Consider the following 57,671-nt stretch of genomic DNA (forward strand, 5'->3'; position numbering starts at 1 on the left):
CCGCTCGCATCTCTTCATTGTTAATCGAATAAACCAGTAAAAAACACTCTCAAATCCGCACAAAAATACCGATCTTCCTAAAAAGATCGGCATCAAAAATTCTTCTTATGATTCAGACAACATTTCTCTTTCGCGTCGCAAATCAGTCAACACGGCTTCAAAATCAGCCGGAAGCGGTGCCGCAAAATGCAGTCGTTCACCCGTCCGAGGGTGCGTAAAGCCCAGTTCCGCCGCATGAAGAAACTGACCGCTTCCCTGAATGGTGTTTTTTGGTCCGTATTTTGGATCGCCGGCAAGCGGATGATCAATGTACTTCATGTGAACCCTAATTTGGTGCGTCCGCCCGGTATCGAGCTGACATTCCACCAGCGTGAAAGCAGGGAAACGCTCGACTACTTGAAAATGAGTCCGTGCTTCCTTCCCGTCTGGCACCACCGCCATTTTTTGCCGGTCATCTTTGGAACGGCCAATTGGTGCTTCAATCGTGCCCTTTTGATGATGAATCACGCCATGGACAAGCGCAAGATAAACCCGGTCGCTCGTTTTGTCCTTCAACTGTTTCGCCAGTGATTCATGTGCCGCATCGTTCTTAGCTACCATCAGAAGCCCTGAGGTGTCCTTGTCGATCCGGTGCACAATCCCAGGTCGGATCACGCCATTAATGCCCGACAAATCCTTGCAATGATAGAGCAGCGCATTGACAAGCGTCCCCGACTGGTGTCCTGCCGACGGATGCACCACCATGCCAGCCGGTTTATTTACAACCAGCACATCCGCATCCTCGTAGCAAATTTCAAGCGGAATATTTTCTGGAACTGCCTCGAGCTCCTCCGCTTCCTTCCATTCATAAGCCACCACTTCGCCCGCGGTCACTTTATAATTCGGCTTCACAGTCGCACCGGCAATCGTCACCATGCCACAATTCAAAATCGCCTTAATTTGCGAGCGGCTGAGCGGCAACAGCTCACTTAGCGCCTTGTCGACCCGGCTGCCCGCCACATTTTCTGTTATTGTTACAGTCTCTTTTGTCATACTTTTTTTCCTTTCGTTTTGCGGTCATCTAGGAAGACATAGATTAGCATCAACACCACACCAACGCAAAGTGACATATCCGCCACATTGAAAATTGGGAAATAATAATCGCCCCAAACGGTCGAAATGAAATCAACCACTTCCTGATGCAGCAGCCGGTCGATAAAGTTTCCCACAGCTCCGCCTAAAATAAGTGCCAAGCTTACTGAAAACAGCGGCTGACCCTTCGCATATTTATGCATAATATAAATAATGATACCCACTACGACAATCGTGACAATGTAAAACAGCCACATGTGCCCTTCCAGAATGCTCCAAGCGCCTCCCGTATTCCGGTAACTCCGCCAGTACAAAAATCCGGGAATCACGGTGATGCTTTCGCCGACTTCCATCGTTTGTACCACAATGTATTTCGTCAGCTGATCCAGCACGAGAACCGCAAGCGTAATCAAATAATAATACATGCCCTTGCCTCATTTCCCTCTTAATAAAATCGAAAAAGAGCTCCCCAAAGACGGGAAGCCCTAGTCTCAGTTATATCCATTGTATGATAAATTGCACTAAAAATAAAGCCGCAATCACATACATTACCATCGAAATTCGCTCTTTCTTCTTCGTGAAGAGCGACAGAATTGGATACGCGATAAAACCTGCTGCAATTCCATCCGCAATGCTATACGTGAATGGAATCAGCACAACGATCAAAAGTGCCGACAACATGCTGGCCGTGTCTGTAAGATCAATCTCTTTGAACTCCTGCAGCATACTGAGCCCGATCACAATCAAAATTGGCGCCACGGCACTGTTTGGAATGACGCCTAAGAAAGGCATCAGAACCAGCGAAGCCGCAAACAAAAGTCCTGTCGTAATCGTAGCCAGTCCTGTTTTCGCACCGCTGGCAAAAAGCGAGCCGCTCTCTAAAGCCGAAACCGTTGGGCTGGTGCCGAACAAGCCGGACAAAAATACCGTGATGGAGCTGGCGCGCAGAACCTTTGGCAGGGATTCTTCCCGTTTCAGTTGCTTCGTTTGCCCAAAGGTGAGTCCGACCGTTTCAAAAACAATCACCATCGTCATCGTAAAAACACCCGACCAGAAAGCCACATTCGTCACGCCGTGAAAATCAAGCGCGAAAAAAACATCTTTCACAGGTGCCAAACTCAGCGTTGTTTCACCGACTTGACCGTTTACCCCGAATAAAAAGCCGAGGAGCGTCCCAAAAATGAGACTCCATAAAAACGTTCCAGGCACTTTGCGGATCACAAGAATCAAGGTGAGAAGGAGTGTGAGGAGCGTTGCAAGCACAAACGGATCATTCAGCGCACCAAGTTCCAAAAGTGTATGCTTCCCCGGCTTCACGAGCTGCCCTTTTTCCAGTCCGAGTAGCACTAAGAAAAGTCCCAGTCCAACCGTAATCCCCTGCTTCAATACCAGTGGAATCGCATTGTTGAGCTTTTCTGCAAGCGGTGTGAAAGCCAGAATCATAAATAAAATTCCGCTGACCGAAACCGCCGCCAGTGCCTCCTGCCATGAAAGCCCCATACTGCCGACCAGTGTGTACGCAAACAGGGCATTGATCCCCATTCCCGGCATCACGATTAGCGGTACATTGGCCATAAAGCCCATGAGCAAACAACCCACCGCCGAAATAAAAATCGTCGAAAGGATGGCAGCTTCTTTTGGAATTCCTGCCTCGCTAAGAATACTGCTGTTGACGACGATGATGTAAACAACTGTAAAATAGCCGATCACACCCGCCAAAAGCTCCGTTCGCAAGTTTGATCCATGCGTCTTTAACTGAAACCTTTTTTCCAGAAATTTTTGCATGATTTTTCCTCAATATAAAATTGTCCCTCTCCCAACCCGCAAGAAACGTCTTGCCACAATCATGAATTATACATGATTTCTCGTTTTCGGGCAACAAAAGTCGTTTCCATTACTTTTTAGCATTTGTTTCTAAATTCCTTTTTGAAAAAGACCCGATCCAGCTGCCAACTATGGTATAATGCTTGGTTAGAAGGGAGGCTTCTTTGTGGAGCATCAACAAGGACTTTGGGGAAAATGGCGGCAATTTCTGCTGATTTTTACACCAATCGTCATTACACAACTTACACTTTTTTCCATGACATTTTTTGATACAACAATGTCCGGGCACTATTCCAATCAGGCGCTTGCCGGCGTCGCAATCGGAAGCTCACTGTGGTCGCCCATCAACGCTGGTTTTTCAGGGTTGCTCATGGCCGTCACGCCAATCATTTCGCAACTAATTGGTGCCAGAAAAGAAGCCGATGTAAAGAAAACGGTTCATAACGGCCTTTATATTGCCTTGGCATTAGCCCTTTTACTCATTCTGGCTAACCTTTTTCTTGTGCCCGTCGTTTTGTCACACATGGCGATTACAGATGACGTCAGGACAACCGCCCGGCACTTTTTAACAGGGATTTCGATTGGCATACCGGCGTTCTTTTTATCTGCCGTTTTACGTGCCTTTATTGATTCGCTTGGTCTGACGCGCGTCACCATGCTGATCACTTTGACGACCGTTCCAATGAATATTCTGCTCAACTATCTGCTGATTTTTGGGAACTGGGGATTTCCAGAGCTTGGCGGTGCGGGGAGCGGCTATGCAACTGGCATCACCTATTGGCTGGTTTTGATCGTGACACTCGTTTTGATTCAGACGCAAAGTCGGATCCGCCGTTTTCGAGTTCTATCACGTCCAGCAGCATTCGATCGGCGGCCCGCCCGTGAAATCATCGGCATTGGCGTTCCAAACGGCTTGACAATTTTGTTTGAAACAGGGATTTTTTCTGCCGTGACGATTCTGATGGGGCACTTTGGTACAGATACAATCGCCGCTCATCAGTCGGCCAATAGTGTCTGTACGCTTTTATACGCCTTCCCGCTCAGTATTGCCAGCACATTGACGATTCTGATTGGGTACGAAACAGGGGCTGGTCGCCTGCCGGATGCCAAGCGTTATCGCCACATCGGCATGCTTGCAGCGATTGCAATTGGCTGTGTGAACGGACTGATTTTATTTTTATTCCGCACGCCGATTGCCTTTCTTTATACTAAAGACGCAGGACTGGCTGATCTGATTACGGCCTTCTTGATGTATGCCATCCTGTTTCAATTTGCGGATGCGATTTTGTCACCCGTCCTCGGAGCACTGCGCGGCTACAAGGATGTCAAGATCACCTCGATTGTTGCCTTTATCGCCTACTGGCTGATCGGACTGCCGCTTGGCTATCTGCTTTCTCTTGGCAGTCTGGGTGCGTTTGGTTACTGGATTGGACTCAGCACAGGGCTCTTTACAGCCGCGATCCTGCTTTCTTTCCGCGTTCGGGTGACGGAGAAAAGGCTCGTAGGGAATCAGTAAAACATTCTCCAAAGATCAAAATAATCAGCTGAACATAAAAATTCCAATGGGATGAGAACCTACTATTAAACATAAATCCATTTTCTAAATGGTTTTTGAATAATTTTAGGTTCTTTGTTATTTTTAACCTGAGCGCTTATTTTTAATGGATATTTTGCCATTAATCGCTGCCTTTTTATAATTAACGTCAAATGAACTTGCTTTTAGAACGATCTTATTTCTAACTCCATAATTGCCTTCGTAAAAACGAGTATTTTTACGTAACAAAAAACAGACAAGAAACCCAATCGATTTCTTGTCTGTTTATCATTCTCTTCATTCGACTCTACAAAAGTCATTCAAATTCTGCTGTTTCGATTTCTAAAAAATAATCTATCCCTCAGGTCATGTTCCTTATTTCAACATTTCCTTCGCAGCATTTACCTGTGGATCATTTTCTGTCAGTTGTTTTTGTACTAGTTCAACCAGTTTATTCGTGGTATCTCCAGTCATAACGCCTGTGATTTCCAAGTTATTATCTTTTTGGAAACGTTGTACCGCGTAAGTCGTATCCGCATCATACAGGCCGTCCACTTCACCAACATTATAATCGAGTGCTTTCAGAAGGGTTTCAATCGTCTTAACATCATCGCCAAAGTCGCCTTCTTTGTAGCTCTTAGAAGCAGATGGAACCGTCATTGTTGCATAATCCGGCATCTTGACTTCCTTGTCAGGTGTGATGCCTTTTTCATTAATCCATTCGCCGTCCGGTGTCAGCCATTTGGCGATTGTCAGTTTCAGCGTGGAACCGTCATCAAGCTCTGTCGCCGTTTGAACGGTGCCCTTTCCGAATGATTGCGTCCCCACAAGCTGAACATCCCCTGATTCACTGGCTGCCGCTGCTAGGATTTCAGAAGCACTGGCACTGCCGTCATCAATCAGCATCACGGTTGGCACCTTGACCTTGTAGCCGTCATTGGCTGAGCTATCCGCCTGAATGGCAGTTTTCTTGCCGTCCTTATCCTCTTCCTGAACGACTACCTTGCCGTCATCCACAAACATACTGCTGATATTGACCGCCTGATCAAGCAGCCCGCCTGGATTGCCTCGCAGGTCGACAATCAGCCCTTTCATGCCTTCTTTGTCCAATTTCTTCATGGCTTTTAAGAATTCTTCGGATGTATTTTCTGAGAAGCTACTAATAGTGACGTGGGCAATCTTATCGTCACCCATTTCGGTATAAACCGTCTCGATTGGGATTTCGTCACGTGTGATCGTCACATCAAATGGCTGGTCGACCCCTTCACGCTTGATTGTCAGTGTCACATCCGTCCCTTTTTCACCACGGATTTTGTTGGTCGCTTCTGTCGCTGTGTCGCCTTCGACTGATTTACCGTCTACTTTTTGAATGACATCGCGCGGCTTCAGTCCTGCTTTTTCAGCCGGCGAATTTTTGATTGGTGAAACGATCATGATTTGCCCGTCTGATTCCTGAATTTCTGCCCCAATTCCCTCAAAACTAGACGAAATGGAATCGTTAAACTGGCTCGACTCTTTTTTCGACATGTAGGTGGAATATGGATCATCCAGACTGGCCACCATTCCCTGAATGGCACCGTTAATCATCTTACTAGGGTCGGTATCTTTGTAATAATTCTTTGTAATCTGGTCATACACATTGTAAAGCTTTGTAAATTCATTTCGTTCCGGAATGGTCACCTTAACTTCTTTGTCCGCACCTAAGCTCATGACCACCGTCGTAATAAGAGCTGTCACAAACACAAATGCAAAAATAATCATGATGAATGGAAAAACTTTTATTTTAATATAGCTATTTCCCGGTTGCTTTTTCTTCGGTTCCTTTTCCTCTTCTTCTGGTTGTGGATGTTGATCCATGAAACTTCACCACTTTCTATCTATAAATGCCGCTTTTTTTATATATGTAAACTTAACTCTATTATTTTACCAGTTTTTACGTGTGAATGGTATCCCTATTTATAAAACTCTTTTCCCTACAAAATGAAAACCGCACTGCGACTAAACAGTGCGGTAAACTTTATTCAATCACTTCATATCCAGCTTCCTCTACTGCCTCCACTAAATCAGCTTCTTGGAGAGCGGTCGCATCATAGCTGACCACCGCTTCCTCTTTTTCCAGTGAGACTTGCGCCGATTTTACCCCCTGCATGCCACTAAGGGCATCTTCTACACGTTTTTTGCAGTGACCGCAACTCATGCCGTCGATTTTTAAAATTTTTTCCATCCTAAATAACCTCCTTGATTTAGCTCACATAGGTCGCCGTTTTCGCCTATTTATGCGGCTTGTCTACTTATTTTTCTCTCTCAGAATCGGCAAATCGATATCTTTTCAAACGTAGGGCATTGCTGACGACTGAAACCGAGCTGCCGGCCATTGCCAGACCTGCTACCCATGGGGCGAGTAGTCCCATCGCCGCGATTGGAATTCCCGCACAATTATATGCCAGCGCCCAGAAAAAGTTCTGGCGGATATTGCGCATCGTGGCTTTGCTAAGAGATAGTGTGTCTGGGATTAGTGTCAAACGATGACCGACCAGCGTCACGTCTCCTGTTTCGATCGCAATATCTGTGCCGGTGCCAATGCTGATGCCAATATCACTTGCTGCTAAAGCCGGGGCATCATTAATTCCGTCCCCAACAAAGGCGACAACGTGTCCCTCCTGCTGTAGCCGCTCGACTAGTTGGCTTTTATCGCCGGGGAGCTGCTCCGCAAAGTAGCCGTCCAGCCCCAGTTCCCTCGCCATATTGGCAACAACCGGCTCCAAATCACCTGAGCAGACATATGTTTTCACACCAGCCGCCTGTAAAGCACGGATGGCCTCTCCAGCTTCTGCTCGCGCCTGATCTGACAGGGCAAAAGCACCGGCGAATTGTTCCTCAATGGAAAGGGCGACAATGGTTTGCCCGGAACGGATCCACTGCTCGACCTGCTGCCGGTCAGCGTCATGAATGGCAGCCGTCTTGGTGATGAACCGGTAGGAACCGATCGCGACTTTCTTGCCGTCAATCATCCCGGTAATCCCGTGACCAGCTTTGTTTCGCACACGATCGAGCGACAATTGGGCGACCTCTTTTTGATGATCTGTCAGTCGTTTTTGAATCGCCAGCGCAATCGGGTGATCAGATTGGCTTTCAAGCGCCAAGGAAAAGGCATGGAATTCTGGCAGCCGTTCAAGCTCCCTTGCGACTTCCAGTTTTCCTTCTGTCAGCGTCCCCGTTTTGTCGAAAATGACCGTATCGACTTTTGCCGTCCGCTCCAAATGTTCGCCGCCTTTGAATAGGATGCCGTTTTCCGCACCCTTACCCGTTCCCGCCATAATCGCAGTCGGTGTAGCCAGACCAAGCGCACACGGACAAGCAATCACAAGGACGGCAATCGAAGCCACCAGACTGTCACTAAACGAGCCTGTAGCCAAATACCAGATTACAAGGGTCAATAAGGCGATCACAAGCACAATCGGAACGAAAATGCCGGAAATCCGGTCAGCCAGACGCTGGATTGGTGCTTTGATGCCCTGTGCCTCTTCGACAAGCCGGATGATCGATTGCAGCACCGTTTCATCCATGCGTTTTGTGACCTCGATCTGCAGGGCACCGTCAAAATTGACCGTGGAACCGATCACCTCGTCACCTGCTTTTTTCTCCACAGGAACGGGTTCTCCCGAGATCATCGATTCATCAATGCTCGACTCCCCAACACGAATCACACCGTCAATCGGAATCTTCTCTCCCGGCCGAACAACAACCCTATCCCCGACCGAAAGTTCTTCCAGCGGCACGTTCCACTCTTTGCCATCCCTCAAAACGCGCGCCTCTTTCGACTGCAATTTCAACAAACCGGCAATCGATTCCGTCGTTTTGGATGTCGCATAACTTTCCAGTAGCTTTCCTAGTAAAATAAGTGTGATCAAAATGGCACTCGTTTCAAAATAATAATGCGCCATTCTGGTCGGATCATTCAGCTGCAAAAAGTATTCCACTACGCTGTAAAAATAAGCCGCCGATGTCCCAAGCGCCACAAGCACGTCCATATTGGCACTTTTGCCGCGGAGTGATTTATACGCCCCCTTGTAAAAGCGCGCCCCAATATAAAACTGGATAATCGTAGCCAGAATCAGCTGCACAGTAGGGCTAATCACCTGCCCGATGGCTTCTGCAAAAGCCGTCTCCCGAAGTCCCGGAATATGTGTGACCATCGTCAGTAAAAGTGGCAGTGACAAGACGGCCGACAAAACGAACTGCCACACTTCGCGCCGGAAATTTTTGGCTAGAACCGCATCCTTTTCTTCCTTGGTCATCTTTTTCGCTGCATCATAGCCCGCTTTTTTGACCACTTCGATGAGTGCCTCCGGTGTCGTCTCAGATGGATGATAGTAAATCGCCGCATTTTCCGTGACCAGGTTGACATTAGCCCGTTCAACGCCCGGCGCTTTATTCAGTGATTTTTCGACACGCGTAGAACATGCCGCACAAGTCATCCCAAATACATTCAGATCTTGGCGAATTGCTTTTTCCTCCATATCGCTCTCTCCTTCTCACGATTTTGAAAATTGACGGATCGCACTGATTAAGTCGTCCATCACTTCCCCGTTGTCGCCATCCTCTGCCGCTTTCACCACACAATGTGCCGTATGATGTTCGAGCACCTGCAAACCCACCTTTTTCAGAGCAGAATTTGCCGCCGAAATTTGAACAAGAATATCTGTACAATAGCGATCTTCCTCCACCATTTGCTGAATGCCGCGAATTTGGCCTTCCACACGACGCAAACGATTCAGAATTAGCTTTGTTTCCTCCTGATTACGCGGAACGAGTGGTTGATCTTGCACCATATCAATTCCTCCTTTATCTTTTCTACACACCTCATTATACCCCCTATAGGTATAAAAGCAAGTTTTTTATCTCCTGCCGATACTTTTTCCCGCCAAGTGCACCTTGCCGAAATATGAAAAAGCAACCATCCAGCGTCTCGGCCAAATGGTTGCTTACACGTGTTATTTTGCTTCTGCTTGTTGCACTTCTTTATCAAGAGTTGCCACATGGTCGAAAAATTCTTCCAGTGTCCAGTCGTTATCATGCATGATTTTCGCTGCATCTTTCCCAACATACCGGAAATGCCACGATTCATATTCGTACTTCGTGATGTCCTGTTTGCCGTCCGGATAGCGGAGAATAAAGCCGTATTTATACGCATTATCTGCCGCCCATTTCCCTTCCGGTGTACTGCCGAACGCTTCTGTCAGCTCATAGTTTTGACTTGGAGAAGAAATATCCATTGCCAGTCCCGTTTGGTGTTCACTTGTTCCAGGAACCGCCACCGCTTCATTTGCCTTTTCTTCCCCAACAGACGCTACTTCCTGTTGATAAAGGGTTTCTTGATACGCATAGGAACGGTAGCCGGATACAGCAAATAAGTCATAGCCCGCATCCTTAGCCCCGGCAAAGAAATCTTCCAGTGCCGCCGCTGCTTCCTTCCGCATATGCGCCTTTTCGATTGTCGTATCCCCAAATGAAAATGCCACATTCGGCACGACAAGATCGGACGGCACATAGGTCGACTGCATCAAGTAGTCTTTATTGGCTAGGATCAGCAGATTATCTTCATTTTCGATATATTCTTTCCCGTCTTTTTCCATGAGTTTGTTTTGCTTATCGATGTACGGGTATAGGGGATCCTGCTTCAATTTTGATAATTCAGATGTTGTCTGATCTTTCGTTTGTGACTGTGTCTGTTCCGTTTTCGGAGTGGCAGGCGTATCAAAATAATACTGCTCCACTGTTTGTACTCCGCTGATGGCAATTGCCAAGACAAGAGAAACAAAATTCATCTGTATCGATCAACCTTTCTGTTCGTTCACTGTCCCCCGCAGCTTGCTTTATTTTTGGATGGCTGCATCAAGTGCAACAATAATCATATCGTTAAAAGTCGTTTGACGCTCTTCAGCCGTTGTCTCCTCACCGGTAAAGATGTGGTCACTGACAGTTAGAATGGCCAGTGCCTTGCGTCCGTATTTATGAGCCAGCGTATAGAGGGCCGCTGCCTCCATTTCAACCCCTAAAATCCCATAATCTGCGAGTTTTTGTTTGTCTAACTCGTCATTATAAAAGCGATCCGATGAAAAGACGTTGCCGACCTGAATCGACAAACCTTTTTCAACACCAGCATCATAGGCTTTTTTCAAAAGTGAAAAGTCAGCCACCGGTGCAAAATCGACCCCAGGAAATGTATTGCGATTGATCTGTGAATCTGTTGACACCGCCTGTGCAATCACGACATCACGGACTTTTACGTCTTTTTGAATCGCACCCATCGTGCCCACGCGAATCAAATTTTGCACGCCGTATTCCCTCATCAATTCATTGGCATAAATCGAAATCGACGGAATGCCCATGCCCGTTCCCATGACGGAGACCGGTTGACCTTTATATGTACCCGTGTAGCCAAACATGCCACGAACCTGATTAAATAATTTCGCATCCTCTAAAAATGTTTCTGCAATATACTTTGCCCGGAGCGGATCCCCTGGCAAAAGAATCGTTTCCGCAATTTCACCTTGTTTTGCTTCAATATGAACACTCATGCTTCTTCCTCCTTAGTGACGATTTTTTTCCTGATCTTCTTTGTATTTCTCATAAAGCTCATCGAAAAGCGCCATTCCCGAAAGATAGGTCGCGTTCAGCTCCAAATATTCGCTGAGCGTGTGATAATCTTTCGCCTGTTTGGGAAAGCCGTGATCCTTATAAGCGGCATTTGCAAAATTCGTCATCGGATCATGCTTTCTTGGATCACGATAGGTCATGAGAAAATGATAAAAGCTTCTACCCATGCTGTTCTCCCCCACTTCTTTTTCTGTTTTTACTATAGATGATTTACGTCAAAAGGTAAAGACTAATCCATTAATTTAAGTAAAATTTCTTCCGCCAAACGATGCGTTTCAAAAGCATCCCACAAGTCGATCGGCTCCTTCTCCCCGTCCCGGACTGCTGCCAGAAAAGCCTGAATGATCGGCTCAAATCCGCGTTTATAAAGCGTCGTATCCCAATCCGAGAACCGACATGCCGTTTTATCCGTACCGCTGTAATGCGTCCACTCCGTCACCTGCTCCACCACGCGCTTCCCGTCCGGCGCATAGACGGCCACCACTTCCTCGTTCACACCACTGTCCCGATTCATGATCGCCGTGGCTGTTTTCCCCGCCGCCTCGAATTGGACGGTCAATGCTGCAAGCAATTCGCCTTTCCAGACCGGATGCACCTGCATGTTCTCCACTTTGGCATCCAAAAGAAAGCGAACCGTATCAAGCACATGAATAAAATCATCATACACAAAGGTGCGCGCTTCGCCAGGCTGACCGCTGCGATTTTTTTGCATCACGATCATATTGACATCCGCGACCTCTTTTAGCGCCTGATAACGCGGGGCAAAACGACGATTGAAGCCCGTCATCAAGAGCACTTCCTGCTGCTCAGCAAGTGTCGTTAGCTCCTCTGTTTCCTCGATTCGGTCTGTGATCGGCTTATCAACATAGACTGGAATCCGACGCTCAAGCAGTTGTTTGACAATCTCGTAATGGCTACTAGTGGCACTATGAACAAAGGCACAGTCAATGCCTGATGCAATCAGCTCCTCCACATGTTCATGCACATGCTGAAACCGATACTTCTCACTCAATAAGTTTAATTTTTCCTTGTTACGTGTACAAAGGTGCAACTCCACGTCCCGAAGACCGGCAAAAACCGGCAAATAGGCTTTCTGAGCAATGTTTCCGAGACCGATGATTCCTACTTTCATTTTGTCTCCTCCTAAAAAACAGGACTCTTTGGAAATATCCAGAGAGCCCTTTTATTTACTTGAAAAGTGTGCGATATTCCGCGTAACCTTCTTTTTCCAAATCCTTCTCCGGGATGAAACGAAGTGCAGCGGAATTGATACAGTAACGAAGACCACCCGACTCCCTTGGCCCGTCTGGAAAAACATGGCCGAGGTGAGAATCTGCCTCCTTGGAACGAACCTCTACGCGGCGCATCCCATGGCTGTGATCGTTTTTTTCCTGAATTTCTGCCGTGTCGATCGGCTTCGTAAAGCTTGGCCACCCGCAACCGGCATCATACTGATCGGTCGAGGAGAACAGCGGCTTACCCGAAACGATATCCACATAAATTCCCGCATCCTGATTTGCGAAATAGGGATTTTCAAACGGCCGTTCTGTCGCATTTTCCTGTGTGACCTGATAGGAAAGTTTTGACAGCTCCTTCAATTTGGCCTTTTTTTCAGCTTGATCCAAGTCCATCATTCCTTCCAATGAGAATCAATAAATCTGTCTCTCCCAGAAGCATTTCGATAGCCTTTGTAATGCGCGCTGTCTTTTTTGTAAAAATCCTGATGATAATCCTCTGCCGGATAAAAGACGCTGGCAGGGACGATTTCTGTGACGATCGGCTTCTTGAACCGACCACTTTCAGCAAGTTTCTGCTTCGACTGTTCGGCAATCCGTTTTTGTTCTTCTGTCGTGTAAAAAATGGCCGGACGATAGCTTGTGCCGCGGTCAACAAATTGACCAGTGCGATCAGTTGGATCTGTTTGCTGCCAGTAAACTTCTACTAGTTTTTCATAGGGGAAAACGGCCGGATCAAAGGTAATTTCTACGGCTTCCGCATGCCCGGTTGTGCCGCTGCATACTTCCTCATACGTCGGGTTGACCGTTTTGCCGCCTGTATAGCCAGAAACAACTTGGATAATGCCCGGCAGCGTATCGAATGGCTTTACCATACACCAAAAACATCCGCCAGCAAAAATCGCCGTTTCAGTTCTTCTTTCTTCCATTTGTCATGCCCCTTTCCAGCCGGCCCTTAATCGACCGGTACTAAGAGTGTAAACGAAATATCATCTTTCTTCAAATCAAGTGTATCCATTCGCACTTTCGTATCGCCTTTTAGCTTGAGTTTCGTCAAATCCAAATAGATTTCCTTCTTCTTCGGAATGACCGTCACCCAGTCTGGAAATTTATAATTGTCATTCACATAGCCCATCACATAGCTGACCGGTAGCGGCAAAGCCCCCACTGACATATCTTTTAGTTTCAGCTCGACATTGCCATCATCCACGACTTTCGGCGAGAACGTCAGCTTCATCGTAATCGGCTCATTAAAAATCTCTGCCTTCGCTTTGAAAATGACATTGTCTGCCACATAGACATCATATCCGATATCCTGATCATTGCTAAAGTCATCAATATAAGTGGCGATCAGTTTATTCAGATCATTCTTTGTCGTACTGGACTGAAATTCGACCATCTGCTTGTTGCTGATCAGCTTTGGTGTCGGCTCCTCGGTTGGACTGAACACAAAAATGGCCAAATAGATGTACACAAAAAAGCCAATGATAATCAAAAGAAGCGTCAAACAAATGACCTTCCAAATATTGATTTTTCTTTTCAACTCTGCTTTTGTCGTCTTTTCTTTTGAGCGTGTTTCCTGCGCCACAATTCTTCCCCTTTCTATTTGGAGATTCTGCCTGCTTCCAGGTCCTTGTCAATCGACTGATAGATGGCCTCTGCCATGACTTCATAGCCTTTGTGATTGGGGTGGAAATAGTCCTTCGTCGAAAGCAGCGGGTTCGGTTTGTCCTTATTTTTTGCCTCACGATTTTCAAGCTTGTCTGCAATCGGAACAAAATGCGCCCGGTCCTCTTCTGCGACAATTTTTTCCGATCCGGCATTCCACTCACTGATCACCTGGTCGAACTCCTCAATCTGACTGAAATAGGTCGTATAGGGGTTATAAATACCGACTAAATAAACTTCCGCATCCTGATTCAGCGAACGAATTTCATCAAATAATTCTTTCAAGTCTTTTTCAAAACTCTGATCGGCTTTTTCAAAATCAGAAACCTGTACGTCGAGCAGCTTACTTTTCAAAACAGCCATCACGTCATTGCCACCGATCGTAATCGTAATCACATTCGCCTTTTTAACATCCTGTCTGAAATCATCCTGCGTTTTCAGCCGTTTTAACAGCTGGTCGATCCGGTTGCCAGCCACGCCATAATTGCTGGTTGCAACGCTCCGAACGTCTTCATTTTTCTTGAATTTGGTTTCTAAAATGCCCACATAGCCGCCATTTTCCTCCTCATCACCGACACCTTCTGTCAGTGAATCCCCCATGGCCACCAGTCGGATCGGCGTCTTTGCCATCTCTGCCCGGTAATCCAGATACTGCTTGGCATAATACCCACAGGCAAGCAGTACGATGCATAGAAGCGGAATCACGAACCACCAGTATTTCTTTTTCCACATGTCTGTTCACTCGCTTTATTCTGTATAATACATGAAGGCAAATGCACCGTTCCCAGCATGTGTTGAAATAATTGGGTCTGCTTTAAACATCGGCACTTCCTTCAAGGATAAAAGACTTTTGAATTCTGCGGCAAGCTGTTCGGCTTCTTTTTGGCCGTTCGCATGGACAATATCCAGTTCTTTCACTTTCTTCGTTTCGTTTTTAACGGTATCAATCAAATAATTTAAGATTTTCTTCATGCTCCGTTGTTTGGTTTCTTCTTCCAGTTGGCCATCTTTTAGCCGTGCCACGAGTTTGATATTGAGCAGATTGCCGATAATGCCCTGCATTTTGCCGACACGTCCGCCTTTGATCAGATTTTCAAGGGTGACAACGACGATATACAGCTTGGTGTTGGCACGAATTTCAGCGATTCGTTCGACGATCTCCGCCATGGAAAATGTTCCGGCCTGTGCCATTTTGGCCGCTTCAATCACTTGGAATGCCTGACCGCGTGCCGTATAATCCGTATCGATCACCGTGATATTTCCGCCGGCAATTTCTGCCGCCTGACGCGCTGTCAAGACGGTTCCACTCAATTTTTCAGTTAGATGAAGGGAAAGAATCTCATAGCCCTCTTGCTGAAATTTCTCATATGCTTCGACAAATGAACCGATCGGCGGCTGTGAGGATTTCGGTAAACTTTGCGAGTTTGCCATCAGCTCCATAAAGCCTTCTGCCGTCAGGTCTGTCATCGGATTATAGCTCTTGCCGTCAACCTCTACAGAGAGTGGTAATACTTCAATATTATATTGTTTCATTTCTTCCATTGTTAAACCTGCAGTTGAGTCCGTAATAATTTTAATTTTTGTCATGATTTCTTCACATCCAATTTCTGCTTAATTATTATATTATAGCAGTTTCTTCCTTCTTTGGCATTGTTTTATCAACCGCTCAGTGAAAAAATACACCTAAAGGTGGAGGGAGAATCGCTTTTCATTTAGGGCGTTCTAGCGTATCATAGAAGTAGAAATGAAAGAATGAGGTGGTTATGTGAACCAAACCCAAACCTGGAGGTATGACTGGAAGGAAGAACTTGCAAGTGCCGTCACACATGGCATTGGTTTTCTGCTGAGCATTCCGGCATTTGTGCTGTTGATTGTTTCGGCTGTCATGAAAGGCGACCCGCTTTATCTGGCAAGTTATCTGATCTATGGCATCTCGCTTTTGCTACTCTATCTCTGCTCCACACTTTTCCACAGCTTTAAGCCATGTAAAGCACGACGCTTTTTTAATATTATGGATCACATTGCCATTTACTTATTGATCGCTGGTTCCTATACCCCTTTTGTTTTGATCACACTTGGCGGTACGCTTGGCTGGACACTGTTTGGCGTGGTCTGGGGGCTGGCTATTCTTGGGATCATCTATAAAATTTTCTGGCTCGACAAATGGCGAATTCTGTCAACGATTGTTTATTGTCTGATGGGCTGGATGGTACTGATCGGCATCAAGCCGCTAATCGCAGGCCTTGGCATGACCGGCTTTATCCTACTTCTTGTCGGCGGTATTTCTTTTACAGTCGGTGCCGTTTTATACAGCTTCCCGAAAATCCCTTACATGCACGCCATTTGGCACTTGTTTGTGATTGCTGGAACTGCCTTTATGTACTTCTCGATTTTATTTTATGTTTGATACATGTCAAAACGCACGCAAAAACCTTGGATCGGTTGATGCGTGCGTTTTTTATAGGGATGGATTCGTTTTACGGACGGCTTCTGCCACATCTTCATCATGATCAATGCAGTAGCTGATGAAACCTGCTTCTTTTGGAATCATCTGAAAAGCAGGTGTCGCAGTGAGTTGTTGCAGGGCCTCGTTACAAATTTGCAAATAAAATTTCCACGCGTCTTCCGAATTTGACGCAAAAATCTCATTAATCTGTTCCTCGGAGAAAAAACAGGTAGTAGCAAAGCACTGATATTCCCAGTCCCCCGTATTATATTTCAAGTCAAAAATCTCTTCTTCCGCGCTGTACTCCTCCGGCCAATTTTTTTGATAACTCGCCAGTGAATTTTCAAAATCGGCAAGCGTATTGAGACATAAATTCACCTCTCCATAGACCACATTGCAGTCCAGCGCAAATGCATAGAAGACAAGCCCCGGATGCGCCTTTAAGAATTTCGGAATCTCCTGCTCAGCAAAAGTTGTAATTTGTGCGATAATCGCTTCTTTTCCCGGTTTCATGTTGTTCGTTCCTTTCTATTCGATGATATGAACGGTTATTTCTGTTAAATTTTTGAGATTGATCTGAATCTGGAGCTCTTCATGTTCATTGATCGCAATCAAGTTGTCATGATGAATTTCTACCCGTCTAATCGGATTTGTCTGAACAAAAAAAATTCCCCATTGCAATTGATACTGTTGATCAGTATGCGCAATAAACCCCTCATTTCCCATGGCACCACTGCCTCCAAAAATGTAACCATCTTCATAAGCAACCTTTGTCCACGGATCGATTTCGGTCCATAAAAGCGGTTCGTATTTTTCCATACTTTCAATCGTTGTATCACATAAAGGTCCGCAGAAAACGACCTTTTTACGAGCGGCTGTATCCCGAAAAACTTCATAATTCAAAATGATGACCTGCCCATCTGCAAATGTGATACATGAAAATCCTGGCAGTCTCCATTCTCCTTCTTTCCAATTTTCACTGACTACTTTGTGATTCATAAACAAGTGTCCTTTCTAGGGATATCCAAATATGTTGAACGAGAATATGCCTCATTATAACATATTTTCACGTCTTAATTAGTATGACATAATTAAACCTTGATTTTAATTATGTCATACTATATAATAGCGCCATAACCTCATAAAGGATGTGGTTCCCATTCAACTTTCAGAACGCCAACACCAGATCATTGCATTTGTAAAGGCGCATGAACCGGCGACCGGCGATCAGATTGCCAAGCATTTAAAACTCACGCGTGCAACGATTCGAGCGGATTTAGCCGTTTTGACCATGACCGGAATTCTTGATGCCAGACCTAAAGTCGGCTACTTTTTTTCCGGTCTGGATGAAAATCCGGCCCTGTTTGAAGAGATCCGACAGATGAAAGCTCAAGATGTGATGACGCTTCCCACGCTCATTCAAAAAGAAACCAGTGTCTATGATGCGATTGTCACTCTTTTTCTTGAGGATATCGGCAGTCTTTATGTAGTGGAAAACGCGACACTGATCGGACTTGTGAGCCGAAAAGATTTGCTGAAAAGCGCGATTGCCGGGACAGATACCAAGCAAACCCCCGTTGCAACCATTATGACGCGCATGCCCAATCTGATTGTCGTCGAAGCGAACGAAAGTGTCCTTCCGACAGCCGAACTGCTCGTCACCCATCAAATTGATTCTGTGCCTGTTGTCAAAAAAGGCGACGGAAGCCTAGAACCTATTGGGAAAATTTCAAAATCGACCATTACACGACTATTTGTCGATACATGGACGAGAACTTGACAGGAGGTTTAGTATGCCAAACAAATTGATTGTGTATATTATTTCTGATGCCATCGGAGAAACTGCCCAGCATATCATTCGGGCGGCCACTGCTCAATTTGCCCTTGATTATGTGCCAGATATTCGCCGCCACCCCTTTATCCGCGATGAGGAGACGCTGCTTGAAACCCTGAAAGAAGCCCGGCGTGAAGGCGGCATTGTCGTTCAAACCCTTGTTACTTCTCATCTGGCTGAAAAATCAAGCCGTTTTTGCCGAGACAACGGATTGCAGAATGTCGACCTGCTCCGCGATTTGACTGCCGCTATCGAAGAACAAACGGGGCTCTCTTCGCTGGAAGACCCTGGCAACATGCGCCGGCTCGATCGGGCGTACTTTGACCGGATTCGTGCGATCGAATTTGCGGTGAAATATGACGACTGTAAGGATCCGCGCGGCCTGCTCGAAGCAGACATCGTGCTGATTGGCGTATCGCGCACCAGCAAGACTCCGCTTAGCAGCTATTTGGCCAATCAGAATTTAAAAGTGGCCAATGTGCCGCTCGTCCCTGAAATTCCACTGCCGAAAGAATTATTGCAGATCGATCACCGCCGCATCATTGGCCTGACGACAACACCGGAAAAACTGGAAAGAATCCGGAAAACTCGGCTAAAATCGATCGGTCTGGATGAAATGAGCAACTATTCCAGTGAAAAACGAATTTTGGAAGAACTAACTTATGGCTATGAAACCTTCAAAACCCTTGGCTGCCGTGTGATCCACGTTGAAGATAAAGCCATTGAAGAAACCGCTGCTCTTGTCACAGAAATGATCCAGCTCGACCAATCTATTTAATTTTGAGGTGAAGTAGAGATGAGAAAATTTGTGTACCAGTTTGATGAAGGCAGAAAAGAAATGAAGTTTTTATTAGGCGGAAAGGGAGCCAATTTGGCCGAAATGACCCGCATTGGTTTACCCGTTCCACCCGGTTTTATCCTCTCGACAGATGCTTGCAAAGATTACAACGAGCACCATGGCCATCTGTCGGAGGATATTTTGCGTGAAGTGATGCTCCATCTGGCACATTTGGAGGAAGTAACCGGCAAGCAATTCGGCAGCGCGGAAAATCCCCTGCTTGTTTCCGTTCGATCAGGAGCGCCCCTCTCGATGCCAGGCATGATGGACACCATTTTAAACCTAGGACTTAATGAAAAGTCTATCCAAGGATTGATGCACGCGACAGGTGATGCCCGTTCGTCCCTTGATTCCTACCGGCGCTTCATTCAGATGTTCGGCGATGTCGTGTTCGGCATTCCCAGCTACCACTTTGAGCAGGCACTTACCCGCATCAAAAAGGAAGCCGGCTATCAGTCTGATACCGATTTGCAGCCAGCTGATCTGGAAGAATTGATTTCGCGCTATCTGGACATTTTTTCAGCCGAAGCCGGTCGTGATTTCCCGCAAGATCCGAAAGAACAACTGCTACTCGCCATCACCGCCGTTTTTGATTCATGGATGAACCCCCGTGCAGTGATTTATAGACGACTGCATGACATTGACGCCTCTTATGGAACCGCTGTCAATATTCAGGCCATGGTTTTTGGCAATACCGGTGACACGAGTGGAACTGGCATCGCTTTTACGCGCAACCCTTCCACTGGTGAAAAAGCAGTTTTTGGGGAATTTCTACTGAATGCGCAAGGCGAAGATGTGGTGGCCGGAATTCGCACCCCTGTCGAACTTTCTCAGCTGCAAAAGCTCATGCCGCAAATCTTTGAGGAGCTGATTGCTACTTGCGCCCTGCTGGAAGAACATTACTTGGATATGCAAGATATCGAATTCACGATTGAAAAGGAACGACTCTATATTTTGCAGACGCGTAACGGTAAACGGACGACAAAGGCGGCCATCCAAGTGGCGGTCGATCTGGTACATGAAGGTAAAATTTCTCGGGAAGAAGCGATCATGCGAATTGCCCCCAAAGAACTGGACCAATTGCTCCATCCAGCTTTTCATCCAGATGCCTTGGCAAAGAGCCGCGTTCTTGCAACCGGACTTCCCGCCAGTCCAGGTGCGGCAACTGGTGCGATTTACTTTGATGCAGCTTCGGCTGTCCGGGCGGCCGATATGGGCATCAAAGTCATCCTCGTTCGCAGCGAGACCTCTCCGGAAGATATTGAAGGCATGGCCAAAAGTGAAGCCATTTTGACTGCACGAGGCGGCATGACCTCCCATGCGGCAGTCGTCGCTCGCGGCATGGGCAAATGCTGCATCGTCGGTTGCGCAGACATTCTGATTGATGAACAGGAAAAAGTGCTGCGAACCAAAGCCGGGCAGATTTTGCATGAAGGAGATCTGATTTCACTTGACGGTGGCACTGGTCAGATCTATGAAGAGGCGCTTCCGCTAACAGAGGCCGAACTATCCCCCGCTTTTGACGAATGGATGCAGTGGGTCGATGAATCCAAACGGCTGCAAATTCGGGTGAACGCCGATACGCCGGCTGATCTTCAAATGGCCCTTCATTTTGGCGCCGAAGGAATCGGGCTGTGCCGCACAGAGCACATGTTTTTCCATGAAGACCGCATTCCTTTCGTCCGCCAAATGATCATTGCCGAAAACAGCCAAGACCGTGCATGCGCCCTTGAAAAACTAAAGGACATGCAAAAGGAAGATTTCTGTGCATTGTTCCGGATTGCCGCCGGTCGCCCCATCAATATCCGCCTGCTCGATCCCCCGCTGCATGAGTTTTTACCAAAAGAAACCCGTGAGATCGAAAAATTGGCTCAAGCAAGCGGCAAAACGGTCGCAGAAATCAGACGCCGACTTTCCGAGCTAACAGAAACCAATCCCATGCTCGGTCATCGTGGCTGCCGTTTAGCCGTTACCTTCCCGGAAATCTACAAGATGCAGGCGGAAGCCATTATGGAAAGCGCGATGATCATTCATGATGAGGGCATCCCTGTCCACCCTGAAATCATGATCCCGCTTGTCGCCACGCAAGCCGAACTGGCACTAATCAAAAATGAAATCAAGGCCACGATTCAACAAATGTTTGACAAGGAGCGGCTCATTCTCCCCTTTGATATCGGGACAATGATCGAAACGCCTCGTGCCTGCATCGTAGCCGACCAGATCGCCAAGGATGCCCAATTTTTCAGTTTCGGTACCAACGATCTGACACAACTGACATTCGGTTTTTCACGCGATGATGCCGGCAAATTTTTGCCAAGTTATGAAAAATTAGCGCTGCTTCCACAGGATCCTTTCGTGTCGATTGATCAGGATGGCGTTGGGGCGCTGGTGGAACTGGGGACTGTCCGCGGTCGAATGACGCAGCCGAATATTAAAATTGGGGTCTGCGGCGAACACGGCGGTGATCCAAAATCCATCCGCTTCTTCCATAAAATTGGCCTTCAATACGTTTCCTGCTCGCCTTTTCGCGTGCCCATTGCTCGTCTGGCCGCTGCTCAGGCTGCACTCTTGGAACAGCACAGCATGGAAACCGTCTAATCTGACCGCCCCGCTCATTGTACAGCGGGGCTTTTTATGATTCCAGCAGCAAAAAAACATTAACTTTTCAACTTTATCAAATCTTTATATTGACAAAGATATCATTTCCCTGTATTCTAAATACCAACAATTCTTATCGGATTAATTGTATTAAAGAATTGGCATAAAAGGAGGGGGAAAATGGATACAGTACTTGTTATCCTGAATTTAGCCATTGCCGTCAGCGTATTAGGTCTCTTTTTTTATCTTGGCAAACGGCACGTTTCATTTTCAAAACGGGTTTTACTCGCACTTTTCATCGGGATTTTAGCGGGTTTTCTCGTGCAGTGGATCTACGGCGCATCAAGCACAGTGACGACTGAAACAACTGATTGGTTAGGGATTGTCGGCGGAAGTTACGTCAAATTCTTGCAAATGATCGCCATACCGCTTGTGTTTGTTTCGATCGTTACAGCCTTTACACGTCTTGAATTAAAAACCAATATCGCCAAGATCGGATTATGGATTATTGGCACCCTTGTAGTAACTGCCGCAATCGCAGCAGTCATTGGGATTGGTTCAGCACTTCTTTTTCATTTGGACGCAGGGAATATCAACCAAGGCGGGGCAGAACTGGCTCGGGCAAAAGAGCTTCAAGACAGCTACGCATCGATTGGTGACCAGACCTTGCCGCAAAAAATTCTTGAACTTTTACCAGCCAATCCGTTTCTTGATATGACGGGTGCGCGTGCCACTTCGACCATTGCGGTTGTCGTGTTCGCCGCTTTTATCGGGATTGCTTTTCTGGGCGTACAGCGCAAGCAGCCGAATGAGGCCGCAACTTTCGCCAAAGGAATCGACGCCATCTACGCCATCGTACTTAGAATCGTGCGGTTGATTCTTCGCCTCACGCCTTATGGAGTTTTCGCAATCATGACGAATACTGTGGCAACAAGTGATGCGAATGCCATCATCAAACTGGGTAGCTTTGTGATTGCTTCCTATGTGGCACTGATTGCCATGTTTGTGATTCATCTGCTCATCGTATCGCTGACAGGAATCAGCCCGATCACCTATATTCGCAAGACACTTCCTGTTCTGACATTTGCGTTCACTTCTCGGACAAGCGCCGGGGCCTTGCCACTGAATATTGACACACAGCAAAAACTGGGCGTGCCATCTGGAATTGCCAACTTTGCTGCTTCATTCGGTCTTTCAATCGGACAAAACGGATGTGCAGCCATCTATCCGGCCATGCTCGCGATTATGATTGCCCCAACAGTCGGGATTGATCCAACCTCGATCAGCTTTATTTTGACCGTTGTAGCCGTTGTCGCCATTAGTTCATTTGGCGTTGCAGGTGTTGGCGGTGGGGCAACTTTTGCTGCGATCATCGTTTTATCTGCCCTTAATTTACCAGTGGGTCTTGCTGGCGTTTTGATTTCAATTGAGCCGTTGATCGACATGGGTCGGACTGCCCTTAACGTAAGTGACAGTATGGTAGCCGGCGTTGTCACCAGCCGCGCCACCGGTACACTTGAAAAAGACCGTGCTACGCGTGAAGAAGTGACAGCCTAAACAAAAAAACGTTATGCCCGAAACTTGGAAGCTTCACGCCAAGTCCACGGCATAACGTTTTTTTACTAATCTGCTTGTGGTTTAAATCGCTTGATGGCCAAAATTTCAGCATTGTCCCCCTCCAACCGAATCAGTGCAAGTCCCGTCACTCGTCCGGATAGGCGCGGTGAACTGTGCACAAGATATTCAAACACGCGAATCTGCGCACGTCTGGCAAGATGGCTGGCAATTGTCGTATGCGGCACCCATTCGCCCGGCAAATAATGCACATGCGGATTCCCCGACCACTCTTTAAAATGCCTGCTGTGATCCAAATGCAGCAGATACAGCTCTGAGGTCATGACCGGCGCCAGATAGACCGCCCGCGTTTCAATAAATGAGCCAAAGGACGCGAAGGAAACCGTAAAAGCCAACCGATCTTGATAAAAGCTACGCATTTCCTGAATAAAATTTGGAACGTCCAGCTCGCCATAACTGGCAATTGTAATATGTGGTAGACGCAGTTTCATCCGGTCGAAATAATCCGACACACCCGTCTCTTCTAATTTTCGCCAGATTCGAATGATTTTTTGATTGAGATGTTCATCAAAAATTGCGACCACGGCGTACATGGCGGCACCTCCTTTTTTCTATTTTGCCCCGTTCCTAAGCGGACTAAACTTGACGAGCTGCTGTATTTTTCGCCCGTTCCAGCCCAAACTCCAAATAAAAATCCCGTTTTGTCTCCAACAAATAACGCAAATCATTCATAAATTGAAACAAAATCGCCCGACTTTCAAATTCCTCCCGTGTTTCCGGCAGCCCGCTTTTCCGAAACGAACGAACCATCTGCGTGATTTCTTCCACCAGCTCCGAAGCCGGATAATCCTCCGCCAGTTTCAGTGCCGTTTTTTCCGTGATTGCGGCTAGAGCCAGACTCTGCTCATTCGTCCCGCCAGCTCCCAGTAGATGCTGTTCCATCTGCCTGAGGATCCGGTACTGCACCATCCGCATATCAGCATATTGAACGTAATAGTGAGCGGATTGAAAAAAATAATTTTCCAAATTTCGAGAAGCCTTGTCCTGCATCCTATTCAACCCGGCCCGCAGCGCAGCCATTCGTCCCTCCCGGTCGCAAAATCCTTCCTGACAGCGCAGACTAGCCGCCATCTCAAGCAGAATCTCCCGCATCAGCTGTTCAATCCGCATTTGCTCAGCCCGCAGCTTATCCTCAAGCTTTGGCATGTAAAGATTGAGCAAGATCCCGACGCCCGCCCCGACAGCAAGCAGCAGCATTTCATTTTCAAACCAGTAGAAAGATAGCGACTGCTCCACGAGTATGTGTGTCACCAGCACCGAGCTGACAACGATTCCATCTGTAACCCGCAGCTTGACCGCGCAAGGAATGAACACCAGCAGATAGAGTCCAAAGCTGATTGCGTTAAAACCGATCACAAGAAAAAACAGCGCCGCAATCGACAAAGCCAGAACTGCCGAGTAGATTCGCTGTACAGCAAGCGTGAGCGAACCCTTCTTTGTATTTTGAATACTTAAAATCGTAATAATCCCTGCTGATACCGCATATTCAAGCCCCAGCCATTCCGCCAGCATAATGGAAATTGCCGCACCAACGGCCGTTTTTACCGTCCTCATCCCAATCCGCATTTTTTTGACCGCTCCCTTTTTCATCGATATTCTATTATACGCAAAAAAATCCCGATAAAACAAGCATTATCGGAATCTTAAAAACGCGCTAGCCACGCCACTATTCATCATCTAGCGGAGCACCCGCTCTTTTTTTGAAAAATAAAATCGCACCAATCAAAATGCCCGCCCCAATCACCAGATAGACAATCATTGAAAACTGGTCAACCACTGTGGCCGCTTTGCTGAAAGATTCGCCAAGTAGCGCTCCAATACTAATCAGAACCGTATTCCAAATCAAGCTTCCAAGTGTCGTGAGTGTCAAAAATTTTAAAAACGGCATGCGTGTCATTCCCGCCGGTATCGAAATCAGACTGCGCACTAGCGGCACCATGCGGCAAACAAAAACCGTCCGCCCGCCATATTTCAAAAATGACCGCTCCGCCTTATCAATATCGCTCTCCTTCAAACGTAAAATTCGCCCGTATTTGCGCACAAACCCTTTGATCCGTTCTTTGCCAAAGTAAAGCGAGATACTGTAAAGCAAAATCGCTCCGACCACCGAACCAAATGTCGCCATGATAATTACCATGACCAAATTAAGCGGACTGACCGTCGTCATAAAACCGCCGAATGTCAAAATTAATTCAGAGGGGATTGGCGGAAAAAGATTTTCGATCATAATCAGAAAAAAGACTCCGAAATAACCAAAATCTGTCATAATCTGCGTGATCCATTGTTCCATTCCGTCACTCCTTTTAAAAATTAAGTACTTACTTGCTTTTCATCCTAACATGCCAATGAACGAAACGCCAGTTAAAACTTAAAAAAAATTACAAAATAAGACTATAGCCGTAGGAAAAGTGGTTGAAACAAAATAAAAAAGAAGCCCCACGCAAGCAATCGGCATCTAAAAAAATGGCGCTCAAGCTCGCGTTTAGCTTCCCTTATACTTTCATGATCATGTTTTTTATAAATCCAGCTGCGCCGTAATCAACGCTTCATATTGTGCAAAAAATGGCTGCAGCGCCTGTTTGATTTTTTGAATTCCGCCCGGTTCATCACTTTCAATGCTCATCGGCATCACCGGCTCATGCAGACTCATCCGCAGCAAGAACCAGCCCTGACCAAATTCACCCGATGTATTAACCCGCACCCCTTCATGATTCACCGGTTCAAGCGTAAAGCCTGGAACCGTCCGCACATAAGCCGGCAAATTCCGAAGAACCGTCTGCCCATAAATTTTGAAATCCGGCGCTTCGATATGCAAACGGGCTTCCGTACTTTCAGCAGGTTCCACCAAATCAGCAATCAGGTCCTGCAACGATCGGCCCTCTGCCCTAAGCTCCGCATACGTCATCAAAATTTTGGCCACCAGATAGGCACCATCATCAAGAAAATAATTTTCCTTTAACGCCGCATGTCCGCTGATTTCAATAGCAATTTCACTCGGTGTCCCCGCTTCATTCAAACGAATCGCCTCATTGATCACATTCCGGTAGCCTCGTTTGAATCGGTGCTGTTTTCCGCCGCACGCCTCGATAAAATCTTCCAAGTGATTGCTCGTCGTTGAATCCGTCACAATCGTCGTTCCCGGATGCTCGCGCAGTAAAATACGACTGATCATCGCGATCAAAGGATTTCGATTGTAACTTTCCCCACGTGCGTCCATCAGTGCCGATCGGTCCACATCTGTATCAAAAATCACACCAAGATCCGCCCCATTTGCAAGCACCGCACGTTTAAGACTCGCCATGGCTTCATCGTTATCCGGATTCGGAATATGATTGGGAAAATGACCATCCGGCTCCAAAAACTGGCTGCCCGTAATATCAGCCCCAAGCGGAGCCAACACTTCCGTCGCAAAAAAGCCCCCAGCGCCATTTCCCGCATCAACAACAATCTTACTACCAGCAAGCGGTTTGAGCGGATCAGCCGCGCCTCGTATGCCTGCCCGAATTTTGGCCACCAGATCCTCTGCATAAGTCGTAAGAAGTGCCCGCTGTTCGACCGTTCCACCAGAAAAATCCCCATGTGCAACCGGATTTTCCAACATAAAGGCAATATCTTCATGTTCCGCACCGCCAGATTTAGTGAAAAACTTAATCCCATTATAAAAATAAGGCAAGTGGCTAGCAGTAATCATCAAGGCAGCATCCGCCTGATAATCCGCATACTGAGTTGCCATAAACATCGCCGGCGTCGTAGCAAGCCCCACATCAAGCACGTCCACGCCACGTTTCACTAATTGATCGATCAACTCCGTCTTGATTCTCTCAGCAGACAAGCGACTATCATGACCAACCGCCACTTTCACCCGACCCGATAAGCCTTTTTTCTGCTCCAGCCAGTTGGCAAAACCGTGTGCAATCAGCCGAATATTTTCATTTGTCAACGTAAGCGCATGCTTGTCCGTCTCAATCCCAATTCCGCGAATATCTGAACCATTTTGCAGTGTCCGTAAATCAAATTGCTCCATGATGATCCTCCCGTTCTCATTTCTCGTTTCGCCTTCATTATACCGTACAAAAGACCACTTTTTAAGTCCCATTTCTGTTCAGGCTTTTCTCCGTGCGACAACAACTCTGTACCCAACCGTCACCTGTGGAAGATCTGTCTGTAAAAATTGGTCGACCTGCGCCGCTTCCAAATGCCAGCCCAGTGGCGTCATCAGCAACAAGTCGCGAAACCGTTCCGCCGAAAGCGCTTTTTGATAATGAAGCGTCGCCTCCTCGATCACCGTGTATTCCTCCAAAAGCCGCTCATAAACCACCGCATGACCACCACTTTCCTTCAGCGCAAAGGCCGTCCGAATTTCCTGCAAGTAGTCCTTTTCCGGAAAGACTTTGATCAGCAGCCCGTCGCTTTTCAAAATCCGGTCAAACTCCTGATAGCTTGCCGGTGACAAAATATTCAGCAAGAGTGCCGTCGAATCATCCTGCAAAGGGCAAGCCGCCAAGTCTGCCGTAATCCACGCATGGCCCGGATAGTCGCGCGCCGCCTGCCTGATGCCCTCCTTCGCAATATCCAGCCCGACAACCGGATACCCGCCGCCAAGCTGCCGACTGATTTCCGCCAAATGACTGCCCTCACCAGTTCCCGCGTCCACTAGAAGGCCTTCTGTCCGCCCGTCCAAGTAGGTCGCACACAGCTCAGCCAATTTTTCCGTAAGCGGCGCAAAAAAGCCCGCATCACTGATTCGTTTTCGCGCCTCGAACAGCTGCCGATCATATTTTGTATGAATCCCGTGGTCTAGTAAAAATAAATACCCCGGTTTGGCCACATCAAAACGATGCCCCGCCTCGCATAGCAAAGAAGCCCCTTCCAGCGCCAGATGACCGCCGCAATGCGGACAGGCCAGCTGCGGCAAAATCCGCCCGATCGCCCGCAGATTGACTGCTAACTTCGATTCCATTTCATAAATCCCGCCTTTCTGGCAAAAAGCCGAATCAATCACTGATTCGGCTTTTTACGCACATATGTTACAAATGTATAGTCATAAGGATTCTTTTCGTCCTTTTTATTCTCCATCCGACTCGTCTCGGTAAATTTCGACCAGTCCACTTCCGGAAATTTCGTATCAGCAGAAAAAGTCGCAGCAATCTTCGTCACGATCAAACGGTCCACATAGGGCATAAACAGCCGGTAAATCTCCGCACCCCCGCAGATGAAAATATCCTCCGTTTTCGCGCGTGCAAGAATCGGCTCCACCTCATGAACGACCTCCGCATCAGAAAGCCGCAAGTCGCGACTTCGAGACAAAACCAGGTTTTCCCGATTCGGCAAAGCTTTCCCAAGCGATTCATACGTTTTGCGCCCCATCACGATCGTCTTCCCTGTCGTCTGCTCTTTAAAAAACCGCAGATCCGCCGGCAAATGCCACGGCATCCGGTTATCCTTGCCAATCGCCCCCTGCTCGTCCTGCGCCCAAATAAATGTCAGCATCTTCCTTCCTCCTTCTTATACTGAAATCGGTGCTTTAATCGATGGATGCGGGTCATACCCCTCAAGCCAGACATCCGCCACATCAAAATCAAAAATCGACTGCACCTGATCGGATAAATGCAAGGTTGGAAGCGCTCGAGGTTCCCGACTAAGCTGTTCTTTCACCTGCTCCAAATGGTTGTTATAAAGGTGCGCATCTCCCATCGTATGCACGAATTCTCCCACTTCAAGACCCGCCTCACGCGCGATCAAATGGGTCAGCAATGCGTAACTTGCAATATTGAACGGAACACCCAGAAAAATATCCGCGCTCCGCTGATAAAGCTGACAGCTAAGCTTGCCATCCGCCACAAAAAACTGGAATAGCGTATGACACGGCGGCAAAGCCATGTTGGGCACATCTTCCGGATTCCACGCCGAAACAATCAACCGCCGCGAATTCGGATTTGTTTTGATCATCTCGATCACCTCTTTCAACTGGTCGATCGTCTCGCCCGTCGAAGTTTTCCATTCGCGCCACTGCTTGCCGTAAATATTCCCCAGCTCACCGTACTTCCGTGCAAACGCTTCGTCTTCCAGAATCTGCGCTTTAAATTTGGCCATTTCAGCCTGATAGACCTCATTAAAATCCGGCTCACGCACTGCCCGAAGACCAAAGTCCGTCATATCCGGCCCCGTATAATCCACACTCTTAACGTAGCGTTCAAACGCCCACTCGTTCCAGATATTATTATTGTGCTGCAACAGATAGCGAATATTCGTATCGCCATGCAGGAACCAAAGCAGCTCGCTAACAACCAGCTTGAACGGCACACGCTTCGTCGTCAGAATCGGAAAACCCTTCCCCAAGTCAAACCGCATTTGATAGCCGAACGTGCTGATCGTGCCAGTTCCCGTCCGGTCCCCTTTTTGCGTCCCATGTTCCATCACATATTTTTCAAGTTCCAGATATTGCTTCATTATCAACCGACTCCTTACTCCGCATATTGCGCCAAGTATTCCCAGCGCTTCATGCGTTCCTCTAGTTTCGCTTCCTGTGCTTCGATTTCCTGATTGAGTTCCGTCGCCAGCATAAAATCGGCCCCGCTTTCTTCAAGCCGATTTTGCAGCTCCAGAAGGGAATTTTCAAGCGTTTCAATCTCGTTCATGATCCCTTCCCACTCTTTTTTTTCCATATATGTCAACTTGGTCTTTTCTTTCGGCTTTTCTAAAACAGGCGCTTCTTTTACAGCCTTTTTGCTCGTCTGCCGCTTGATTTTGCGCGACGCTTCCCTGTCGGCCAAATAGTCGCTGTACTCACCGTAAAACGGCCGAATCTCGCCCATCCCTTCAAAGACGAGCAATTTGCGAGCCACCTTATCCAAAAAGTAGCGATCATGGCTGACCGTGATGACCGTCCCGCCAAAGCTTTCCAAATAGTCCTCAAGCACCGTCAGCGTCTCTGTATCCAGATCGTTTGTCGGTTCATCGAGCAACAGAACATTGGGCCGCTCCATTAAAATCTTGAGTAGGAAAAGCCGGCGCCGTTCGCCACCCGAAAGACTCCCGATCAACTTGCCATGCGTACTTGGCGGAAACAGGAACCGTTCGAGCATGCTGCTGACACTGATGGTCTCGCCGCTTGTCGTGGTCACCGTTTCGCCGACCTCTTGCAAATAGCTGATCATGCGCTTCTCCGTATCCAGCTCGATATTCTGCTGCGTATAGTAACCAATCTGCACCGTCTGCCCGACAATCAGCTCGCCTTGATCCGCCTCGAGTCGTCCGGCCAGAAGGTTCAACAGTGTGGATTTTCCCGTGCCATTTTCGCCCGTAATGCCGAGCCGCTCACCCGGCTGAATAATCCAGCTAAAATCTTTCAAAACTTCCTTCTCACCAAAATGTTTGCCCAAATGTTTGAGCGTAAAGACCTCTTTTCCAAGCCGCGTTTGCTGAAAATCAAGCTCCAGACTGCCGGAATCTTCCTTGGTTTTCACTTTTGCTTCCAGCTCACCAAAACGATCCTTCCGCGCCTTCTGCTTCGTCGAGCGTGCCTGAGCCCCGCGCCGCATCCAAGCCAGTTCTTTCCGGTAAAGATTGCGATTTTTCTCACGCGTGCTCTCTTCCTGTTCCATGCGGATTGCTTTCGACTCCATAAATTTTTCATAGTTGCCAACGTAGCGATAAATTTTCCCGCGATCGAGCTCAATAATATGATTTGTAATCCGGTCCAAAAAGTACCGATCATGCGTCACAAGAAGAACGGCCCCTTTAAAGCGGTTCAAATAGTCCTCCAAAAAGCGAATCGACTCAAAATCCAAATGGTTGGTCGGTTCATCCAGAATGAGCAGATCCGGCGTTTCGATCAGCACCTGCGCCAAACCGACCCGTTTCCTTTGACCACCCGAAAGCGTCCCAACACGCGCCGTCAAATCCGTAATGCCCAGCTTGTCGAGAATCATTTTTGCTTCCGTATTCATATCCCAAGCTTGCGTCGCATCCATTTCCTGCTGTGCGGCATAAAAGGCCTGGTGCCGCGTTTCATCATCCGGGTACTCCGCCATCAAAAGGAGCGCCTCTTCATAAGCCCGAATCGCCCGAAAGCTGCGCGTCTCCGCCATAAACACCGTCTCAAGCACCGTTTTATCAGCTGCAAGCGGCGGCTCCTGCGCCAAATAGCAGATCGTATAGTCGCCCGGCCGAACGATTTCCCCCGCATCCGCCGACTCCTTGCCAGAAACGATCTCAAGTAAAGTCGATTTCCCGGTCCCATTGACACCAATGACCCCAATCCGCTCCCCTTCAGAGATCGTCAAATCGACCTGATCAAATAATATTTTTTCGCCAAAACTTTTCGCGATACCGATAAGTTTAATTTGCTTCATGATAATCCTTCCATCTTGCATAGTCTTCTTATATTTTAGCCGAAAGAGCAGAACTAGGCAATAAAATAAAGAGATTCTCAGCTAAAAGAAGCCAAGGTTTCCGCTAAAATGTAGCCCACATAAATCTTTGCCTCTAAATCATTTTGTCCACATCAAACAAACACTCGCCAAATAATAATCTCAGCGTGTCCCTCTAGTAACAGATACGACAATGAATGGCTCAAGTATCTTCAATCGTTAGATAACCCTCTTTCAAATGTGGTTTGAGAAATACAAACAACGTCGGTGAAGAACCCGCATTTAGGTAAAAAGGCAGCCAATTTGTATGTAATTGCACTAACAAACGATCGGCCGCCATCCCTTCATTCACCTGAAAAGAGGCTGGAATCCCCCCGAATTTATCCTTATCTAATTCATCAAATTCTAGTGTAATCATTTCTTCTTTTTGCTGTATTTGCGGTATCCATATATGCTCTGAATCGCTCGTTGGACCCACAGCAGAATCACTCACTTCAATAAAATTCGGTATACGTCCATCAGGTTGAACAATAACCGCATTCTCTCCTCCATCTGGGAAAATGATGTCAGGATCAAAGAAATCATCCTCTTTATCAATAGGCTGTGTCATGAAAAAATAGGCCATGACCACCTCATTAATGTCATCATAAATTTCGTCTAAACGAATTTGCCCTATAAATTTCATAGGCCGCTTACCCCAAGCAGTACTAACTGGCCACTCAGGAGAGGTTAACCAATCCGGTTGTCCACCAAATTTGGTTTGAAACGAAGCTCCTTCCAGCTTTTTCAAAAAATGCGTAATAATATAACTTTTCATACATCTACCTTCTCTATTCTCTACAGATTCAATCATTATTTTCTTGTGCATTAACAAATGATTAGGCTTTTTTCCTCCGATAAAAATAAACACAGACACTTTCAAGAATCAGATAGACTAAAACAAATGGAGCAACCTTTTCAGCTCCCCATATCCAGAAACAAATGATAAACAGTACTGTAAGAATCAAAGCACGAATGTAAAATAAGAAACGACCGTTCTTTTTCATCGCCGCCACCTGCCTTTTCCATTGTATGTACGAGCAAAACTAGAAAATAAAACTTTGCATACCTTCATGCTAGCTACTCTCTCATTATTGTTTACAGCTCGATTATACCAACTTGCAACTGTTCTCCAAATAAGCCCATCTTATAAAAAAACCACAGCCGCATTTCTGCCAACCGTGGTTTTCAAATTTTATCGCTTAGAACAAGCCTTTCGCATGCCCTTTCTCATCCACATCCATGTTGAGTGCTGCTGGTTTTTTCGGCAAGCCCGGCATCGTCATCACGTCACCCGTCAAAGCCACCACAAAGCCAGCACCCAGTTTCGGAATAAATTCACGAATATGCACTGTGAAATTCGTCGGCCGTCCAAGCAGCGACGGATCATCCGACAAGCTGTACTGCGTTTTCGCCATGCAAATCGGATAGCGATCCCAGCCGTATTTCTTGAATTCGGCAATCTGCTTCTGTGCCTTGGTTGATAGTTCTACCCCGATGCCACCGTAGATTTTCGTCACGATTTTTTCCAGTTTTTCCTCGATACTGTCCGCATCATCGTAGAGCCGTTTATAAGAAGCTCGCCCAGATTCAACCTCCGCGATCACTTTATCTGCAAGTTCCAGACCGCCAGCACCGCCTTTTTCCCAAACCTCCGTCAAAGAAAATGGAATATCTTTTGCCGCACAAAGTTCCTCGAGCGCCGCCACTTCCTGCTCCGTATCCGTGATAAATTTGTTGATTGCCACAACGAAAGGAATGCCAAATTGGCCAATCGAATCGACATGCTTTTCCAAATTGGCAAAGCCCGCCCGAAGCGCCTCGACATTTTCAGCGCCCAGATCCGTTTTAGCCACGCCGCCATGCATTTTCAGCGCGCGAATCGTCGCCACAATGACCACACAGTCCGGTGCCTTACCAAGCGCGGGTACCTTAATATCAAGGAATTTCTCAGCGCCAAGATCCGCACCAAATCCCGCTTCCGTCACCGTATATTCGCCTAATTTCAAAGCCGTTTGTGTCGCCGAAATACTATTGCATCCGTGTGCAATATTGGCAAACGGACCCCCATGAACGATCGCCGGTGTATGTTCAAGCGTTTGCACCAGATTCGGCTTCAGCGCGTCCTTCAAAAGAAGCGTCAGTGCCCCCTCGTAGCCAAGCTCACCCACCGTAATCGGCTCCCGTGCATAATTATAGCCAATCACGATTTCACTCAGTCGATGCTTCAGATCTTTTAAATCTGTCGCTAAACAAATGATCGCCATAATTTCCGAGGCCACCGTAATATCAAAGCCGTCCTCACGCGGAATCCCCTGAACGGGGCCACCCAGCCCGACGACCACTTTGCGGAGCGCCCGATCATTCAGATCAACCACCCGTTTCCAAACGATACGCCGCTGATCAATTCCCAGTTCATTGCCTTGCTGCATATGATTATCAATAAAGGCAGAAAGCGCATTGTTCGCCGCCGTGATTGCATGAAAGTCCCCCGTAAAGTGGAGATTAATATCTTCCATTGGAATGACCTGTGCATAGCCGCCGCCAGTTGCCCCGCCTTTGATCCCCATTGTAGGACCAAGCGAAGGTTCCCGAAGCGCAATCACCGTTTTTTTATTTTTTTGAGAAAGTGCATCTCCTAATCCCACCGTCACAGTCGATTTCCCTTCTCCCGCTGGAGTTGGATTAATCGCCGTCACAAGGATCAGCTTGCCGTCCTCTCTTGTTTTTAAATCGTGGATGGTTTCATAAGTCAGTTTTGCTTTTGTTTTCCCGTAAAGCTCCAAATCGTCTAGTTCCAACCCTAGACCTTCCGCTACTTCTGTTATCGGTAAAATTTCCGCCTCAGCAGCGATTTCAATATCGGATTTGAATTGTTTGACCACTCTTTATTCCCCTCCATATGTAAATATTGTATATAAGTTGCAAAATGTAACCTCTTTCTTTTTTGAACACCGAAAAAATCGGCCAGCAAGCGAGTTGCTGTACGTTCCTCTTGATTGCGCTTCGACATTTTGCAAACTTGGCATACCGGTATTTATTCCGTATGTGTTTTTTCCTGCATGTCTTGTAATTTCTTACGCGCATCTGGATTTTCCTCAAAGAATTGAAGTAAATCGCCAATTCGGTCGATCGAATTCCAGCTCAAATGATGTTCGATTCCTTCGACATCATTGTAAACATGTTCCTCCATCACACCAATCACACGTAAAAATTCTTCCAGAAGCGTATGGCGTTCAAGCAGTCGTTTGCCCACTTTCTTCCCCTTGGGCGTTAAAATCAGACCGCGATATTTTTCATAAACAAGATATTCATCTTTATCCAGCTTCTGGACCATTTTTGTCACAGACGAGGGATGGACAAGCAGCTCATCGGCAATATCTGATACACGCGCATACCCTTTCGTTTCAATGAGTGAGTAGATTTTTTCAATATAGTCTTCCATACTAGGTGTTGGCATCGCATACCCTCCAACTTAATTTCTTTCACATACAAATTGTACTATAGAACCAGGCCGAAACAAAATATTTACACTCTTTTCACCAGAAAGTTTTTCCATCAGCATGACTTCGATTTCACATATGAATCTTTATACCCAAAATGTTATATCCATTAAATCCTTTTGACCTAATATAAGAATTATTATTGCACACAACCAGTGCCTCATCGATCGTTTTCTCGCAAGTAAGCCGTTACAAGTCGGAATGTTATAAAAAATTTCAAAAATCTACTTGACGTATCTAGGTCAATTGTTTTATAGTGTTAGTATCAGACAAGCAAGTCTTGTGTGAAAGTACGATGATCCAGCCATGTTGGGTCATGAGGATTTAGGAGGATTTGTCTTAATGCAAAACGGGAAAGTAAAATGGTTCAACAATGAAAAAGGTTATGGTTTTATCGAAACAGATGGCGGCGAAGACATCTTCGTTCACTTCACAGCCATTCAAGGAGATGGCTACAAATCTCTTGAAGAAGGTCAAGAAGTTTCCTTTGAAGTTGTTGAAGGCAACCGCGGACCGCAAGCTGCAAACGTAGAAAAAATCTAATCATTTCAAGTCGCAATGGACACGGTCAAGCTGGCTATCTTAGTCAGCTTTTTTATTGCACTTTTTTACAATTTCTTTTATAGTGAGTGCTAGCTAGAAAGAAACGAGGCGAATCATTTGGAAATCTATGTTGACGGTGCCAGTTCAGGAAATCCAGGCCTAAGCGGCGCAGGTGTGGTACTTGTCGCAAACGGCATTTATGAACAGCACGCGATCCCTTTAGGCGCATATACCAATCATGAAGCGGAATTTATGGCCGTCAAGCTGGGGCTGGAACTTGCCTGCTCCAAACAACCCACGCTCATCCGCCTTTATACAGACAGTAAAATCGTCATCGAATCGATCGAAAAAAGGCACGCCAAAAATCCCCTCTTCAAACCGCTTTTAGATCAGATTCTCCAGCTGATCGATCAAGTGCCGCTTTTTTTCATCGAATGGAAAAACGTTGCGCAAAATAAACAAGCCGATCAGCTTGCCCGCCAAGCCATCCAAAAAGCCCGCCGGCAAAAAAACAAGAAAAAAGCATGATGCGCCCCCCTCCCAAGCGAAAATTTTCCGCTAAAAGAAGGACCATCCTGCTTTTTTTAGTTCCATTCTATAATAAACCCAAATCCCGCTCGACGGTTTTCAAGCCATATTCACGCACAACATCGACAGAATCGCTTGTAATCCCGCGGTACAGACACTGATCATAATTAACCTCAAGTGGTACACTTGTATGGATGGCTGCCAGTTTTTGACTGAGCTCGAGCATCACCAAGTCTTCCTGAATCTTTTTTTGAACGCCGGGTTTCAGTAGTTCCAAGTGTGCCAGAACGCCCTCAATCGAGCCGTAATCCTGAATCAGCTTGAGTGCCGTTTTTTCACCAATTCCCCGAACGCCCGGATAGCCGTCCGATGTATCGCCCATCAAAGCTTTCACATCAATGAACTGGAGCGGTGTAATGCCCATCTCCGCAAAAAATACCGCTTCATCATAACGTTTATAATTCCCATACCCCTTCTGCATGATCCAGACGTGATTCGTTCCCGAAATCAATTGGAGCAAGTCCTTATCGCCGCTTAAAACAGTCGTCGGTAAAAAATCCGCGGCATGCTTGGAGATCGTTCCAATGCAATCGTCTGCTTCATAGCCCGGTACGCCAATATTTTGAAACCCAAAGCGTGCCGTCACTTCTTTCGCCAAATCAAACTGTGGAATCATTTCCTCGGGCGGCGCCGTTCGATTTGCTTTGTAGCCATCAAACAATTCATTCCGAAAAGTTTTTGCGCCCATATCCCAGGCAATCAGCGTATGCGTGGGCTCCGCTTGACGAATGGCCGCAAGTAAATGACGCAGCATCCCTTGAACCGCATTGGTCGGCATACCATCCGCATTATACATAAACTGTTTTGTCACACTCGTCGCATAAAAAGAACGGAAAAGGAGCGCCATTCCGTCTACAATCAGCAAATTTTCTTTTTGTTCCATCGTCATCCTCTTTTCTGTTAGCCTTCTTTCAGTGTATCATGAGCCTGCCCTAGCGCCCAATCAAAATGTTCATCTTTTTTTCATTTTTTCTTCTTCGTTTCGTCTTGTTTGCGTATTACACTAAAAATAAGCAAGTTGTTCCACTTGCTTCCACACTTTTTATACAAAGAGCCCTAAGTTTCCGAGGACTCTTTGTTTTTTTGCAGTTTTTTTAACAAGGCTTCACCCTCATCAGTCAAATAATACCGCTTTTTACCCAGTTCTTTAATCGGCGTTCGAAACACAAACTGGTTGGCCTCCAGCCAGTATAGCGTCCGCAAAAAACAGGATTTATCCAAGCCAATAAAATAATGCTCAAAAATCGTTTCTTCTTGAAGATTCACAAGCACAAACCCTTTGATTTTAACGAGCTTCAATGTTTCTAATAGGTCTTTTTCTGTTGGATGCCACACTTTGAAAACTCCTTTGCGCCAATTTAGAATCATTATAACTAAAAAGCATTTCTAAAACAAGTCTCTGATAAAGGCTGTTTCCCACATGCTAATAAACCACAAAACGGCCATAAAAAAGCAAGAAAACATGCGGACACATTTTCCTGCCAAATTACTCCTTCTACTGATTCAGCAAATGCCTATTTCTGCACCCGCTTTCCCCTCATCTATCGCCCAATTCTCGCACGGCAAAATAATTGCCTTCCGGATCTGCAAAGTTGAACACTCGCATGCCTCCTGGTGTCGTCACTAATTGACCTACTTTCACACCATTTGCTTGGATCATTTCAAAGAGCGGCTCCAGTTCCCCCTTGGATACACCGAAAAGCATGGACGGCGTATTCAGATTTAATTCAGGCTGTAATTTGGCAATGACGGCTCGTTCAAATAAAATAAGCTTCGTTTCAGCAGATGCATGAGGCCGCAATTCAATTTTTAAAATACCTTCTTCTTTTGTGATATTTTCTATGAAGCCAAAGTTTTTCTTCCAAAATTCTGCCACCCGGTAAGGATCCTCCACATAGAGCATTAATTCATCCAGCATCATCGTCCAAAAACCTCCTTTAATTTGGTTCAAGCATTAATTAAATTGTATCACGAAAAGAAACGCACCTAAAAATAAAGAGAACCAAGAGTCTGACAAAAAAACGTGAAAGCAGTCCTTTTGTCCATTCTTGATTCCCTTTTTTACGCAACGGTTATTCTTAGTAGCCGCCCATGTATAGCGCGGTTGCAACATTCATCATGAATTCTGTTTCGTTGCTCATTTTCCACTGACTGTCATCACTCGGATTTGGTTCAAGTTTCATCGTTACATCTGTCCCAGTTTCAACAGCTTTTGCATTTTTGATTGCTTCTGTATAAAGCTCCATTGTCTTTTTCATCAAAGCATCTTGATCTGTTGCAAGCGAAGGATCAGCCGTTACAGCATTCGTCAGTTTTTCTGTCAGTTCTTTTTGAACACTTGCCATGTCCAGACCTTTCACATTCACTTTTACTTCTGGTTTTTCTTTGTCATCATTTGTCACTTTCGTTGTATAAGAAGCTTCTTTTTTCATTTGCGCCATAAACGCATCATAAAAATCATTGACTTCTTGATCCAGATCAGCTGTTGTCGTGCTTGTCAATTGACTTTTAAAGCTGGAGATAAAGCTCTCTTTGAAATCAGATTCAAAATTGCCGTAATCTGAACCAAATGTATCCTCTAGCTTATCTGTATCTTCCCCTTTGATCAGTGCGTTCATCACATAATCTGCCGCTTGGTCTGGTGCCACACGATTAGGCCCCCCACAACCAGTTAGCACAACTAGTAAAACAAGTAAGGCCGAAATCAGCCCCATAATCCCTTTTTTATTCATGAAGTATTCCCTCCAAATGTTTTTTGTGTCCCATAGGTACTTTTAAAATATACCACGTTATTTAGATATAAAGCAACATCATTCACAAAAATGTCAAAATTCGCGAAAAAATAGCAAAAAAAAGCTGTAAGTAGGTATCGAAAATGTTGAAGTGATCCTCTTACAGCTTTCCATATTTATTTACCAGCTGGCTTTTTTGACACCAGGAATCTGTCCTTTATGGGCAAGTTCACGGAAGCGAATCCGACTCATGCCGAATTTACGCATGTAGCCATGTGGGCGACCCGTCAATTCACAACGGTTATGCAATCTCGATGGGGAAGAATCCCGCGGCAGTTTCCGAAGCTCGTCATAACGACCTTCTGCTTTCAGCTGTCTGCGAAGTTCCGCATACTGTTCGACGAGTTGCTTTTGTTTCTCATATTTGGCAACTTTGGACTTTTTAGCCATGTGATGCTCCTTTCAACGTTCTTTTTTAAATCGAAATGATTACGTTTTACATTATACGCTCTTTTATTTATTTTGCAAGTCTCACCACTTAAAAAACTGTGGGAAACACCAAGCAACGAACTTTTGCCTGCGTTTCCCACAGTCTTTCCCTTTTTATTTCGCGTGATGAATTTCCAGCTCCTGTTCCGTTGCTTTTTTCCGTCCTGGGAGCATATTGAATAAAAGATTAAGCGCAATCGCCATGACGCTCCCTGCCACAATCCCGTTACTTGTAAACAGTTGGATAAACGACGGCAGTTCTTTGAAAAGATCCGGCACGACCGTTACCCCCAAGCCAACACCAACGGAACAAGCGATGATCAGCAGATTTTCTTGTGAAGAAAAATCAACTTTCCCGAGCATTTTAATTCCTTGTGCGACGACCATTCCAAACATAGCGACCATGGCCCCACCCAGTACAGGTGTTGGAATAATCGTTGCAACTGCACCAATCTTTGGCACTAGCCCGAGCAGAAGTAGAAAGCCTGCCGCCGTGTAGATCACTTTACGCGTTTTGATTCCCGAAAGTTGCACGAGACCGACATTTTGAGAATACCCCGTATAAGGAAAAGTATTGAAAATTCCACCCAAAATAATCGCTAGACCTTCTGCCCGATAACCGCGCGTTAAATCCTTCTTGTCGAGCGGCTTCCCTACGATATCCGATAAGGCAAAATAGACACCCGTTGACTCTACCATGCTGACAAGCGAAATCAAAATCATCGTCAAAATGGCCGACCATTCAAAAGTTGGTGCCCCGAAGTAGAACGGTGTCGGCAGATGAAACCAATCAGCTTCACTAACCGGAGCAAGACTGAGATGCCCTAAAACTGCGGCAACCAGCGAACCGCCCACAAGTCCAATCAATACGGCAATCGCCTTAGAGAAGCCTTTCCCAAAACGATACACACAAATGATCAGCAAAAGTGTACCAAATCCCAGTCCCAGATTATAGAGCGAACCGAAATCCTTCGCCCCTTCTCCACCAGCCAGATTGTTGATGGCGACAGGAATCAGTGTCAGCCCAATGACCGTCACGACTGAGCCCGTTACAACTGGCGGAAAAAACCGGACGATGCGCGAGAAAAATGGCGCGATCAGCAGGACAAACAAGCCTGAAACAATAATCGACCCATAGATTGCACCAATTCCCATCTCCTGCCCAATCAAAATAATCGGGGCAATCGCCTGAACGGCACAACCAAGGACAACCGGCAATCCAATTCCGAAAAAGCGATTGACTGTCAGCTGCAAAAGAGTGGCAATCCCACACATGAAAATATCAATCGACACAAGATATGTCATTTGTTCTCCGTTAAAGCCCAAAGCTCCCCCAATAAGAAGCGGCACAATCACAGCACCCGCATACATCGCCAGCACATGTTGAAATCCTAAAGCTAAAATTCTCCCTTTGCCAAGCATCCCCTAGTCCTCCTCGATAAATTCAATCTGTTCATTTTCAAGCGAAGCAATCCGTGCAAGTGAATAGACAGGAATGCCCGTTTTTTCCAGCAAGCCGCGTCCTTGTTGAAAACTTTTCTCGATCACAATCCCGATTCCCGCAACTTTTGCCCCCGCCTGTTCTGCGATCTCCAAAAGCCCAATGGCTGCCTGACCATTTGCTAAAAAGTCATCCATAACCAAGATCGTATCTTCACTCGATAAAAATGATTTTGAAACTGAAATGTCATTCGATTCTTTTTTCGTGTATGAATAGACCGCCGATGTATATAGGTGATCCTGCAAAGTGACCGATTTTTTCTTTCGTGCAAAAACAACCGGTACGCCCAACTCTAAACCGGCAAAAACCGCCGGCGCTATTCCCGATGATTCGATCGTCACAATTTTGGTAATGCCCGCTTCTTTAAAACGCTCACTAAAAGCCCGACCAATCGCCTGCATCAGTGCAGGATCAATTTGATGATTTAAAAAAGCATCCACCTTTAGTACATTTCCGGGCAAAACAGTACCTTTTTGTAAAATATATTGCTCTAGTAATTTCAACAGTATGACTCCTCTCATTTCGGAAAATCCCATAAAAACAAAAAATGCCTACCGCTCCAAATTAAGGAGAAGTAGGCAAAGAAACCAGTATGGACACTGATCAATTCGACAATTCTCACTTATAGTCCGGATCTTTACGGGATCCAGGTAGAAACTCGCTGTCCGTATTACAGCTATTATATAAGTGTGTTAGTATTGTTACATTATAACGTTGTGCGATTGCTTGGTCAAGCTAGTTTTTCAATTGATAGACAAAGGCATACCGTTCTTCCAACAAGTGCAGTAAATAGGATGGATTGATCGGCTCCCCTGTCGCTTCTTTCAACAATTCAATCGGCGTTTTCAGCTTGCCATAGCGGTGGATATGCTGTGTCAGCCAGTCTTTAATCGGCCGATAATCAGTCCCTGCCAAAACGGCTTCCAAGTCCGGCAAGTCTTTTTTCATCTGCTCGAAAAACTGTGCCGCATAAACTAAACCAAGTGCATAGGACGGGAAGTAGCCAAAATCGCCACCTGCCCAGTGAATATCCTGTAAAACACCCGTCGAATCCGTTTCCGGACGAACCCCCAAATAGGCTTCATACATATCGCCCCATGCTTGTGGCAGATCCTTAACCTCAAGTTCGCCATTCATAAGCGCCTTCTCAAGCTCATAGCGAATCATGATATGTAGCGGGTATGTCAGAATATCCGCTTCGATACGAATGAGTGAGCTTTCCGTCAGATTGAGCGCCCGGTAAAAGTCCTCCACCGAAACCGTTTCATAAGCACCTTTTGCCATCTTTTGAACCGCCGGATAGTTGCTCTTCCAAAAAGCAAAACTCGAGCCTAGAATAATTTCATAGAAAAGTGACTGCGACTCATGGATCCCCATAGAAGCCCCATTTGCGAGCGGTGTCCCAACCAGCTGCCAATCGATATTTTGCTCATAAATCGCATGACCGCCTTCGTGAATAATTCCAAAAAGCGCCATTTTAAAACTATCTTCATCATAGCGCGTTGTAATCCGCACATCTCCTGGATTTAGCCCCGAAGCAAACGGATGCACGGTATCATCAAGACGCCCTGCTTCAAAATCAAAGCCCATTTTTTCAAGAACAGAAAGCCCTAATTGTTTTTGTTCTTCTTTTGGCATCCGGTAAAGCCCAAGAAGTGATGCGTCTGGTCGAATACCTTCCTGCTCAATTTTCAGGCGGAGCGCTTTGATTCCCTTCCGCAGCGTCGCAAAAACCCGATCAACAATCTGAACCGTCATGCCCGGCTCATACTGATCAAGCAGCGTGTCATAGCGGTTTTCCTCGTAGCCCCAGTATTCGATAAACTGTCTTTTCATCGCCACGATTTCCGTCAAATACGGCTCAAATTTGGCAAAATCATTTTCCGCCCGCGCTTCCGTCCAAGCATTTTCAGCTTGTGCGACAAGTTTTGTATATGCGCGATACTCTTTCGCCGGAATTTTTTTACTCAAATCATATTCTTTCTGGCATTCGTGCAACGTTTTCGCCGTAATCTCATCCAGTTCCGCCTTATAAGGAGAAAGTGCTGCAATAAAAGCCGCCATTTCTTCCGACGTCTCTGCTTCAAAAATTTCTGCCGACAGAACACTGATCACTTCCGCCCGCTGATCCAGCCCCTTCTTCGGTGCACCTGTACGAATGTCCCAGCCCACCAATTCGAGCGCTTCTTTTTTCGCTTCGATTTTCCGTACAAAATCCAAAAATTCCTGCTTCAATTCGCTCAATGTTTCTGCCATTTTCTCGTCTCCTGTCTATTTATGATCGCGTGGCTTTCTTGGTCCCCAGTACTGATAATAGTCGGTTCGCAAATAACCATTATAGAGCTTCCGTTTTTTGGTCGCCTTTTTGCCGTAAGCTTCCTCAAATGCTTCGTAGGAGGTTACCACATAGACCGACCAGGTTGGAATCGCACTGTAAACTTCACCCATTTGCTGATAGAGCTTCTTGATGGCCGTTTCATCTTCCAAACGTTCTCCGTATGGCGGATTGGCCACGATCACTCCATATTCTTTTTCCGTCGTAAAGTCGCTTACCTGCATCTGTTTAAAGGAGATCAAATCACCCAGCCCCGCTTCGATGGCATTCTGCTTGGCAATTTCAATCATTTTATGATCAATATCTGCGCCCATAATGTCCAGCTTCTGATCGTAATTCGCCAGAGACTCCGCTTCCTTGCGTGCCTCTTCAAAGATCCGCTTTGGCATCCAGTCCCAAGTTTCAGAAGCAAATTCGCGGTTAAAGCCCGGCGCAATGTTTTGCCCAATCATCGCAGCTTCAATCGGGATCGTGCCCGACCCACAAACGGGATCGTAAAATGGTCGATCAGGATGCCAGCTAGTCAAAAGGACCAAAGCCGCTGCCATAGTTTCCTTCAGAGGCGCGCCCCCTTGCCCGATACGATAGCCCCGCTTGTGAAGCCCCGCACCACTTGTATCAATCGTCAGCGTCACATGGTCTTTCAGAAGCGCCACTTCGATTTTAAAAAGCGCACCGGATTCCATCAATCGACCCGAACGGCGATATTTCTCACTCAAACGGTTCACAATCGCTTTTTTGACGAGCGCCTGACAATCTGGCACACTGTAAAGCGTTGATTTAACAGACTTACCCGCCACAGGAAATGCTGCATCCAGCGGTAAGAAATCCTCCCAAGGCAAAGCTTTCGTTTTTTCAAAAAGCTCATCAAAAGTTGTCGCTTTGAACTCACCCACAACGATTTTCACCCGGTCTGCCACACGCAGCCACAGATTCGCCCGTGCAATCGCCATCTTATCTCCTTTAAAGAAAACTTTTCCATTTTCGACTCGCGGCGTATAGCCAAGGCGCTGCACTTCTTTCCCAACAATTGCTTCGAGTCCTGATGCTGCTGTTGCCACTAATTGAAACTCATCCATTTTACACGTCCCTTTCTATTTAGCAAGAAAAAAGCTGTTTCAACTGCCGAGCTCATTCGATTCAAATAAGCAAAAGGCCGCATGAAACAGCTCCAAAATTTCATTTCATCCTGCAATTAACGTTCTATAAGCCATGTTCTGTCCTCTATTACCGGCAGGGAGGTAATACAGGGATAATCATCTATCTGCACTGAAAAATCAGTACCTCTTCCCTTGTTGAGTTCCTCGGGAAAAGTGCCTCTACCATTGTTTGAGTTTCTCGCTCGTGGGGTTTACCGCGTTCCACTTCTCCGATTTCTCGAAGAACTTCGTCACTGTGGCACTTTCAAGACTACTAAACCATATCCGAAGACGTAGGTCGTTTATCTGCCGTCAAACCGGTCAAACCGGAGTGCCCTAGCTTATTGTTTCACTAGGCACGATCACTACGCGCATCTCAGCACCGTGCGAGCATGGACTTTCCTCTGCCGGAGCAGCGATTATCCGAACGTTAATTATGAACGGTACTTATCATACCATAAATTATTCACCGTCGTCCAGCTTGTTTCCAAAAACATGCTTTTCAAGATTCGATAAACGTTTCAAAATATCAAAATTGGTCGTGCCTGCTGGTTGCACAGGCGGTTGTGATTGGAACGAAGCCGCTGCATCCCGTTTTACCGGACTGCCTTCCAGCTCTTGCACAAGACGGATATTTTCTGCACGCAATGCTTCTACTTCCTGCGTAAAAGTTCCATAGTCTTTAATGACCATATCCAAAAATTCATCGACGTCTTCCGGATTATACCCACGAAGACCAGTTTTAAATTCTTTTTCTAAAATCTCTTTTGCTGTTAAATTATACTCAAAATGTTCAGAAGCCATTAGGATTCACCTCTTCTTAATTACAAGTCAGTTTTTTTATGTAAATCAATACATATTATCATTGTTCCAAATCTGACACCATTTGTCAATGACTAGCCTTTTAAAATCGCGAGAAATACCAGATTATCTCCCCAGTTTTTCAAACAATCCAGATTTTTGTTAATTTGTTAAACTTTTGATCCTGATTTTTTATTCATCAGTTCCCCACTCATTGATTTCCTCCACCACTTCCTGCAGCCGGTAAAAGTCAATCAACCGAAGCTCATAATCGCCCATTTCCGCCGCCTGTTTGGCCCGTTCATAAAAAAAGCGCGGTGAGCCTTCCTTTTCTAAATCATAGATCAGTATGGCCCCTTCCGTATGATCAATCAAAAATTGGTCACGCACCTCAAATTGCCGCGGACTTTCGTAAGGACGCTTGGTAATAAACGCATGATAGTCCGCATCCTGAAGCACCTCAGAAGCCCACAGTTGATTAGCTTCATTCCAGTTGCCAGTCTGACCTTCAAACGGTTCTAACACGGCCAGCTTGACCGCATAGCCCTGCCATTTCAACTCTGACACCACTTCGCCAGCCCAAAGCTCCGTACCGAGCAATCCAGATATGATGACCCATTCAAGCCCCTCATCCACAAGCGTCAACAATTCCCTGCGCAAAGCTTCTTTAATAAAGCGCGCTTCCTCTGCATCTTTCTTGAAAATCCCCAATTCAAAACTTTTATAGCCTGTAACGACAACTGACTTCATGCTTTTCCCTCGATTTCTGAAATGGCCATTTGCAGACGTGTCACCGTATATTTTGTCGATTCATAGTGATCTAAGAAATGCTTGTAGAAACTCTTTCCATTAAAAGCCGAAACAGCGGTCATCTGCAAATTTTCTGCCGCTTGACGCAGCTGCTGTTCCCCGATATAGCGAGGGCGTTCTTTTTGAATAAACGGCAGTGCCTCCCCGAGAAAGCCGTCCGCAATCCGCTTCGCCTCATCGACAAAAGGTTTCATATCTGTATAAAAATCAAAGACTTCCTGCTCCGTGCGATTTTTTTCATAACGGGCAAAGTTGGCCTCATTTTGTTCCAACATTAATTGTGTCCATTTTTCCAAATTTGTCATCCTCTTATCCCCTTCTTTACTATTTAGAATAGCATATTTCAAGTAAAATCCCCATTTTCACGCCTCTTTTTTTACGTCAAAAAACGAAGGTATGTTCCCATTCCACTCTTATTAGCGCATCCTTTTCCGGGCGATTTCGCAAATTTTACTAGGAATTTCATTTTATTTTGTTATAATAAAGGTTAGTTCTATGGAGCTGGCAATTTTTGATTAATGAGGTGAGAATCATGGCAATCGGCTATCCAAATGGCAAGAAGCCGCAACAACCAAATCAAGCAAATGCTGTGAAAAAAAATCAAAAAATGCCAACGCTTTATGGCAAACGCGGGATGTCGCTTGAGGATGACTTAAATGATACGAATGCTTATTATTTAGCTCATGAGATCGCTGTTATCCATAAAAAACCGACACCTGTTCAAATTGTGCGCGTTGATTATCCAAAAAGAAGCAACGCCACGATTCGAGAGGCCTATTTTAAACAGCCTTCAACAACAGACTATAACGGTGTTTATAAAGGAAAGTATTTGGATTTTGAGGCAAAGGAAACCAAAAACACCACCTCATTTCCGCTAAATAATTTCCACCCTCACCAGCTGACCCATATGGAACAAGTCGTCAAACAAAACGGCCTTGCCTTTGTGATCATCAGCTTTCGGACACTCGACGAAGTATACCTCACCTTGTATCAAAACTTCTACCCATTTTGGAAAAGAATGGCAGAAGGCGGCCGTAAATCGGTCACGATCGGTGAACTTCGTGCTGTCTCAGACCTCGTTCCCTATGGTCTAAATCCGCGGCTTGACTTTTTATCTGTCCTGGATAAAGCAAGTAGATAGTCAGCCGAGTTTAAAGGAGAGAGATTTTTAATGGCAGAAAAACCGCAAACAAGATCTCAGTATCGCAGCCAGCAAAACTCGAAGCAGCGCAGCAAAAAAGATCAGCTGCCGGTCAAAAAGAAGCGTCACATTGGCCGCACGATCGTCAAAACGATTTTCTTCGTTGGTTTGTTTTGTGCCTTCTTCGGCATTGCAGCTGGGGCCGGTCTTTTCTATAGTTATGCAAAAGACGCGCCAAAACTGACTGATTCCAAATTGCGTGACCCTGTTTCGTCAAAAATCCTAGATAAAGACGGAAACGTTTTTGCAGAAGTAGGTGCAGAAAACCGGGACTACGTGGAATATGCAGATATTCCGAAAACACTGGAGGACGCGATTTTATCCACCGAGGATAACCGCTTCTATGAGCATGACGGGATTGACCCGATTCGTCTCGTTGGTGCTGTTATCGCAAACTTCCAAAATGGATTTGGCGATCAAGGTGGTAGTACCTTGTCCCAACAAATCATCAAAATGAGTTATCTGGATTATACGGATAAATCACTTGCACGGAAAGCGCAGGAAGCTTGGCTGGCACTTCAATTAGAAGAGAAATACAGCAAGCATGATATTATCGAAATTTATGTCAATAAAGTTTACATGTCAGATCGCACATATGGCATGCAGACGGCAGCAGAGCATTATTACGGCAAAAGCCTGAAAGATTTAAGTCTTGCTCAGACGGCCCTGATCGCCGGAATGCCACAAAGTCCGAACAACTATAATCCTTATGATCATCCGGACGCTGCAAAAAAACGGCGCGACCTGGTGCTCACGAACATGTACAACAACGACAAAATCACAAAGCAAGAAATGAAAGACGCTCAGGCAGTGGATATTAAGGATGGGCTTCAGTCACAAGAAAAACGTGAGGAACCTTCCTATAAATACGACTCCTATGTCACACAGGTATTGAGCGAAATTCCTGATAAATACGATGTTTATAAAGACGGCTTAACGATCTATACATCCCTCGATCAGGATGCCCAGCAGTATACCGAACAAATGATGAATTCCAATGATATTGTCAGCTTTACGGACGACAAGATGCAGGCCGGAGTGGTCGTGATGGATACGAAAACTGGTCGTGTTCAAGCGATTGGCGGCGGACGCAATCAAAATGTCACCCGCGGCTACAACTATGCGACGCAGCTCGAACGACAAGTCGGCTCCACGATGAAACCTATTGCAGATTATGGACCGGCAATCGAGTATCTCAACATGTCCACCGCTCAAATTATCAAAGATGAGCCTTACACCTATAGCGGCGGTACAGAGATCAACAACTGGGATCACAGCTATCAAGGCGACATTACCATGAGGCAGGCGCTTTATGAATCACGGAATATCCCAGCGCTGAAAACACTGCAAGCCGTTGGAACTGACAAAGCTATGCAGTTTACCGACAAGCTGGGCTTTGATTATGATGAGTTTCCTGAGTCCTATTCGATTGGTGCGAACTCCTCGAACCCGCTGCAAATGGCTGGTGCTTATGCCGCATTCGGAAACAAAGGAGTCTACAACAAGCCGCATACTGTCACGAAAATCGTAACAGGTGATGGCGATGAGATCGATATGGAACCGAAGAGCAGCGTGGCGATGAAAGAATCGACCGCCTATATGATTTCCGATGTACTCAAAGATGTTATTTCAAAAGGTACCGGTACTTCAGCTGCCGTTTCTGGCGTTCCTGTTGCTGGTAAGACGGGGACAACAAACTTTGATTCAAGTGCTCAAGCGAAATACAATTATCCAAGCGGTGCAGCCCGTGATTCCTGGTTTGTAGGTTATTCGACCAATTATACCGTTTCCGTCTGGACGGGGTATGATGATATCGAAAACTACCTCTCTTCCAGCGAACAAAAAATTGCCCAGCGCATGTTCTCTAAAGTCATGGGACATGTCTCAGAAGGCAAAGAAACAGCTGACTTCAAACAACCAAGCAGCGTCGTTTCTGTTCCAATTCTAAAAGGCAGCAATCCACCTGTGAAAGCAGCAGATGGCACAGCTAGTGAAGATATGACGACCGAACTGTTTGTTGCTGGAACTCAACCAACTAAAACAGAAATGTCTTCCTCAGCGAAGAAAGCGAAAGAAGACGAAGAAAAAGCGAAAAAAGAAGAGGAAGAAAAGAAAAAACAGGAAGAAGAAGCTAAGAAGAAAGAAGAGGAAGAGAAAAACGCCACTCCAGGCACCCCTGCTGGTCTAACTGCCAAGTATGACACGACCAGCAAGCAAATTACGGCCAGTTGGACAGCCGTGGATGGTGCCGAAAGCTATGATGTAACCGTCAATGGGCAGACAACCTCTGTCACTTCAACTTCTATCACTGTTTCCGGCGGTACGCCAGGATCGACCATTACAATCAGCGTTGTGGCGAAAAAAGGCGATAAGTCCAGCTCAGCAGCCACGGCGACTGTCACGATTCCGCAGGACAGCAATACAGATTCCTCTAATCAAGACAGTAGCCAGACAAACAACCAGAATAGCACATAATAACGAAGTAAAGCGAAGTGATAGCTGGCCGTTTCCCAAAGATTGCAAGACTACTTTGGGAAACGGCCCCCTCCTCACTTCGCTTTTTTTCATCAAAAAAACCTGTCAGTACTGATCGAAATTGCCCCACTCTCCTAAATGTTAGATGTTTAGTTCTAACACTTGGAGACGGTACAAAAATCAGTTACTGACAGGTTTTATTTTTTATTCTGCTTTGGCAATCAATTTACGCTGCTCGAGCATAAGCTCTTTTAACTGGGTATACCCTAAGAAGGTATGCGCTCGATCAAAGCAGTACATAAGCCGCTCTTCTAAGTTAAGCGGCTTGATTTCAAGCGTTTTAAGCTGTTCTTCCAAATCGGTCAATTGCACAGGGCGATGATTACTCCAAAATAAGATGGAGAGAAAAATCCCCAACGCATCGGTAACGCTTGACGGATTCGGTTTTTCTTTATTTTCAAGCGCCGTTTCGATTTCCTCAAGGAGTACTTTCATATGTTTTTTCAGGCGGCGGCAGGCTCGGTCTGTCTCCTCGTGCCACGGCATAATCCCAGCACCTTTTGTATAAAACATCTGCTCCTGCCAAAACGGTACTCCGCTGACAAAAAGAGATGCTTCATCCAGCTCGTTCATCACGATGTCTGGCGAGCGAAACCTCGCATGTGTTAATTCTGGGGCGTACTTAAATTCAGCCATCAAATCCTCTCGCTTTCGCTTGTTTCTTTCCTTCACGACAAAGGTGGAGCAGCGGACAAGTAGGACATTCCGGCTTCCTCGCCTTGCAGTGATATCTACCGAAGAAAATCAAATAGTGATGGGCATCCGACCACATTTCTTCCGGCAATTTCTTTTTGAGGGTTTCTTCCACTTGGACGACGGAGTCTTTCCAGCGGCAAATGCCCAGCCTTTTTGATACCCGTTCGACATGTGTGTCAACAGCAAGTGCTGGCACGCCAAAACCAACGGACAAGACAACATTGGCCGTTTTTCGCCCTACACCAGGCAGACTTTCCAGCTCGGCATGCGTTTTGGGAACCACGCCGCCAAACTCAGTCAACAGTTTCTTGGACAAGGCTTGAATATTTTTCGCCTTGTTACGATAGAGACCGATCGAGCGAATATCAGCTTCCAATTCAGCAAGCGGGACGGCCAGATAGTCTTCCGGCTCATGATATTTTTCAAAAAGATCGGCTGTCACCTTATTCACCAGCACATCCGTACATTGGGCAGATAAAACAACCGCGATTAAAAGTTCAAAGGTATTTTTATGCACCAGCTCACAGTGGGCCGCTGGAAACATTTTGGCCATTTCATTGATACAATCAATGGTTTGTTGTTTAGTCAGCATCTACCTTACTCTCACCCTTTTCTTTTCTCCAGCCAATCATAAAACGGAATGCTGTCCGAGCTTTGTTTAAATGAGCCCGGCGCTTTGGTTCCAGAATCCGATCCGCCACTTTGATGGAAGCTTTCCGCTATCTTTCGAGCATCCTCGACGGTTTTCACGCCTTCTTTTGTCCAATTCAGCAGGATGCGGTCAATATAACGAAAACTTAATTTAGACGAAATGACCGCCTCTTTCAAGGCTTCCTTTATAAGAGCCGGTGCCACGTGATCCTGATCCAGCCATGCCGAGAGCGTTTCAGCTTCAATTGGCGATAGCGGCCGACCAAATTCGCTTTCAAATAAGCGGTACAGATTGGTCTCCTCTTTGACCTGCTGATTAACACGCCCCGTCAGATCTTTTTCCTCATAAAGCAGCCACAGCTTTTCCCAAAGCGGCTCAAGAGAATAGGCCTCCGTCAAAATCTGCCGCTCTTCGTGATGCGTCAGCGCAAGAAAACCGCGCGCAATGAGCGTCTCGATCAGCTTCATGATCTCACTTTGACTCAGTGTCATCCGAATCGTCAATTCTTCTACGGATGGGAACGGATTGCCAGCTGCCCGGTACGACTCGATTTGGATCAGCAGCATCACTTCCATTTCATTCAAAGACAGCACTTTATAATTCGCCAGCAAAACCTGCGAAATTGATAGTTGCCCTTCTTTGATCCATTCCTGCATAATTTTTTGCTCCATCAAAAAACACCTCACTGTAAAAGTATATCATGATTTTGCCCGAAAGTTGGCGATTTTTATTTAAAATTTCCGTAAGCCTTACAAATTTTTAAAATCGACACAAAAAAAGACACATCCCACAATAGGAGATGTATCTTTTCGCTACGATTTATCAAGGATATAGACGGTTCAAAAGACGTGGGAATGGAATTGTTTCACGCACATGCTCTGTTCCTGAAATCCAAGCCACCGTCCGTTCAAGCCCTAAGCCAAAACCAGAATGCGGCACAGAACCATAGCGAGCTAGATCAATGTACCAGCTGTATGCTTCTTCATCCAGTCCGAATGCTTTGATCCGTTCCAGTAAAACATCCAGTTCATGAATACGTTCAGAACCACCGATAATCTCACCGTAACCCTCTGGCGCAATCAAATCAGCACAAAGGACAACTTGGTCATTCGTTGGATCTTCCGGCATGTAAAACGGCTTGATCGCTTTTGGATAATGCGTGATGAAAACCGGTTTTTCAAAACTGTCAGCAATCGCCGTTTCATGAGGTGCACCAAAATCGTCGCCCCATTCAATATCGTCAAAGCCTTGTTTCTTAAGCAGCTCGATTGCTTCTGTGTAGGTGATCCGCGGGAATGGTGCCGTCATTTTTTCTAGATGCGTTGTATCGCGGCCCAGACGTTCCAATTCAAGCGTACAATGATCCAGAACAGATTTCACTAGAAAAGCCACATACTGCTCTTGCACTTCCAAGCTGTCGGCCAATTTATAGAAAGCCATTTCCGGCTCGATCATCCAAAATTCGATCAGATGGCGGCGCGTTTTCGATTTTTCAGCCCGGAAAGTCGGTCCGAATGAAAACACCTTGCCAAATGCCATCGCTGCCGCTTCCATGTAGAGCTGACCGCTTTGAGAAAGAAAAGCATCTTCGTCAAAATATTTCGTGTGGAAAAGCTCCGTCGTCCCCTCAGGCGCACTTCCCGTTAAAATTGGCGGGTCGATCTTCATAAAGCCTTCCCGGTTAAAGAATTCATACGTAGCCCGAATGATCTCATTCCGGATTTTCATGATCGCATGTTGCCGATTTGAACGCAGCCATAAATGACGATGGTCCATCAAAAATTCAGTTCCGTGTTCTTTCGGTGTGATCGGATAGTCATGCGATTCGGAAATCACCTCAATGCCCGTCACAGCCATTTCATAGCCAAACTTCGAGCGGGTATCTTCATGGATTTCACCTGTGACAAAAAAGCTGGTTTCCTGTGTGAGGCCTTTCGCCTGTGCAAAAATCTCTTCGGAAACCTCCGCTTTGACCACAACACCCTGCATGAAGCCCGTACCATCACGAAGCTGCAAAAAGGCAATCTTACCGCTTGAACGTTTATTAGAAAGCCAAACGCCGATCGTTACTTCTTGATTGACATAATCTTTTGCCTGATTAATCGTTATTTTCACTTTGTACACTCCCTAGTTTTCCATAAATTCTTTGATTCTCACAAGTGCGGCTCCGAAAAGCTCCGGATCTGTCGCATAGGAGAGGCGGATATATTCGGGCATACCAAATCCCGAACCCGGAATTACCGCGACTTTTGCCTGTTCAAGCAGAGCAGCCGCCAGCTCATCACCGCTTGTGAAGCCCTTCATCTGCAAGGCTTCTTCCACGTTGATAAAGAAATAAAAAGCGCCGTCCGGTTTTTTAGGCCGGAAACCCGGAATCTGCTCGATTTCCGGATAGAATTTCTCCATCCGCTCTTCAAAGGCCTGATACATTTGTTCCGGCACCGTTTGACTGCCTTCATAAGCTTCGACAGCTGCATATTGTGCATTGGCAGTCGGATTACTGGTCAAATGGTCTGCCAGTTTGCCCATCCCGGCAATTAGCTGCGCGTCTGCTGCCGCATAGCCAATCCGCCAGCCGGTCATCGAGTAGGCCTTGGATACCCCGTTAATCACCACTGTTCGTGCATACAAATCCTGATTTAGACTGGCAATTGAACAAATTTCTTCCTGTCCATAATACAGCTTCTCATAGATTTCATCTGACACGATGACCAGGTTGTGCTTAACTGCTATACGGCCGATTTGGAGTAGCTCTTCTTTCGTATAGCACATGCCGGTTGGATTATTAGGCGAATTCAGTACGACCGCTTTGGTCTTTGAAGTAATCGCCTGCTCAAAATCAGCGGCACTCAGTTTGAAATCCTGCTCAAAACCCGTTTCAACAAATACCGGCACGCCAAGAGCCAGCTTGATTTGCTCTGGATACGTCACCCAATAAGGAACGGGCACGATCACTTCATCGCCAGGATTTAGAAGCGCCTGAAAGACGGAATAAAGCACATGTTTGGCCCCAGTCCCGACAAAAATCTGGTTCGTTTCATAGGAAAGCCCCTGATCGCGAGCCAGCTTCTTGACAATCGCTTCCTTTAGTTCAGGAATCCCTGTAGAAGGCGTATATTTTGTCAGTCCTGCTTCCATCGACCGGATTGCTGCATCAATAATATTTTGCGGTGTATTGAAATCCGGTTCCCCGGCTCCAAGACCGATCACATCGATGCCCTCCTGCTTCATTTGCTTCGCTTTTGCCGTAATCGCAAGGGTGGGCGATGGGGCGACTTTTTTCACACGTTCTGATAAAGGTATATCCATGTTTCATCCTCCTACAATTTATAAGTTTTCGATTTCCCGCAGCCATTCTCCGTCTGAAAAGGTCATATCGTAATAATTCAAAGAATCATTTTTCCCAATGTAGCTGACTTCATAAAGCGGAACACCATTTTCCATGCCAAGCGTCACATTGAGAATCTTTTTCGGATGCTTTTTCTCTTCCACGATTTGTCTGGCTTTGGCTTCTGAAATGCCGTCACTCGCATATTTCACATAAACTTTACCGGATTTCTTTTCTGGGACCCAAACGATGATGTCCTTATTATCCTGATTCTTTCCGGTCAACACATAGTAGGTGGATTTAACGCCGTTGTATAGATAAAATTGATCTTGTTCTTTCAGCTCGATACTGCCGCTGATGCGATCAAGTGCTTCCTGCTTTGCCTCATCGACCGGCTTTTCTGCCGAGCGAAGATACAGGTAAGCTCCCCCTGAAATGAGGATTAGAATGCCGAGAGCTAGCAGGATCCAAAGACCGATTCTTTTTTTATTTTTTCGTCTCTGCAAGATAAATTCGCTCATTTCTATCTAAATTTGCCCACAAAGTTGCAAGCATAAAACTATTATAGCAATAGGCCTTCACTTTTTGAAGTCCTAATCATGATCTTCCGCAAAAAATTGACTGACACGTGAAAGCAGCTCGTCGCGCGGTCCTTTTTCGATTTCAACTGGCGGCAAAGACTGCAAGAAAGTTTTCCCGAACCGCGTCGTGTCCACCCGGTTGTCAAAAACAAACACCACTCCTCGATCATCTTCGCGCCGAATCAGCCGCCCAAAGCCCTGCTTAAAGCGCAGTACAGCTTCTGGAAGCGACAAGTTTTGAAAAGCATTCTCGCCATTCGCTTTTTTTAGTGCGATCTGCGCCTTGGTAAATGGATCATCTGGCGGAGCAAATGGCAGCCGGACAATCACCAGACAGCTAAGGTCCTCCCCGGGAATGTCGATCCCTTCCCAAAAACTCGAAAGCCCGAGCAGAATCGCTTTATCGAACAGTTGGAACTGCTTGGTCAGACGGGCCGAGCTTCCACTTGACAAGCCTTGCGCCAGCACGATATAGTCGGCCAGTTCCGGCGCATCTTTCATCCGTACAGCCGTTTGTCGCAGCATATCCGCCGCCGTAAACAGCACCAGCATTCGCCCATTTGTCCGCAGTGCAATCTCTTTCAAATAGTCGGTCAGAACACGTGTATACACTTCAAGCGGCGTTCCTTTAATTGGCGGCAGGTCATCCGGAATGAAGACTCGACTGTTCGCCGCATAGTCAAACGGAGATGGGATCCGCGCTTCGATTAAATCGGCCTCTGAAAGTCCCAGCGACTGCTTCGTATAGCGGAATGAATCAGCGACTGTCAGGGTTGCCGAGGTCATAATCACACTTTCCTTCTTGCCGAAAAATTCGTCCTCTAACAGCTCCTCGACTTGCAGCAGAATGCCTTTTAACGCCACACTGGAAAGCGAACAGTTTTTGTCCGCCTCAATAATGATCGTTTCAACCGGCAACTTTTGGTGGACCAGCTGATCAAGCCCGCTAGCCAGTTCTTCAAAGTCCAGCAAAAAGGCAAATACCTCTTCAATAAAGGCTGTTTCCCCCTCTTTCAGCGTTTCCTGCTCCGATTTTCCTTTTTCAAGCAGCGCCCGTAAATGAAGACAGACTTCTTGGAGGAGCGCCAACAGATTTTCCGCCAAATAATAGAGTTCCTCACCCCATTCATCACTTTGGCTACTCATGAGAAGCGCCATTTCCGTCCGCTCTTTCCGACTGGAGACCAGCTGCTTCTGCAAAGCCGCAAAAAAAGCTTCGACCGCTTCCGGCAATTTGAGCGCCGCAATATCCAAATCAAACAACCGCTCATCTGATGGGAAAACCAGATCGAGCCGGCTGAGAAGTGAATAACGTTCCAATGTGCCGAGCTGGTTCATAAAGTATTTCAGCTTGCGGTAGGATAAGCGGAAACTGCCCTGGCTTCTGGCACTTTCAGCAAAATGATGCGCTTCGTCAATGACCGCATAGGCGTATTCAGGCAAGAGCTTCCGCGAATCAAAATGATCCTTCAAAAGCAAGGCATGATTGACAATCACAAGGTCCGCCTGCTTGGCCTGTTCTAAATTAAATTTATAGAAATCATAGGGCAGCCACGGGTCGCGTTTTTCCGATAAGTACCAGCCGGTATGCTTCATCCGGTTCCAAAACAGACGACCGCCGCTCGACAAATTGACTTCATCAATATCGCCAGTCTCTGTTTCCGTTAGCCAGACAAGTAGCTTCAACTTCGTCACAACCACATCATAGGTGGGATCACGTTCTTCCAATACTTTTTCAAATTTAAACAAATTCAAATAGTGGTCGCGCCCTTTTAGCAGGGTCGTTGAAACCGGCAGCCCCGACAATTTTTGTGCTAGTCGAACGTCTTTTTGATAGAGCTGACTTTGCAATAAGTTTGTATATGTACTGATAATGACTGGCAGCTGCTTTTCTTTGGCAAAATAAAGCGATGGTAAAAAGTAGCCCAGCGATTTTCCAATTCCCGTTCCCGCTTCAATCAAGGCGTGCCGCTTCTCCTGCATGGCCTGATAGACCAGATCCATCATCTCAAACTGGCCCGTCCGCGCAAAAAGCGGTGCCCCAGCTCGTTTGAAAAGCGCTTCTTTCTCTGCAGCCTGCACAGGAAAAGCACCTGGATCCATTTTTTCAGACGGACAGACCTGCTTTTTACGAATTACAAGTCCGCGGCGCAATAAAAGCTCCTCTGAAAGCGGCAGATTTTTCCGGTCCTGCGCCATCTCCACTTCAAACAAAAGCTCCGGCAGATGATTCTTAAGCGGTTGTGCAATATTAGACATTTTGCGCAAAACCGGTAGCGGCAAGCCGTTCAGCTTTTCCAAGCAAAGTAGTAGCAGCTCAGCCGTCACGTAAGCATCACTGTCTGCCTGATGCGGCCGGTCATGGCCGAAGCCGAATTCATCCCCCAAGTCCTGCAATTTGTAGCTGTCGATTCCAGGATAAAGAATCCGCGTGAGCTCCACCGTATCCAGCTTTTGAATACGTGGCACCTTCTCACCAGCCA

58 protein-coding genes, 1 other RNA gene and 1 riboswitch (1 of these 60 running past the window's edge) are annotated in these 57,671 nt (G+C 46.3%); of the genes, 10 read left to right on the top strand and 49 right to left on the bottom strand.

Annotated features, from left to right (window positions below; translation table 11 throughout):
- Nucleotides 1–105 precede the first annotated feature (105 nt).
- From CS921_RS06100 to CS921_RS06110, 3 genes are all read right to left on the bottom strand, one after another.
- Nucleotides 106–1,032, bottom strand: coding sequence for an RluA family pseudouridine synthase (locus CS921_RS06100; RefSeq protein ID WP_099222185.1), 927 nt, complete (start codon nucleotides 1,030–1,032; stop codon nucleotides 106–108).
- Nucleotides 1,029–1,496, bottom strand: coding sequence for a signal peptidase II (lspA, locus tag CS921_RS06105; RefSeq protein ID WP_099222186.1), 468 nt, complete (start codon nucleotides 1,494–1,496; stop codon nucleotides 1,029–1,031). The genes CS921_RS06100 and lspA overlap by 4 nt, the downstream gene beginning before the upstream one ends.
- A 70-nt stretch (nucleotides 1,497–1,566) precedes the next feature.
- On the bottom strand, nucleotides 1,567–2,856 hold the full coding sequence (locus CS921_RS06110) for an NCS2 family permease (RefSeq protein ID WP_099222187.1): 1,290 nt from the start codon (nucleotides 2,854–2,856) through the stop codon (nucleotides 1,567–1,569).
- 205 nt (nucleotides 2,857–3,061) lie between these two features.
- On the opposite strand from CS921_RS06110, the gene CS921_RS06115 reads away from it, so the two are divergent.
- Nucleotides 3,062–4,411 carry an MATE family efflux transporter gene (locus CS921_RS06115; protein WP_240422317.1) on the top strand — a complete coding sequence of 450 codons (1,350 nt, stop codon included), beginning with the start codon at nucleotides 3,062–3,064 and terminating at the stop codon, nucleotides 4,409–4,411.
- Nucleotides 4,412–4,804: 393 nt separating this feature from the next.
- Here CS921_RS06115 and CS921_RS06120 read toward each other — a convergent pair whose 3' ends face one another.
- The 13 genes from CS921_RS06120 to CS921_RS06180 form a co-directional block, all read right to left on the bottom strand.
- Nucleotides 4,805–6,286 (bottom strand): lmo1851 family serine protease, encoded by a 1,482-nt coding sequence (locus CS921_RS06120; protein WP_099222188.1) that lies wholly within the window; start codon nucleotides 6,284–6,286, stop codon nucleotides 4,805–4,807.
- Between the two features lie 160 nt (nucleotides 6,287–6,446).
- Nucleotides 6,447–6,653 carry a heavy-metal-associated domain-containing protein gene (locus CS921_RS06125; protein WP_099222189.1) on the bottom strand — a complete coding sequence of 69 codons (207 nt, stop codon included), beginning with the start codon at nucleotides 6,651–6,653 and terminating at the stop codon, nucleotides 6,447–6,449.
- Nucleotides 6,654–6,720: 67 nt separating this feature from the next.
- Complete coding sequence (locus CS921_RS06130; protein ID WP_099222190.1) at nucleotides 6,721–8,949, bottom strand: heavy metal translocating P-type ATPase; 2,229 nt, start codon at nucleotides 8,947–8,949, stop codon at nucleotides 6,721–6,723.
- A gap of 15 nt (nucleotides 8,950–8,964) precedes the next feature.
- Nucleotides 8,965–9,261 carry a metal-sensing transcriptional repressor gene (locus CS921_RS06135; protein ID WP_099222191.1) on the bottom strand — a complete coding sequence of 99 codons (297 nt, stop codon included), beginning with the start codon at nucleotides 9,259–9,261 and terminating at the stop codon, nucleotides 8,965–8,967.
- Between the two features lie 162 nt (nucleotides 9,262–9,423).
- A complete protein-coding gene (locus CS921_RS06140; RefSeq protein WP_099222192.1) occupies nucleotides 9,424–10,257 on the bottom strand; it encodes a M15 family metallopeptidase in 834 nt (277 codons plus the stop codon).
- A 48-nt stretch (nucleotides 10,258–10,305) separates the two neighbouring features.
- Nucleotides 10,306–11,010: a purine-nucleoside phosphorylase gene (gene deoD, locus CS921_RS06145; RefSeq protein WP_099222193.1), complete on the bottom strand. Its 705-nt coding sequence runs from the start codon at nucleotides 11,008–11,010 to the stop codon at nucleotides 10,306–10,308.
- Between the two features lie 12 nt (nucleotides 11,011–11,022).
- Complete coding sequence (locus tag CS921_RS06150; RefSeq protein WP_099222194.1) at nucleotides 11,023–11,256, bottom strand: YozE family protein; 234 nt, start codon at nucleotides 11,254–11,256, stop codon at nucleotides 11,023–11,025.
- A 62-nt stretch (nucleotides 11,257–11,318) separates the two neighbouring features.
- Entirely contained in the window at nucleotides 11,319–12,221 is a 903-nt protein-coding gene (locus CS921_RS06155) for a Gfo/Idh/MocA family protein (RefSeq protein WP_099222195.1), read from the bottom strand.
- Between the two features lie 55 nt (nucleotides 12,222–12,276).
- Nucleotides 12,277–12,714 (bottom strand): peptide-methionine (R)-S-oxide reductase MsrB, encoded by a 438-nt coding sequence (gene msrB, locus CS921_RS06160; RefSeq protein WP_099222474.1) that lies wholly within the window; start codon nucleotides 12,712–12,714, stop codon nucleotides 12,277–12,279.
- A 5-nt stretch (nucleotides 12,715–12,719) separates the two neighbouring features.
- Nucleotides 12,720–13,253 (bottom strand): peptide-methionine (S)-S-oxide reductase MsrA, encoded by a 534-nt coding sequence (msrA, locus tag CS921_RS06165; protein WP_099222196.1) that lies wholly within the window; start codon nucleotides 13,251–13,253, stop codon nucleotides 12,720–12,722.
- Nucleotides 13,254–13,279: 26 nt separating this feature from the next.
- Nucleotides 13,280–13,912 carry a YpmS family protein gene (locus CS921_RS06170; protein ID WP_099222197.1) on the bottom strand — a complete coding sequence of 211 codons (633 nt, stop codon included), beginning with the start codon at nucleotides 13,910–13,912 and terminating at the stop codon, nucleotides 13,280–13,282.
- 14 nt (nucleotides 13,913–13,926) lie between these two features.
- Nucleotides 13,927–14,724, bottom strand: coding sequence for an SGNH/GDSL hydrolase family protein (locus CS921_RS06175; RefSeq protein ID WP_099222198.1), 798 nt, complete (start codon nucleotides 14,722–14,724; stop codon nucleotides 13,927–13,929).
- A 15-nt stretch (nucleotides 14,725–14,739) separates the two neighbouring features.
- Complete coding sequence (locus CS921_RS06180) at nucleotides 14,740–15,579, bottom strand: DegV family protein (RefSeq protein WP_099222199.1); 840 nt, start codon at nucleotides 15,577–15,579, stop codon at nucleotides 14,740–14,742.
- A gap of 178 nt (nucleotides 15,580–15,757) precedes the next feature.
- Between CS921_RS06180 and trhA the strand changes: the two genes are divergently transcribed.
- A complete protein-coding gene (gene trhA / locus CS921_RS06185; protein ID WP_099222200.1) occupies nucleotides 15,758–16,399 on the top strand; it encodes a PAQR family membrane homeostasis protein TrhA in 642 nt (213 codons plus the stop codon).
- Nucleotides 16,400–16,450: 51 nt separating this feature from the next.
- On the opposite strand, the gene CS921_RS06190 is transcribed toward trhA, so the two are convergent.
- A complete protein-coding gene (locus CS921_RS06190; protein ID WP_099222201.1) occupies nucleotides 16,451–16,951 on the bottom strand; it encodes a DUF4303 domain-containing protein in 501 nt (166 codons plus the stop codon).
- 15 nt (nucleotides 16,952–16,966) lie between these two features.
- The gene (locus CS921_RS06195) at nucleotides 16,967–17,437 is read right to left on the bottom strand and encodes a hypothetical protein (RefSeq protein WP_099222202.1); all 471 of its coding nucleotides are present in this window, start codon (nucleotides 17,435–17,437) and stop codon (nucleotides 16,967–16,969) included.
- Nucleotides 17,438–17,588: 151 nt separating this feature from the next.
- On the opposite strand from CS921_RS06195, the gene ccpN reads away from it, so the two are divergent.
- The 4 genes from ccpN (at nucleotide 17,589) to CS921_RS06215 (ending at nucleotide 23,265) form a co-directional block, all read left to right on the top strand.
- The gene (ccpN, locus tag CS921_RS06200) at nucleotides 17,589–18,218 is read left to right on the top strand and encodes a transcriptional regulator CcpN (RefSeq protein WP_099222203.1); all 630 of its coding nucleotides are present in this window, start codon (nucleotides 17,589–17,591) and stop codon (nucleotides 18,216–18,218) included.
- A 13-nt stretch (nucleotides 18,219–18,231) separates the two neighbouring features.
- Nucleotides 18,232–19,050, top strand: coding sequence for a pyruvate, water dikinase regulatory protein (locus CS921_RS06205; protein ID WP_099222204.1), 819 nt, complete (start codon nucleotides 18,232–18,234; stop codon nucleotides 19,048–19,050).
- Between the two features lie 18 nt (nucleotides 19,051–19,068).
- Nucleotides 19,069–21,708: a pyruvate, phosphate dikinase gene (ppdK, locus tag CS921_RS06210; RefSeq protein ID WP_099222205.1), complete on the top strand. Its 2,640-nt coding sequence runs from the start codon at nucleotides 19,069–19,071 to the stop codon at nucleotides 21,706–21,708.
- A 180-nt stretch (nucleotides 21,709–21,888) separates the two neighbouring features.
- The gene (locus tag CS921_RS06215) at nucleotides 21,889–23,265 is read left to right on the top strand and encodes an L-cystine transporter (RefSeq protein WP_099222206.1); all 1,377 of its coding nucleotides are present in this window, start codon (nucleotides 21,889–21,891) and stop codon (nucleotides 23,263–23,265) included.
- A 65-nt stretch (nucleotides 23,266–23,330) separates the two neighbouring features.
- Here CS921_RS06215 and CS921_RS06220 read toward each other — a convergent pair whose 3' ends face one another.
- The 11 genes from CS921_RS06220 to mntR form a co-directional block, all read right to left on the bottom strand.
- Nucleotides 23,331–23,876 (bottom strand): 2'-5' RNA ligase family protein, encoded by a 546-nt coding sequence (locus tag CS921_RS06220; protein ID WP_099222207.1) that lies wholly within the window; start codon nucleotides 23,874–23,876, stop codon nucleotides 23,331–23,333.
- Between the two features lie 43 nt (nucleotides 23,877–23,919).
- On the bottom strand, nucleotides 23,920–24,909 hold the full coding sequence (locus CS921_RS06225; RefSeq protein WP_099222208.1) for an aromatic acid exporter family protein: 990 nt from the start codon (nucleotides 24,907–24,909) through the stop codon (nucleotides 23,920–23,922).
- 100 nt (nucleotides 24,910–25,009) lie between these two features.
- Entirely contained in the window at nucleotides 25,010–25,633 is a 624-nt protein-coding gene (locus CS921_RS06230; protein ID WP_099222209.1) for a DedA family protein, read from the bottom strand.
- A 225-nt stretch (nucleotides 25,634–25,858) separates the two neighbouring features.
- Nucleotides 25,859–27,367 (bottom strand): phosphohexomutase domain-containing protein, encoded by a 1,509-nt coding sequence (locus tag CS921_RS06235; protein ID WP_099222210.1) that lies wholly within the window; start codon nucleotides 27,365–27,367, stop codon nucleotides 25,859–25,861.
- A gap of 78 nt (nucleotides 27,368–27,445) precedes the next feature.
- On the bottom strand, nucleotides 27,446–28,303 hold the full coding sequence (locus CS921_RS06240; RefSeq protein WP_162921708.1) for a putative RNA methyltransferase: 858 nt from the start codon (nucleotides 28,301–28,303) through the stop codon (nucleotides 27,446–27,448).
- A 38-nt stretch (nucleotides 28,304–28,341) separates the two neighbouring features.
- Entirely contained in the window at nucleotides 28,342–28,833 is a 492-nt protein-coding gene (locus CS921_RS06245) for a dihydrofolate reductase (protein WP_099222212.1), read from the bottom strand.
- A gap of 15 nt (nucleotides 28,834–28,848) precedes the next feature.
- The gene (locus CS921_RS06250) at nucleotides 28,849–29,793 is read right to left on the bottom strand and encodes a thymidylate synthase (RefSeq protein ID WP_099222213.1); all 945 of its coding nucleotides are present in this window, start codon (nucleotides 29,791–29,793) and stop codon (nucleotides 28,849–28,851) included.
- 14 nt (nucleotides 29,794–29,807) lie between these two features.
- Nucleotides 29,808–31,697, bottom strand: coding sequence for an ABC-F family ATP-binding cassette domain-containing protein (locus CS921_RS06255; RefSeq protein ID WP_099222214.1), 1,890 nt, complete (start codon nucleotides 31,695–31,697; stop codon nucleotides 29,808–29,810).
- Between the two features lie 220 nt (nucleotides 31,698–31,917).
- Entirely contained in the window at nucleotides 31,918–32,532 is a 615-nt protein-coding gene (locus CS921_RS06260) for a DUF1963 domain-containing protein (protein WP_099222215.1), read from the bottom strand.
- A gap of 424 nt (nucleotides 32,533–32,956) precedes the next feature.
- Nucleotides 32,957–34,639 (bottom strand): formate--tetrahydrofolate ligase, encoded by a 1,683-nt coding sequence (locus tag CS921_RS06265; RefSeq protein ID WP_099222216.1) that lies wholly within the window; start codon nucleotides 34,637–34,639, stop codon nucleotides 32,957–32,959.
- 152 nt (nucleotides 34,640–34,791) lie between these two features.
- Nucleotides 34,792–35,214 (bottom strand): transcriptional regulator MntR, encoded by a 423-nt coding sequence (mntR, locus tag CS921_RS06270; protein ID WP_099222217.1) that lies wholly within the window; start codon nucleotides 35,212–35,214, stop codon nucleotides 34,792–34,794.
- 385 nt (nucleotides 35,215–35,599) lie between these two features.
- On the opposite strand from mntR, the gene cspD reads away from it, so the two are divergent.
- Complete coding sequence (cspD, locus tag CS921_RS06275) at nucleotides 35,600–35,800, top strand: cold-shock protein CspD (RefSeq protein ID WP_088808596.1); 201 nt, start codon at nucleotides 35,600–35,602, stop codon at nucleotides 35,798–35,800.
- Nucleotides 35,801–35,917: 117 nt separating this feature from the next.
- Nucleotides 35,918–36,328, top strand: coding sequence for a ribonuclease HI family protein (locus tag CS921_RS06280; protein ID WP_099222218.1), 411 nt, complete (start codon nucleotides 35,918–35,920; stop codon nucleotides 36,326–36,328).
- Between the two features lie 67 nt (nucleotides 36,329–36,395).
- Here the strand turns inward: CS921_RS06280 and CS921_RS06285 are convergent, their stop codons facing one another.
- From CS921_RS06285 to CS921_RS06345, 13 genes are all read right to left on the bottom strand, one after another.
- Nucleotides 36,396–37,271 (bottom strand): 5'-3' exonuclease, encoded by an 876-nt coding sequence (locus tag CS921_RS06285; protein ID WP_420843743.1) that lies wholly within the window; start codon nucleotides 37,269–37,271, stop codon nucleotides 36,396–36,398.
- Between the two features lie 173 nt (nucleotides 37,272–37,444).
- On the bottom strand, nucleotides 37,445–37,723 hold the full coding sequence (locus tag CS921_RS06290; protein ID WP_099222220.1) for a DUF3116 family protein: 279 nt from the start codon (nucleotides 37,721–37,723) through the stop codon (nucleotides 37,445–37,447).
- Between the two features lie 202 nt (nucleotides 37,724–37,925).
- Nucleotides 37,926–38,309, bottom strand: coding sequence for a VOC family protein (locus CS921_RS06295; RefSeq protein ID WP_099222221.1), 384 nt, complete (start codon nucleotides 38,307–38,309; stop codon nucleotides 37,926–37,928).
- A gap of 157 nt (nucleotides 38,310–38,466) precedes the next feature.
- On the bottom strand, nucleotides 38,467–39,120 hold the full coding sequence (locus CS921_RS06300; RefSeq protein ID WP_099222222.1) for a DUF5105 domain-containing protein: 654 nt from the start codon (nucleotides 39,118–39,120) through the stop codon (nucleotides 38,467–38,469).
- Nucleotides 39,121–39,300: 180 nt separating this feature from the next.
- Nucleotides 39,301–39,570 carry a 30S ribosomal protein S14 gene (gene rpsN / locus CS921_RS06305; RefSeq protein WP_099222223.1) on the bottom strand — a complete coding sequence of 90 codons (270 nt, stop codon included), beginning with the start codon at nucleotides 39,568–39,570 and terminating at the stop codon, nucleotides 39,301–39,303.
- A 153-nt stretch (nucleotides 39,571–39,723) separates the two neighbouring features.
- The gene (locus CS921_RS06310) at nucleotides 39,724–41,031 is read right to left on the bottom strand and encodes a nucleobase:cation symporter-2 family protein (protein ID WP_099222224.1); all 1,308 of its coding nucleotides are present in this window, start codon (nucleotides 41,029–41,031) and stop codon (nucleotides 39,724–39,726) included.
- A gap of 3 nt (nucleotides 41,032–41,034) precedes the next feature.
- Nucleotides 41,035–41,613: a xanthine phosphoribosyltransferase gene (locus CS921_RS06315; RefSeq protein WP_099222225.1), complete on the bottom strand. Its 579-nt coding sequence runs from the start codon at nucleotides 41,611–41,613 to the stop codon at nucleotides 41,035–41,037.
- A gap of 102 nt (nucleotides 41,614–41,715) precedes the next feature.
- Nucleotides 41,716–41,817: riboswitch (purine riboswitch) on the bottom strand.
- Nucleotides 41,818–41,845: 28 nt separating this feature from the next.
- A complete protein-coding gene (locus CS921_RS06320; protein ID WP_099222226.1) occupies nucleotides 41,846–43,366 on the bottom strand; it encodes a carboxypeptidase M32 in 1,521 nt (506 codons plus the stop codon).
- Between the two features lie 15 nt (nucleotides 43,367–43,381).
- Entirely contained in the window at nucleotides 43,382–44,524 is a 1,143-nt protein-coding gene (locus CS921_RS06325; protein ID WP_099222227.1) for a THUMP domain-containing class I SAM-dependent RNA methyltransferase, read from the bottom strand.
- 122 nt (nucleotides 44,525–44,646) lie between these two features.
- Nucleotides 44,647–45,015, bottom strand: an RNA gene (rnpB, locus tag CS921_RS06330) — RNase P RNA component class B.
- A 31-nt stretch (nucleotides 45,016–45,046) separates the two neighbouring features.
- Nucleotides 45,047–45,388 (bottom strand): cell division regulator GpsB, encoded by a 342-nt coding sequence (gpsB, locus tag CS921_RS06335; RefSeq protein WP_099222228.1) that lies wholly within the window; start codon nucleotides 45,386–45,388, stop codon nucleotides 45,047–45,049.
- 189 nt (nucleotides 45,389–45,577) lie between these two features.
- A complete protein-coding gene (locus CS921_RS06340) occupies nucleotides 45,578–46,135 on the bottom strand; it encodes an SLOG family protein (RefSeq protein ID WP_099222229.1) in 558 nt (185 codons plus the stop codon).
- Nucleotides 46,132–46,500: a YppE family protein gene (locus tag CS921_RS06345; RefSeq protein WP_099222230.1), complete on the bottom strand. Its 369-nt coding sequence runs from the start codon at nucleotides 46,498–46,500 to the stop codon at nucleotides 46,132–46,134. Before CS921_RS06345 ends, CS921_RS06340 begins: the two co-directional genes overlap by 4 nt.
- 227 nt (nucleotides 46,501–46,727) lie before the next feature.
- On the opposite strand from CS921_RS06345, the gene recU reads away from it, so the two are divergent.
- Together recU and CS921_RS06355 are read left to right on the top strand one after the other, a co-directional pair.
- A complete protein-coding gene (gene recU / locus CS921_RS06350; protein WP_099222231.1) occupies nucleotides 46,728–47,336 on the top strand; it encodes a Holliday junction resolvase RecU in 609 nt (202 codons plus the stop codon).
- Between the two features lie 30 nt (nucleotides 47,337–47,366).
- Nucleotides 47,367–49,871 (top strand): transglycosylase domain-containing protein, encoded by a 2,505-nt coding sequence (locus tag CS921_RS06355; protein ID WP_099222232.1) that lies wholly within the window; start codon nucleotides 47,367–47,369, stop codon nucleotides 49,869–49,871.
- A 204-nt stretch (nucleotides 49,872–50,075) separates the two neighbouring features.
- Here CS921_RS06355 and CS921_RS06360 read toward each other — a convergent pair whose 3' ends face one another.
- From CS921_RS06360 to dinG, 7 genes are all read right to left on the bottom strand, one after another.
- A complete protein-coding gene (locus CS921_RS06360) occupies nucleotides 50,076–50,567 on the bottom strand; it encodes a YpoC family protein (RefSeq protein ID WP_099222233.1) in 492 nt (163 codons plus the stop codon).
- The gene (gene nth, locus CS921_RS06365) at nucleotides 50,560–51,219 is read right to left on the bottom strand and encodes an endonuclease III (RefSeq protein WP_099222234.1); all 660 of its coding nucleotides are present in this window, start codon (nucleotides 51,217–51,219) and stop codon (nucleotides 50,560–50,562) included. Before nth ends, CS921_RS06360 begins: the two co-directional genes overlap by 8 nt.
- Nucleotides 51,220–51,230: 11 nt before the next feature.
- Entirely contained in the window at nucleotides 51,231–51,950 is a 720-nt protein-coding gene (locus tag CS921_RS06370; RefSeq protein WP_099222235.1) for a DnaD domain-containing protein, read from the bottom strand.
- 151 nt (nucleotides 51,951–52,101) lie between these two features.
- Complete coding sequence (gene asnS / locus CS921_RS06375; protein ID WP_099222236.1) at nucleotides 52,102–53,394, bottom strand: asparagine--tRNA ligase; 1,293 nt, start codon at nucleotides 53,392–53,394, stop codon at nucleotides 52,102–52,104.
- Between the two features lie 12 nt (nucleotides 53,395–53,406).
- Nucleotides 53,407–54,588 (bottom strand): pyridoxal phosphate-dependent aminotransferase, encoded by a 1,182-nt coding sequence (locus CS921_RS06380; RefSeq protein ID WP_099222237.1) that lies wholly within the window; start codon nucleotides 54,586–54,588, stop codon nucleotides 53,407–53,409.
- 18 nt (nucleotides 54,589–54,606) lie between these two features.
- Complete coding sequence (locus CS921_RS06385) at nucleotides 54,607–55,128, bottom strand: cell wall elongation regulator TseB-like domain-containing protein (protein ID WP_099222238.1); 522 nt, start codon at nucleotides 55,126–55,128, stop codon at nucleotides 54,607–54,609.
- 72 nt (nucleotides 55,129–55,200) lie between these two features.
- A protein-coding gene (dinG, locus tag CS921_RS06390) for an ATP-dependent DNA helicase DinG (RefSeq protein ID WP_099222239.1) crosses the window boundary here: on the bottom strand, nucleotides 55,201–57,671 show its 3' portion. The gene runs 319 nt beyond the window's last position; 2,471 of the gene's 2,790 nt are visible here — the last part of the coding sequence; its start codon lies off the right edge, out of view; the stop codon is at nucleotides 55,201–55,203.

Origin of the sequence: Listeria costaricensis (genome assembly GCF_900183385.1) — a bacterium.
GTDB lineage: Bacteria > Bacillota > Bacilli > Lactobacillales > Listeriaceae > Listeria > Listeria costaricensis.

Coding starts and splice junctions, on each gene's coding strand:
- CS921_RS06100 (WP_099222185.1), bottom strand. CDS start 1,032: ATGACAAAAGAGACTGTAACAATAACAGAAAATGTGGCGGGCAGCCGG.
- lspA (WP_099222186.1), bottom strand. CDS start 1,496: ATGTATTATTATTTGATTACGCTTGCGGTTCTCGTGCTGGATCAGCTG.
- CS921_RS06110 (WP_099222187.1), bottom strand. CDS start 2,856: ATGCAAAAATTTCTGGAAAAAAGGTTTCAGTTAAAGACGCATGGATCA.
- CS921_RS06120 (WP_099222188.1), bottom strand. CDS start 6,286: ATGGATCAACATCCACAACCAGAAGAAGAGGAAAAGGAACCGAAGAAA.
- CS921_RS06125 (WP_099222189.1), bottom strand. CDS start 6,653: ATGGAAAAAATTTTAAAAATCGACGGCATGAGTTGCGGTCACTGCAAA.
- CS921_RS06130 (WP_099222190.1), bottom strand. CDS start 8,949: ATGGAGGAAAAAGCAATTCGCCAAGATCTGAATGTATTTGGGATGACT.
- CS921_RS06135 (WP_099222191.1), bottom strand. CDS start 9,261: ATGGTGCAAGATCAACCACTCGTTCCGCGTAATCAGGAGGAAACAAAG.
- CS921_RS06140 (WP_099222192.1), bottom strand. CDS start 10,257: ATGAATTTTGTTTCTCTTGTCTTGGCAATTGCCATCAGCGGAGTACAA.
- deoD (WP_099222193.1), bottom strand. CDS start 11,010: ATGAGTGTTCATATTGAAGCAAAACAAGGTGAAATTGCGGAAACGATT.
- CS921_RS06150 (WP_099222194.1), bottom strand. CDS start 11,256: ATGGGTAGAAGCTTTTATCATTTTCTCATGACCTATCGTGATCCAAGA.
- CS921_RS06155 (WP_099222195.1), bottom strand. CDS start 12,221: ATGAAAGTAGGAATCATCGGTCTCGGAAACATTGCTCAGAAAGCCTAT.
- msrA (WP_099222196.1), bottom strand. CDS start 13,253: ATGGAAGAAAGAAGAACTGAAACGGCGATTTTTGCTGGCGGATGTTTT.
- CS921_RS06175 (WP_099222198.1), bottom strand. CDS start 14,724: ATGTGGAAAAAGAAATACTGGTGGTTCGTGATTCCGCTTCTATGCATC.
- CS921_RS06180 (WP_099222199.1), bottom strand. CDS start 15,579: ATGACAAAAATTAAAATTATTACGGACTCAACTGCAGGTTTAACAATG.
- CS921_RS06190 (WP_099222201.1), bottom strand. CDS start 16,951: ATGAAACCGGGAAAAGAAGCGATTATCGCACAAATTACAACTTTTGCT.
- CS921_RS06195 (WP_099222202.1), bottom strand. CDS start 17,437: ATGAATCACAAAGTAGTCAGTGAAAATTGGAAAGAAGGAGAATGGAGA.
- CS921_RS06205 (WP_099222204.1), top strand. CDS start 18,232: ATGCCAAACAAATTGATTGTGTATATTATTTCTGATGCCATCGGAGAA.
- ppdK (WP_099222205.1), top strand. CDS start 19,069: ATGAGAAAATTTGTGTACCAGTTTGATGAAGGCAGAAAAGAAATGAAG.
- CS921_RS06215 (WP_099222206.1), top strand. CDS start 21,889: ATGGATACAGTACTTGTTATCCTGAATTTAGCCATTGCCGTCAGCGTA.
- CS921_RS06220 (WP_099222207.1), bottom strand. CDS start 23,876: ATGTACGCCGTGGTCGCAATTTTTGATGAACATCTCAATCAAAAAATC.
- CS921_RS06225 (WP_099222208.1), bottom strand. CDS start 24,909: ATGCGGATTGGGATGAGGACGGTAAAAACGGCCGTTGGTGCGGCAATT.
- CS921_RS06230 (WP_099222209.1), bottom strand. CDS start 25,633: ATGGAACAATGGATCACGCAGATTATGACAGATTTTGGTTATTTCGGA.
- CS921_RS06235 (WP_099222210.1), bottom strand. CDS start 27,367: ATGGAGCAATTTGATTTACGGACACTGCAAAATGGTTCAGATATTCGC.
- CS921_RS06240 (WP_162921708.1), bottom strand. CDS start 28,303: ATGGAATCGAAGTTAGCAGTCAATCTGCGGGCGATCGGGCGGATTTTG.
- CS921_RS06245 (WP_099222212.1), bottom strand. CDS start 28,833: ATGCTGACATTTATTTGGGCGCAGGACGAGCAGGGGGCGATTGGCAAG.
- CS921_RS06250 (WP_099222213.1), bottom strand. CDS start 29,793: ATGAAGCAATATCTGGAACTTGAAAAATATGTGATGGAACATGGGACG.
- CS921_RS06255 (WP_099222214.1), bottom strand. CDS start 31,697: ATGAAGCAAATTAAACTTATCGGTATCGCGAAAAGTTTTGGCGAAAAA.
- CS921_RS06260 (WP_099222215.1), bottom strand. CDS start 32,532: ATGAAAAGTTATATTATTACGCATTTTTTGAAAAAGCTGGAAGGAGCT.
- mntR (WP_099222217.1), bottom strand. CDS start 35,214: ATGCCAACACCTAGTATGGAAGACTATATTGAAAAAATCTACTCACTC.
- cspD (WP_088808596.1), top strand. CDS start 35,600: ATGCAAAACGGGAAAGTAAAATGGTTCAACAATGAAAAAGGTTATGGT.
- CS921_RS06285 (WP_420843743.1), bottom strand. CDS start 37,271: ATGGAACAAAAAGAAAATTTGCTGATTGTAGACGGAATGGCGCTCCTT.
- CS921_RS06295 (WP_099222221.1), bottom strand. CDS start 38,309: ATGATGCTGGATGAATTAATGCTCTATGTGGAGGATCCTTACCGGGTG.
- CS921_RS06300 (WP_099222222.1), bottom strand. CDS start 39,120: ATGAATAAAAAAGGGATTATGGGGCTGATTTCGGCCTTACTTGTTTTA.
- rpsN (WP_099222223.1), bottom strand. CDS start 39,570: ATGGCTAAAAAGTCCAAAGTTGCCAAATATGAGAAACAAAAGCAACTC.
- CS921_RS06310 (WP_099222224.1), bottom strand. CDS start 41,031: ATGCTTGGCAAAGGGAGAATTTTAGCTTTAGGATTTCAACATGTGCTG.
- CS921_RS06320 (WP_099222226.1), bottom strand. CDS start 43,366: ATGGCAGAAACATTGAGCGAATTGAAGCAGGAATTTTTGGATTTTGTA.
- CS921_RS06325 (WP_099222227.1), bottom strand. CDS start 44,524: ATGGATGAGTTTCAATTAGTGGCAACAGCAGCATCAGGACTCGAAGCA.
- gpsB (WP_099222228.1), bottom strand. CDS start 45,388: ATGGCTTCTGAACATTTTGAGTATAATTTAACAGCAAAAGAGATTTTA.
- CS921_RS06340 (WP_099222229.1), bottom strand. CDS start 46,135: ATGAAGTCAGTTGTCGTTACAGGCTATAAAAGTTTTGAATTGGGGATT.
- CS921_RS06345 (WP_099222230.1), bottom strand. CDS start 46,500: ATGACAAATTTGGAAAAATGGACACAATTAATGTTGGAACAAAATGAG.
- recU (WP_099222231.1), top strand. CDS start 46,728: ATGGCAATCGGCTATCCAAATGGCAAGAAGCCGCAACAACCAAATCAA.
- CS921_RS06355 (WP_099222232.1), top strand. CDS start 47,367: ATGGCAGAAAAACCGCAAACAAGATCTCAGTATCGCAGCCAGCAAAAC.
- CS921_RS06360 (WP_099222233.1), bottom strand. CDS start 50,567: ATGGCTGAATTTAAGTACGCCCCAGAATTAACACATGCGAGGTTTCGC.
- nth (WP_099222234.1), bottom strand. CDS start 51,219: ATGCTGACTAAACAACAAACCATTGATTGTATCAATGAAATGGCCAAA.
- CS921_RS06370 (WP_099222235.1), bottom strand. CDS start 51,950: ATGGAGCAAAAAATTATGCAGGAATGGATCAAAGAAGGGCAACTATCA.
- CS921_RS06380 (WP_099222237.1), bottom strand. CDS start 54,588: ATGGATATACCTTTATCAGAACGTGTGAAAAAAGTCGCCCCATCGCCC.
- CS921_RS06385 (WP_099222238.1), bottom strand. CDS start 55,128: ATGAGCGAATTTATCTTGCAGAGACGAAAAAATAAAAAAAGAATCGGT.